The sequence below is a fragment of the Kluyvera sp. CHPC 1.2972 genome (genome assembly GCF_036759925.1).
Taxonomy (GTDB): domain Bacteria; phylum Pseudomonadota; class Gammaproteobacteria; order Enterobacterales; family Enterobacteriaceae; genus Kluyvera.
In genome coordinates this window covers 57,672-113,938 of record NZ_JAPKIB010000011.1, presented here as the reverse complement: position 1 = coordinate 113,938, position 56,267 = coordinate 57,672, and the positions used below count along the sequence as shown (strand labels likewise).

The window sequence follows — 56,267 nt, the reverse complement described above, 5'->3', positions numbered from 1 at the left end:
GAGCCTTTTACGACTGGCGTTCTTCGCCCTCGGGGTGGGGGCGAAGAACGAAGCACGGGATTAGCGATAGAGCGCAGCGCTCGCGTGGATCAAACCGTTGCTTCCGGGTTCATGTATCAGGATGGGCTGGAAGTATTTCGCCCCCTGAACATCGCTCTCCTGACTGAGCGCCTGGTCGGCCTCTTGCTCAGTGGCGATATTATGGTTGATATAGATAACCCCCAGGCTCTGAACATCGTCCATGTTACGTGCCTGATGGCCATCGATCTTAATGGCAGCCTGTGCGCTGGCGCTTGCCAGTAACACAGCCATTGCGGCAATGACGATAGATTTCATACTCGACTCCTTACTGACAGTCCTGGCGCTAACGCGGGGGCTCTCCTCTTGCTGTGGTTGACTACTGACTTAATTGTAATCGGTCTTTGGCAAGTGTATGGCGACCTTTTCTGATGCTGTTGTTCAAAAAATTGCCGCATTCGGGGCTGTTTAATTTTAAATCACTGACTTAGTTCGACTTTGCGTTTTGTGTGAATTTTTTGCGCAATCAGCTTGAGTTTCCCGGGGCTGGCAAGTATTATTACGCGTCATTTTTCAGCCGACCTTTAACACGTTCCTTGCCTCCATGGGCCTCGGCTGACCCAGACAGGAGGCTGAATAATCCGTAAGGAGCAATTCGATGCGTCATTACGAAATCGTTTTTATGGTCCATCCTGACCAGAGCGAACAGGTTCCGGGTATGATCGAGCGCTACACTGGTGCAATCACTGCAGCAGAAGGCACGATCCACCGTCTGGAAGACTGGGGCCGCCGTCAGCTGGCTTACCCGATCAACAAACTGCACAAAGCTCACTACGTTCTGCTGAACGTTGAAGCGCCGCAGGAAGTGATCGATGAGCTGGAAACTAACTTCCGCTTCAACGATGCCGTTATCCGCAGCATGGTTATGCGTACTAAGCACGCTGTTACCGAAGCGTCTCCGATGGTTAAAGCGAAAGACGAGCGTCGTGAACGTCGCGATGATTTCGCAAACGAAACCTCAGATGATGCTGAAGCTGGGGATTCTGAAGAGTAATTTCTGATGACCAATCGTCTGGTGTTATCCGGCACAGTGTGCAGAACACCGCTTCGCAAGGTCAGCCCATCAGGAATTCCTCATTGCCAGTTCGTGCTTGAGCATCGTTCTGTGCAGGAGGAAGCCGGTTTTCACCGGCAGGCGTGGTGCCAAATGCCCGTTATTATTAGCGGACACGAAAACCAGGCCATTACTCACAGTATAACGGTCGGTAGTGCAGTCACCGTTCAGGGTTTTATCTGTTGCCACAAAGCAAAGAATGGCCTGAGCAAAATGGTTCTGCATGCCGAGCAGATTGAATTGATAGATTCTGGAGACTAGCCATATGGCACGTTATTTCCGTCGTCGCAAGTTCTGCCGTTTCACCGCGGAAGGCGTTGTTGAGATCGATTACAAAGACATCGCAACGTTGAAAAACTACATTACCGAAAGCGGTAAAATTGTCCCGAGCCGTATCACCGGTACTCGTGCAAAATACCAGCGTCAGCTGGCTCGCTGCATCAAGCGCGCTCGCTACCTGTCCCTGCTGCCGTATACCGATCGTCATCAGTAATCGGCCGCTGTCTATTAACGACTTTAAGAGGATAAGGTAATGCAAGTTATTCTGCTTGATAAAGTAGCAAACCTGGGTAGCCTGGGTGATCAGGTTAACGTTAAAGCGGGCTACGCTCGTAACTTCCTGGTACCACAGGGTAAAGCTGTTCCTGCTACCAAGAAAAACGTTGAATTCTTCGAAGCACGCCGCGCTGAACTGGAAGCCAAACTGGCTGACGTTCTGTCTGCTGCTGAAGCTCGTGCTGCGCAGATCAATGCACTGGAATCCGTAACCATCGCGTCTAAAGCAGGCGACGAAGGTAAACTGTTCGGTTCCATCGGTACTCGCGACATCGCTGACGCTGTAACTGCAGCTGGCGTTAAAGTTGCTAAGAGCGAAGTTCGTCTGCCGAACGGCGTTCTGCGTACCACTGGTGAGCACGAAGTGGACTTCCAGGTTCACAGCGAAGTGTTCGCTAAAGTTATCATCAACGTTGTTGCTGAGTAATCTGCAACCCACGTTTTGATAACAACAAACCGCCGGCCTTGTGCCGGCGTTTTGCTTTTTAGTCCCACCACTTTTCGACTGGCTATCTTTCGTCCTTTTCGCGATAATCAAAAAATTAAAACAATATTTTAATTTTTGGTGAAAGAATGGAAACTCTGCGCCAGCATCCTCTGTTTTCCCGTAAAAACATCGTTTATCTCTGTGCCGCATTCTGCTGTCTGCTGTGGGGAAGCGCCTACCCGGCGATTAAGAGCGGGTATGAGCTGTTTCAGATCGCCGCCGATGATATTCCGACTAAAATCGTCTTTGCAGGCTACCGCTTCCTGTTTGCCGGGCTGATACTGCTTCTGCTGGCGATGGCACAGCGCAAGCCGGTGGCACGGCTGAGCGCACGACAGTTTGGTCAGTTGACCCTGCTGGGGCTGACGCAGACATCGCTGCAGTACATCTTCTTCTACATCGGTCTTGCCTTCACCACCGGGGTGAAAGGATCCATCATGAACGCCACCGGCACCTTCTTTAGCGTGCTGCTGGCGCACTTTATCTACCAGAACGACCGGCTGAGCTATAACAAGACGCTGGGCTGTATTCTCGGCTTTGCCGGGGTGATGGCGGTGAACTTCAATAGCGGGCTGCTGGACTTCAACTTTAGCCTGGGCGATGGTTCGGTGGTGCTGGCGGCGTTTATTCTGTCGGCGGCGTCGCTGTACGGGAAACGTATCTCCCAAACGGTCGACCCGACGGTGATGACGGGCTATCAGCTGGCGTTGGGCGGTCTGGCGCTGGTGGTCGGCGGCTACTTGAGCGGCGGCACACTGACTTTCCACGGTTTCTCATCGGTGGCGATTCTGGGCTATCTGACGCTGCTCTCGTCGGTGGCCTTCGCGCTGTGGAGCATTCTGCTCAAGTACAACCGCGTGGGGATGATTGCGCCGTTTAACTTCCTGATCCCGGTATCCGGTTCGGTGCTGTCGGCGATTTTCCTCGGTGAAAATATTCTCGAGTGGAAATATGCACTGGCGCTGGTGCTGGTCTGTTCGGGGATTTGGTGGGTGAATAAGGTGAAACGGTAATGCCTGATGGCGCTACGCTTATCAGGCCTACACTCGCGGTTGCAGTAGGCCGGATAAGGCGAAGCCGCTATCCGGCAATTTGCATGCTTAACGCGCGCGAATAAAGCTGCCATCCGGCTGGCGGGTAAACAGAACCTGACCGTTGTCGGATTCAATGGTTAACCCAGTCACCACACCGTTAGCATTCTTGCGAATCTGTACCTTCTGGCCGTTTTTCAACGAGCTGAGCGGTTTACCTGAACCTTCGACCTGCGCCATGGCGTACACGTCTGTTGCTGGCAGATTGTTGTCACGGAAAAGCTGCGCTAGCGTTTTCCCGGCCTCTACCTGATAGGTATGCCATTCATTGGTGTTGCGGCTCTCTTGATACGGCTGAGTTTGCGACGGCGCGGCCTGCTGTTCGCTCGGCTGCTCTTCCTGCACCGGTTCCGGCGCGACAGGAGCGACCTGATCGAGATCGTTAGAGGGCGTCACCAGCTGGGCGTGAAGCGGTTGAGCATCTGGCTGCGGCGTTTGCGACTGGAAGTCCAACTGCGCGGAGCGAGTGACCTGCGCGGGTGGGCTATCGTCAGCAGAAGGCAGCAGGAAGCCTACAATAATAGCCAGCGCAGCAACGATCACGCCGCGACGATGAGCAGGCGGCAGCGGGTCCAGGATACGAAGATCGTCCGGCGCGTGCCAGATCTTCGCCAGCAAAGGTTTTACTTCAAGTCTCCCGGGCATGGCTCTCCTCCTGCTCCGTGTCGATGCTATCCAGTATAGATGGCTAACTGCCTGATGAACGTGGTAAAGCGCACTTTCATCATATCCTATAGGCAAAGCGTATTGTTTCTTTTTCCCGGTAATTTGTCATCTTTCCTGACACAAAGTTTTACCCTGTGCGGCGCGGCTGCTATGCTGCCCGCTACTTTATACCCGAAGAAAGGAAAGACGATGGCCACCCCGACTTTTGACACTATTGAAGCACAGGCAAGCTACGGTATCGGCCTGCAGGTAGGGCAGCAGCTGAGCGAGTCCGGTTTGCAGGGTTTACTGCCGGAAGCACTGGTTGCCGGTATCGCCGATGCGCTGGAAGGCAAGCAGCCTGCTGTGCCGGTAGACGTTGTTCATCGTGCGCTGCGTGAAATCCACGAACGTGCTGATGCCGTGCGTCGTGAGCGTTTTGCGGCGATGGCCGAAGACGGCGTGAAATATCTGGAAGAAAACCGTGAGAAAGAAGGCGTAAACAGCACCGAAACCGGTCTGCAATTCCGCGTTCTGACCCAGGGCGAAGGCGCAATTCCAGCGCGTACCGACCACGTTCGCGTGCACTACACCGGTAAGCTGATTGACGGCACCGTATTCGACAGCTCCGTCGCGCGTGGCGAACCGGCTGAATTCCCGGTTAACGGCGTTATCGCGGGCTGGATTGAAGCACTGACCCTGATGCCGGTTGGCTCTAAGTGGGAACTGACTATTCCTCATAGCCTGGCCTACGGCGAACGTGGCGCAGGTGCTTCCATCCCTCCGTTCAGCACGCTGGTCTTCGAAGTCGAGTTACTGGAAATCCTGTAATCCTCGCACTTATCCTCTCTCCGTCCGGGGAGGGGATACAAACTCCTGAAGTTAGATATATGTTGGGATTTAATCTTGCAAATACAGCAATTGCGTGTATTTTTGTGAGCTGTTTCCCATAGGTGAGGTGATATAACACTCACTTTAAACATAAAATTAACATTATATTTAAATCATAGTATTCATCCCTCCGATTCTTACCTAATATCGAGACATCCTATAGATAGGATCGTCTTGCATGACGACATAAAGGGCCAGTAGAGCCCGCACAACACAGACAGAAACAACAGGAAGAAAATCACATGGTTGATCAGATCAAAGTCGCTGCTGCCGCTGAGCAGGAGCCGGCTGAACAATCGCTACGGCGAAACCTCACAAACCGACATATTCAGCTTATTGCCATCGGTGGTGCCATCGGTACCGGGCTGTTTATGGGATCGGGCAAAACTATCAGTCTCGCTGGGCCATCGATCATCTTCGTTTATATGATCATCGGTTTTATGCTTTTCTTCGTGATGCGCGCGATGGGTGAGCTGCTGCTCTCCAACCTCGAGTACAAATCGTTCAGCGACTTTGCCGCTGACCTGCTTGGCCCATGGGCCGGGTATTTTACCGGCTGGACCTACTGGTTCTGCTGGGTAGTGACCGGGATGGCGGACGTCGTTGCCATCACCGCCTACGCGCAGTTCTGGTTCCCCGGCCTCTCTGACTGGGTGGCCTCGCTGGCGGTAGTGGTCCTGCTGCTGAGCTTGAACCTCGCTACCGTTAAGATGTTCGGTGAGATGGAATTCTGGTTTGCGATGATCAAAATCGTCGCCATCGTGGCGCTGATTATCGTTGGCCTGGTGATGGTGCTGATGCACTTTAAATCGCCGACCGGCGTAGAAGCGTCGTTCGCTCACCTGTGGAACGACGGTGGTTGGTTCCCGAAAGGTATCAGCGGCTTCTTTGCGGGCTTCCAGATAGCGGTCTTCGCCTTCGTGGGGATTGAACTGGTCGGTACCACCGCAGCGGAAACCAAAGATCCGGAGAAATCTCTGCCACGCGCGATTAACTCCATTCCAATCCGTATCATCATGTTCTACGTGTTCGCGCTGATCGTGATTATGTCCGTGACCCCGTGGAGCTCGGTCGTTCCGAACAAGAGCCCGTTCGTTGAGCTGTTCATGCTGGTCGGCCTGCCGGCGGCGGCGAGCATCATCAACTTCGTGGTGCTGACCTCGGCAACGTCTTCCGCTAACAGCGGCGTGTTCTCAACCAGCCGTATGCTGTTCGGTCTGGCGCAGGACGGCGTAGCACCAAGCCTGTTCGCGAAGCTCTCTAAGCGTGCGGTACCGGCAAAAGGGCTGACCTTCTCCTGTATCTGCCTGCTGGGTGGCGTGGTGATGTTGATGGTGAACCCAAGCGTGATTGCGGCCTTCACCATGATCACCACCGTGTCGGCGATTCTGTTTATGTTCGTCTGGACGATAATCCTGTGCTCTTACCTGGTATACCGTAAGAAGCGTCCGCACCTGCATGAGAAATCCATCTACAAAATGCCTTTGGGCAAAGTGATGTGCTGGGTCTGCATGGCGTTCTTCGCCTTCGTTCTGGTACTGCTGACCCTGGAAGCGGACACCCGCGAAGCGCTGATGGTAACGCCAATCTGGTTCATCGTGCTGGGGCTGGGTTGGATGTTCCTGCGTAAGAACAAGCTGGCTAAGTAAGCGAATTTCCCCCCCCTCACCCTAATCCTCTCCCCAAGGGGAAGAGGGCCGGGGTGAGGGGGAAACGACACAAAGCGCCCATCGTGGCGCTTTCTTTGTTTTTGAGCCCCACCTCGTAGCCCCCCCTTTCTTAACGTGCTACTTTTCCCGCCACAAACGAAAAGCGTATGGAGATGAAATGCGTCAGAGAACGATTGTCTGCCCGGTGATTCAAAACGAGGGCGAATACCTGCTGTGCAAAATGGCCGATGACCGCGGCGTTTTTCCCGGACAGTGGGCGATTTCCGGCGGCGGAATGGAGCCTGGTGAAACCATGGAAGAAGCGCTGAGACGCGAAATTGGTGAAGAGCTGGGAGACGCACTAGAGATTACCGAGGTGAAGCCGTGGACCTTCCGTGATGACGTGCGGGTAAAAACCTACGCCGATGGAACGACCGAGCAGATCTACATGATTTATCTCATCTTCGACTGCGTGAGCGCCAACCGGGATATTACTTTCAACGAGGAGTTTCAGGCGGTCGCCTGGGTGAAACCCGAAGCGCTGGCCAGTATGGATCTTAACGTGGCGACGCGGGAAACCTTCCGCCAGAAAGGGCTGCTGTAATAGAAAACGCCTCCCGCAAGGGGAGGCGCTTAGCCATCTTATTCGCCTTTGAGCGCGCGCGGGAACAGCACGTTATTCTCGAGGCTGATGTGCTCCATCAGATCGTCGATCATCTCGTTGATGCCGTTATACATCGCCTTCCAGGTGGTGCAGGCTTCCGGCGGAATGGTGACGTTCTGAGTGGTGTGCTTGATCACTTCCAGCAGTTCACCTGCCTCGTCATGCTCGCTTTCCATCACGCTGATGGGCCCCATCGCCTGGCTGCCCATGCCTTGTTTGATCATCGGGAACAGAATCTGCTCCTCTTTCATCATGTGGCTGGAGAGCTCCTGGTGCAGCATGGTCAGGTATTTCGCCAGACCTTTCGGCACGTTCGGTTTGTCGGCGTGTACGCGTTCGACTTTGGTGGCCTGCAGAATCAGCTCTGGCAGCTGTTCGCGGTGACGGTCGTGGTAACGCACGATGATGTGGTCGATGATTTCGGCAAGCGGCGCAACGCGCCAGTCTTTTTCAACCGGCTGCTCGGCCAGTTTCGCCAGCTCAGCTTCAATCACGGCAACGTCGACTTCTTTACGGTCCGCCGCACGGGCCAGCGTCTGTTTACCGCCGCAGCAGTAATCCATATCGTATTTACGGAACAGCGCGGATGCGCGTGGGATGGAGAGCGCTAGCTCGCCTAATGGTTGGTCGCGAAAGGCCATAGCAGTTACCTCGTCATCAATAATATAAGATGTATTTTAAATGCATCTTTAAGTCGAAGATATACCCCTTTGTAGGGAGTGGAAATAAGTGATAGTTGTCACAAAAAATTATTACGCTTTAACGTGCTGAATCTTATTAAGAATGGTTCTGGTAAGACCTGAATCGATTAAACAAGCGCGTGGCGCTGCCGATAGTGAGACTTCAGACCACCTGCACTTAAAGGCAAAAGATGTTTAAAAGAATAAAAGTGATTACCGTCCTGATTGTCGTACTGGTCGCGCTGGGCGCGATGCAGCTGATTTCGGCGGGCGTGTTTGTACGCGCGCTGAATAACGACAAGCAGAATTTTACCGTTTCACAGCTCTCCAGCCAGAACGTGGCGGAGTTTACCGATGCGTGGATTAGCCTCAACCAGGCGCGCGTCACTCTAAACCGCGGCATGCTGCGTCTGCAGGGCACGATGGCGAGCAGCGTTAACGGCGGCGAACTGAAAACGCTGGTGGAGACCGCCAACAATCTGCTGGCTGAGGCGAAACGTCATTACGACACCTATTACGCGCTGCCGGAAACCCCTGGGTTAGACGGCCATCTGTCAGACAGCCTCGAGAAACAGTACGGCATCTACTCCGCGACGCTCGCGCGTATGAATGAGCTGCTGGCGGAAGGCAAGCTGGATGAGATGTTCAAGCAAAACGCTGAGCAAAAACAGCAGGCGATGCAGGCCGTTTACCAGGACTGGCGTGCAGCGCAGGCAGCATTGACCAGCGCCGGGGTGAAACAAAATGAGAGCGACTACGTGCAGATTTTGTGGAGCCTTGGGGTCATGCTGGCAGTAGCACTGGCGGTGATTGTGGTGAGCTGGGTGGCGATGCAGCGCGTGCTGCTTAAGCCGCTGCATAAAGTGATGGACCACATTCGTCACATTGCCGAAGGCGACCTGACCAACGATATCAATACCGAAGGCAGCAACGAAATGGCGCTGTTGGCGCGCAACGTCAATGACATGCAGCAGTCGCTGGCGAAGACCGTCGGCGTGGTTCGCGAAGGGGCTGACACTATCTACACCGGCGCAGGTGAAATTTCTGCTGGCAGTAACGATCTCTCTTCCCGTACCGAGCAGCAGGCGGCCTCGCTGGAACAGACCGCGGCCAGCATGGAACAGCTGACCGCGACGGTGAAGCAGAACGCCGACAACGCGCGTCAGGCTACCCAACTGGCGCAGAACGCGTCTGAAACCGCGCAGAAGGGCGGTAACGTCGTCGACGGCGTGGTGCGTACGATGGACGAGATTGCCGCCAGCTCCAGCAAAATCGCCCAGATCACCAACGTCATTGATGGCATTGCCTTCCAGACCAACATTCTGGCGCTGAACGCGGCGGTAGAAGCGGCGCGAGCCGGAGAGCAGGGGCGCGGCTTTGCCGTGGTTGCTGGCGAAGTGCGTACGCTGGCACAGCGCAGCGCGCAGGCCGCGAAAGAGATTAAAGGGCTGATTGATGACTCGGGGAACCGCGTCAGCGCCGGTTCTGCGCTGGTGCATGAAGCGGGTGAAACGATGGCGGAGATTGTCAACGCCGTCACCCGCGTTAGCGACATCATGGGCGAAATCGCTTCCGCCTCAGATGAGCAAAGCCGCGGTATTGATCAGGTGGGTCAGGCCGTCGCTGAGATGGACCGCGTCACCCAGCAGAACGCCTCGCTGGTGGAAGAGTCCGCCAGCGCGGCATCTGCGCTGGAAGAGCAGGCGGCGCGCCTGAATGAGACGGTGGCGGTGTTTAAAATCTCCCGCCAGCAGTCCATGCAGAAAGCGCCGATGAAAAAAGCGTTCGTGCCAACGGCGAAAGCCGCGCCGCTCAACGAAGCGAACTGGGAAACCTTCTAAGCCTCAGACCTCAGAGACCGGCACCACCGCCGGTTTCTGCGGTTTTGACCGCACCGCAATCACCACGCCTATCACCAGCAGTGCAATCCCGCTCAGCGTTAGCATCGGCGGCATTTCCTGGCGCAGCAGGAAGGTGTACAGCAGCCCTGCCAGTGTTTCAAAGACAATCAATGGCCCAAGGATCACCGTCGGCAGTCGTTGACTCGCCACATTCCAGCACAATGCACCCACCCATGAACAGAGCACGGCGATGGCGATCATCAACCCAATAAACACCGTTGGTCGTGGGCCGAAAGGCAGCGAAAACTCTGGCGTCTGGGCGTTCAGCCACAGACAGGCCGCGACGTATCCGATAACGGAAACCGGCAGTGTGACCAGCGCCTGCGCGGTGGCCCACATCAGCGGCGGCTGGTGCGGATTCTCCCGTAGCCAGCGGGCGTTACGCAGGGCATACCATGCCCAGCACACCACCGACACGCTCGCCAGCGCAATCCCGGAGCCGTAGCGCCAGCCGCTAAAGTCCGGCAGCCCCTGACGCAGCTCGGCGATATTCACGCACAGCAGCCCAATGCCAATCAGCACCAGCGCGGGCATCAGCCGCATCCACGACAGCTTACCGTCGCGCTGGCTATAGAGCAGGTTGGCGAAAATTGGGATAACCACCGGCAGCGTGGCGATGATCATTGTTGAAACCGGCGCGCCGGTGCGCTGAATCGCGCTGGCAAGGCAGACGTAATAGATAAGGTTGCCGACCATGGTCAGCCCCAGCGCCGTCCACCAGTCCTGACGCGTAAGCTGGCGCAGACGCGCCCGACCCAGCCACGCCAGCGGCAGGGCAATCAGCCCCAGCGCCAGATAGCGCCCCATCGACTGCAACACCGCCGGGTAATCCGGCACGATTAACGGCCCGACAAAAATCAGCCCCCACATCAAACCCGCTAACAGGGCATACAGCACACCGCTAATCATCATGATTTCCACTTCTGTTGAACATGCTGAAAAGTGTAGGAGGGGAAAGGGACGCCGTATTGTATGAGATTGCTGATTAGCGACGGACAACCTGCTTTTGGTAGCGCACCGGGGTGATACCGTAGCGCTGGGTAAAGGCGCGGGTGAGGTGCGACTGGTCGGTCAGCCCGGTCGCGGCGGCGACTTCAGCGGCGGGCATGCCGTGGGTGAGAAACTCTTTGGCACGCCATAAGCGTACGGCCATCAGCATCTGGTGCGGCGTGACGTGGAAATGGGCTTTGAACTGACGCTGGAAGTGCCACGGGCTCAGCGCCGCGACGTTCGCCAGTTCGTCGAGGGTGATGGGGTGCATGTAGTTGTCGTAGAGATAGTCGCGCACGTGGGCAAAGCGATGCGCCCCTTCCGCCAGCACCGGCGCATGACAGGCCAGCGGCTGGAAGGTGTCGATCATATCCAGCAGCAGCCCTTTTTGCGCGAGCGGGTCGTCGGTATGCCAGAGGGCGTGGATCTGGCGACCAATCAACAGCGAGCGCTGTGGGTCGTGGCGGGTGACATCATCAAACCACCAGTGGCGAACGCCGGTGACCTCTTCGAGCAGGTCGGGCTGGAGGTAAATCATCCGGTAGCGCCAGCCGTCGGCGGTTTCCGCCTCGCCGGTGTGCAGTTCGTCCGGGTTCATGGTGACCACCGAGTGAATTGGCGCAACGTGTTGGGTACCGCGATAGCGAAAGCGCTCGGCACCGGCTTCAATCACGCCAATGCCAAAGGCTTCGTGGGTGTGGGGTTCAAAGGCGTAGCGGGAGATATGGGCATGATAAAGCTCAACGCCCGGCACCTGCGCCAGATGGCGAAAGCGGGCGCTGTCTTTCTCATCGCTGAACTGTTCTGGTACGCCTTGCACGTGATGTTTCCCCCTGGACCATTCTTTTATTATCAGAGATGGCCCGCGGGGGCGCTACCACATTTAACCGATTTTTAACGATTACAGGATGCCTTTGACGCTCTCCGCAAGCGGCGTGGTTGGGCGACCAATCAGTTTGCTCAGGGTATGGCTGTCGTCGAACAGGCCACCTTTGGAGGCGCCAACGTCAGAGTCCGCCAGCATATCGGCCAGCCCGGCAGGCAGGCCCACGCTTTTGAGCGCGGCGGCGAAATCGGCCTGGCTCAGGTTCTGATACACCACTTTTTTACCGCTCTGTTTTGCCAGCTCGGCGGCCAGTTCACTCAGCGTCCAGCCGTGGTCCCCTGCCAGTTCGTATACCTTCCCGGCGTGACCTTCTTCAGCGATAACACGCGCGGCAGCAGCAGCGTAGTCTTCACGGGTTGCTGAGGCAATTTTGCCTTCACCGGCAGCACCGATAAACACGCCGTGCTCCAGCGCAGGCGGTGCGCTCGCCAGATAGTTTTCGGTATACCAGCCGTTACGCAGCAGCGCGTAAGGAATGCCGGAATCGGCCAGCATTTTCTCGGTTTCGACGTGTTCAACGTGTAGGCCCAGCGGCGATGCATCGGCGTGCAGCAGGCTGGTGTAGGCGATGAACTTCACGCCCGCCGCTTTGGCGGCATTGATAATATTACGGTGCTGCGGCGCGCGCTGGCCGACTTCGCTGGAGGAGATAATCAGCAGCTTATCCACGCCCTGAAGGGCTTTGATCAGCGCTGCTTCGTCGCCGTAGTCGGCCTGACGAACGACGATACCTTTCTGGCTCAGCGCTTCGGCTTTCGCCGGGTTGCGGACAACGGCAACCAGCTGGCTGGCGGCAGTGGTGTTGAGCAGGTTAGCAATGACGTGCTGGCCAAGCTGGCCGGTGGCTCCGGTAATGGCGATCATGGGTCTTCTCCTTCGTGTTCGTATGGTGTTGTGGTAAGCTATCACCATAACTAACTTTTAGTAAGTACGTACAAAAAGGTAAGTATGAAAGAAATAAATCCAACGCTGACGCAAAAGTTGCGTAACGGCAATCTGTTTGCCGAAAGCTGCCCATCACGGGACGTGCTCAAACACGTGACAAGCCGTTGGGGCGTGCTGATTCTGGTGGCGCTGCGTGAAGGCACGCATCGCTTTAGCGACCTGCGCCGCAAGATGGGTGGGGTCAGCGAAAAAATGCTCGCCCAGTCGCTGCAGGCGCTGGAGCAGGACGGTTTTATCAACCGTATCTCCTATCCGGTGGTGCCACCGCACGTTGAGTATAGCCTGACGCCGCTGGGTGAAGAGGTGAGTGAGAAGGTGGCCGCGCTAGCGGACTGGATTGAGGTGAATTTGCCGGTGGTGATGGCGCGGCAGATCCCGGCGTCGGCGTAAACGTAAACGCCTCGGCCGGGCTACATGCCATCGTAGCCCGGCCGAGCGCAGCGACGCCGGGAAGTGCGCAGGACTTACTTACTCAAATCCAACTGATAAATCGCAAACCCAATATCATCCGTCGCCACCTGCTTCATCGGATACTGTGCTTTCTCTTTGATAAACGCCGCCGCTTTTTCTGACGGAGAGGTTTCAAAGCGGATATCCAGTTTGGTGTCGCTGTGAATCGGGGCCAGTCGCCAGTTGTTGTCTGCCGCCGGGTGAATTTCCCCGTTGTTCTTCGACTGTTCGCTAATCCACGCCGCCAGCACCGAACGGTTTTCATCCGGTGAAGCGAAAGCGATATGGCTGTCGCCGGTGCCCGCAAACTTGCCGCCGTAGGCGCGGTAGTTGTTGGTGGCGACGAGGAAGGTGGCGTTCGGATCAATCGGCTTGCCGTTAAAGGTCAGGTTCTTGATGCGCTCGGATGTTGGGTTGATGCTCTGGCATTCGCCGTCATAGCGCGCCGGTTGGGTCACATCGACCTGGTAATCGACACCATCGATAACGTCGAAGTTATAGGTGCGGAAACCATCCCAGTTAATCAGCGACTGCGGCTTGCTGCTGTGCGGGTCAATCTGGTTGAACTGCCCGGCGGAGCACTCCAGCCACTCTTTCACCTCTTTGCCGCTGGCTTTCACCACCACCAGCGTGTTCGGGTAGAGGTAGAGGTCGGCGGCATTACGGAAGGTGAGCTGGCCTTTTTCTACTTCGACGTAGCTTGCCGGGTCGTTCTTACGTCCACCGACTTTGAACGGCGCGGCAGCAGAAAGCACCGGCAGTTTTGCCAGATCCGGGTCGCCCTGAATAAAGTGCTCAACGTAGGCTTTCTGCGCCATGTTCACTACCTGCACGGTCGGGTCGTCCTGCACCAGCGACAGGTAGCTGTACATATTGTCGGAAGACTTGCCGATAGGCTTGCTGACAAACTCGCGGGTGGCATCGTGATCGGCCTTCAGCGCATCAACCAGCTTATGGTCTTCTGCCGCCAGCGATTTCTTCGCTGCCGTATCGTAAATCGGGCGCGCTTGGGCCTGTGCGGAAGTCACCTGCCATTTGCCGCTGTCGTTGTTCAGCACCAGGTCAACCACGCCCAGATGGTCGCCCCACATTCCCGGCATTACCGCGGGAATGCCGTTAAGCGTGCCTTTGGCAATATCCGCCCCTTTGATGCTGGCGAAATCTTTGCTCGGGAACACCGCGTGCGCGTGGCCAAACATAATGGCATCGACGCCCGGCACCTGGCTTAAGTAATAGACGGAGTTCTCCGCCATCGCCTGATACGGGTCAGCGGAGAGGCCGGAGTGGGCAATCACCACCACCACATCTGCGCCGTTGGCGCGCATCTCGGGGACGTATTGACGCGCGGTTTCGGTGATGTCGTTCACCGTCACTTTGCCGCTCAGGTTGGCCTTATCCCAGGTCATGATCTGCGGTGGCACAAAGCCAATATAGCCAATCTTCAGCGTCTGCTTGTGACCGTCTTTATCGACCACCTCAGTTTCTTTAATCCGATAGGGTGTAAACAGCGGTTTTTTGGTCTTAACGTCGATGATATTGGCGTTAACGTACGGGAATTTAGCCCCTGCCAGCGCTTTATGCAGGTAATCCAGACCGTAGTTGAATTCGTGGTTGCCGAGGTTACCGACGCTGTAATCGAGCAGGTTCATGGCCTTATAAACCGGGTGCACATCGCCCTGTTTCAGCCCTTTGGCCGCCATGTAATCGCCCATCGGGCTGCCCTGGATAACGTCACCGTTATCGACCAGTACGCTGTTTTTTACTTCATCGCGAGCAGCGTTAATCAGGCTCGCGGTGCGCACCAGGCCGAACTTCTCGGTGGCGGTATCTTTGTAGTAATCAAAATCCATCATATTGCTGTGCAAATCAGTGGTTTCCATAATGCGGAGATCCACCGTTGCGGCATTTACGCTGGCAGCAATCAACGTCGCCAGAAGCGTTGCGCTAAACTTGATCATCAGAGGCATCCTTTTTTTAGATCTGAGACACAGATTTAAATGTATTTGTATTCTGTTACTTACGAGGATGTGAATCATGCCAGAAATGCGTGACAGGAAATCGGCAGCGGTTCACAGATATCCGGGACGATGATGGGAATAGCAGAATTAACGGCGATGCGATATAAATAAAACAATAAGTTAACGCCACTGTAATCTCAACGAGGTGGAGAATGTTAGAACAAGTCTGTCAGCTTGCGCGTGACGCAGGCGATGCCATTATGCAGGTATACGACGGAAAGCTGCCGCTGGACGTCACCAGCAAGCAGGATGATTCGCCGGTTACGGCCGCCGATATCGCCGCGCACCATGTGATTATCAAAGGGCTGAAGGCGCTGACGCCGGATGTGCCCATTCTCTCGGAAGAGGACCCGCCGGGCTGGGACGTACGCCAGCACTGGCAACGTTACTGGCTGGTGGATCCGCTTGATGGCACCAAAGAGTTTATCAAGCGCAACGGCGAGTTCACGGTCAATATCGCGCTGATTGAAAACGGCAAAGCGGTGCTGGGCGTGGTGTTCGCACCGGTGCTGAAGGTGATGTACAGCGCGGAAAACGGCAAGGCGTGGAAAGAAGAGTGCGGCGTGCGTAAACCGATTCAGGTGCGCGACGCGAACCCGCCGAAGGTGGTAGTGAGCCGTTCTCACTATGCCAACGATGACGAGCTGAAAGAGTATCTGCAGCAGTTGGGTGAGCACGATACTGCGTCCATTGGCTCATCGCTGAAGTTCTGCCTGGTGGCGGAAGGCGAAGCGCAGCTTTACCCGCGCTTCGGGCCAACCAATATCTGGGATACCGCCGCAGGGCACGCGGTGGCTGCCGCTGCCGGCGCGCACGTCAACGACTGGCAGGGGAAAACGCTGGATTACACTCCGCGCGAATCGTTCCTGAACCCCGGATTCCGGGTCTCTATTTTTTAATTGAGTAGCTTATGCAGCAGGGCAACCACCTGCTGCACTTCTGCCTGCGTCAGCGCCCCATCTTTGGCCCACTGCACCCGTCCCTCTTTGTCCAGAACCACAATGGCAGAGCTGCCTTCATCCAGTTGCCAGGCTTTGCGCACCAGCCCATCGCTGTCGACGATAAACTGTGACCACGGATAGAGCTTTTTATTGCTCTCAATGCTGCTGCGCACGAACATCGACGAGCCAGGGATCGCGTCGTCCGTATTCACAATCGTGGTGGTCTGGTAACGGTCGTGTGGCAGATTCGCTGCTTTAATCGCCTCGACGAGTGTCGCATTTTTCTCTTTTGCCGATGAACGCCCGGCAATATGTTGTACCACTCTCACTTTTCCAGGTAGCTGCGCGCTATTCCAGTTTTTATAGCTAAACTTATCGTTATCGAGAATCAGTTCGCCGCGATCCGCCACGCCAACCGGCGAAACACGTTGTCCATTTGTAAAGTTATGCGCGGCAGCCATTAACGGCATTAACAGGCATGAAACCGCCAGCAGGGTACGTAGGGTCATGGTTTTTCCTTTTTATATGCAGGTGATCCGACCACTTGGCCGATAGCTTTAATCATATGTGCGATCTATGGTTTTTTCCCGCAAAGGCGGTGCCAGTTTGTGGAGGAACGCACACAATCTCACGAAATCGAAGGCTTATACTGTGTTCGTCGTATAGCTGAAAAGAAAGTTCTGAATTATTGTAATAAAAAGGTAAATAAGGTCCTCTAAGATAGAGGACCTCTGTTGTTATGGACTATAGTTAACAAGTACTTCACTTTGCGCCCCGGAGCGTTGAGCCAAATGTGGACAACAAGGGCGTAGTACTTGCAGGAGATTAGAATGAAAATTTTCCAACGCTACAACCCGTTTCAGGTAGCCAAATACGTTAAGACCCTGTTCCGTGGACGGTTGTACATCAAGGACGTTGGCGCTTTTGAATTTGATAAGGGCAAAATTCTTATCCCAAAAGTCAGAGACATTCAGCACCTTTCTGTGATGTCTGAAGTTAACCGCCACGTGTTACGCCTACAGACTGACATGGCGTAATCAGAACACGATGCGGCAGAATTAAAAACGGCTCCCAATGGGAGCCGTTGATGTTTCTGGCACTCGCGTTTTACGCGGTGCGCTGTTCGCTTTCGATGATATCGGCCTGTTTTGGCACCAGCACCGTCGGCTTGTTATCTATGCGCGTCACCAGCAGCTGGTCGATGCGGTAGTTATCAATATCCACCACCTCGAACTTGTAGCCAGAGAACTTCACCGCATCGGTGCGTTTCGGGATTTTACGCAGCATAAACATCATAAAGCCGCCGATGGTTTCGTAGTTGTCCGACTGCGGGAAATCGTCGATATCCAGCACGCGCATCACGTCATCAATTGGCGTACCGCCGTCAATCAGCCAGGAGTTCTCGTCACGGGCGACGATCTGCTCTTCCAGCCCCTGGCCGACCAGGTCACCCATCAGCGTGGTCATCACGTCGTTAAGGGTGATGATCCCCACGACCAGCGCGTATTCGTTCATGATAACCGCGAAGTCTTCCCCGGCGGTTTTGAAGCTTTCCAGCGCTTCAGAGAGGGTGAGGGTGTCCGGCACGATCAGCGTGTTGCGGATCTGCACGCCGCTGTTCAGCGCCATGCTCTGGTTAGCCAGCACGCGGTTCAGCAGGTCTTTAGAGTCGACGTAGCCAATGATGTGGTCAATGTCTTCGTTACACACCAGGAACTTGGAGTGTGGATGTTCGGCGACTTTATTTTTCAGGCTCTGCTCATCTTCGTGCAGATCGAACCAGATAACGTTTTCGCGCGGGGTCATCGACGACGGCACGGTGCGGGATTCCAGCTCGAACACGTTTTCAATCAGCTCGTGCTCCTGCTTACGCAGCACGCCAGCCAGCGCACCGGCTTCCACCACCGCGTAGATATCGTCGGAGGTAATATCGTCTTTACGCACCATCGGCAGCTTGAAGATACGGAAGATGATGTTGGCCATGCCGTTGAAGAACCACACCAGCGGCCGGAAGACCGCCAGGCAGAAGCGCATCGGGTTGATGATACGCAGAGCCACGGCTTCAGGCGCAATCATACCGATGCGTTTCGGGGTTAAATCCGCGAACAGGATAAACATCCCGGTTACCAGCGAGAAGGAGAGAATAAAGCTCAGCTGCTCGGAGAGTTCCGCTGACATATATTGGGAGAACAAGGAGTTGAATGCGGGGGAGAAAGCGGCGTCGCCGACGATACCGCCGAGAATGGCAACGGCGTTAAGGCCGATTTGCACCACGGTAAAGAACATACCGGGGTTTTCCTGCATTTTTATAACACGTAGGGCGTTGGTATTGCCTTCATCAGAAAGCAGTTTCAGTTTGATCTTGCGTGATGCCGCAAGTGAGATCTCAGAGATAGAGAAGAACGCACTTACAGCGATCAGACAGAGTATGATTAATATACTGTTTAACATATCTTATCCAGCCCGTCGGGCCAGATCCTCGGAAGGGGAAGTTTATAAATCCGTGTGGAATACACATTGAAAACCGCCCCGTAGGTGATGAAGCGACAATTTCAGCGGTTAGTATAGCGTAAAGCACTGTAAAGCCGCCAGAGGTCACATTTTATGTGATTGAGGTTGGGAGGAAGCTTGTTTCATGGCTTTCGCCTATCGCCACGGTCTTATAGCGAACTGGCGTTAAGGCATCGCTGATGTACTTTGCCCCGAAAGACAAACGTCCATTTTGTGAACGGCGCTATAGGCTTGCTAGATCGTATCTGCGGCAGATTGTCGAGAAGTTGGGCAGTTGTAAGGTCACCCACGCAGGATATGGCAGTTATGCCGTTGTGGAAGTCAACCTGCCCGAAGAAGAGGCAAAATTCTATTTTGTGGCATTCAGGGCGTTCAAAGATCTGAACGTTGGACTACTTTAGCTGCGGCCTGAGCGTTTATCCGCTGGTGGCGAGCGATTTACCTTTCTCGTGCCCTTGCAGCTTTGCGTCCCACACCTCGTTATACGCATACCCCGTCAGCGCCATAATCACCTCGCGCGTCTCCGGGTCGCAGTCCTCGGCATTTCCCCCCAGCTTCCGCCGCGCCACCTCTTTAATCAGCAGGCTGTGCGTTTTCTGCGTCAGCTTAAAGCGATAGGTCATGTAGAAGCTCACGGCCAGCATCCCGGCGGTGGCGAACACCATCAGGCCGATGATGGCGTGCAGGGCGCTGGCAGGCTGTGCGCCGCCGCCTTTCACGAAGCCGCTCTCTTCCAGCACGATGCCAATCAGCATAATCGCCAGCGCCACGGTGCTTTTACGCGTCAGTACCATCACGCCTGCGAAGATCCCTTCACGGCGCTGGCGGGTGACGATTTCATCGACGTCAGGGATAAAGCTATAGATGTTCCAGGGAATGTAATACAGCCCGGCTTTCGCCAGCCCCAGCAGCACAAACACGGCGGAAAACAGCAGCGTCGGTACCTGCAAATTACCGATATAAACGATAAACAGAAATGCCAGCACCACCATTATGCTGCCGTACGAGAGCCTCAGCGCTCCGGACGGTGTGAGATTAAATTTATTCATCAGCATCATAAAGCCGAAGGTGCCCGGAATCGAAACAAAAGCGGCAATACTTAATAGGCCGGAGACCATTTCGGTATCGTGATGCAAGGCGTAAACCACGTAATAGGTAAATACCGAACCAAAAATATCCATCGCGGTAAATGAGCAGATGTAAATGATAATATGCTGGCGAAATATTCTGATTTTGAATGAGGAAATAAGATCGATAACCAGATACTTTAAATGGTTTAAAAGACCACTGCTGCGGTGATTATCCGGCTGGAATTCATACTCTTCGCGAACATCTTTCGCTTCCCAGGTACAAGCCCAGGTGGTAAATACGGCGACGCAATAAATGGTCGCAAAAACAATCCCGGTTAACGTGTAGGTGAATGAATTATCTTTCCCGGTGTACTGCATAATAATGCCCGGGACGGAAACCGCCAGAAAACCGCCGAGCGCAGAGCACATCATGCGCACGCCGGAGAGACGCGTACGCTCGCTGAAGCGGTTGGTCATTTCGGCGGAAAGGGTTTCCCACGGCACCAGTACCATCGCGGAGAGTAACTCGATAGAGAGGTAGGTCCCCAGGTAGTACCAGTAGTTCATGTCGGTAATCCACACCAGCGCATAGAGGAACATCAGCGGGGAGCTTATCAACAAGAAGAAGCGGCGACGGCCAAACCTGCGGCCAAGCCAGGTATGACCAAAGTTATCTGTGATATAGCCCATTACCGGACTTAAAATCGCATCAATAATGCGAGCAATAGCAAATATTGACCCGGCTTCTAAAACGCTCAGGCCACAATAGGTGGTGTAAAAGAATAAAAGCCAGGTTCCTATAACGGCAAATGCGCCGCCGCCAAATAAATCTGTTACGCCGTAGCCAATAGCGGTGCCATAGCCAACGCGGCGTTCGGTTGGTTTAACCATAATATTATTATTCCTGTACTGGTAGGGTGTCAGTGCAGAGTTACCCCTGCACCTTATATTATTGACAGCAGGAAAAATCGGATGACGATCGCTAGTTTATATTCACCCATTTCCTCAATAGTGACGAGTGGTAAATAGCATTAACCATCTGTAATGATTTGGCCGCCTCAGCAATATCGCAGTAATCTGCAGAAGCGGGATCGTTTAATGCCTGGTAAAAGTGGAGAATGGCCAAACGGTGGCCGATTCCCCAGTAGCTTTTGCCGATGCCGTCGGGTGCGGCATCGCTGGCAAGCTGCGTACGCGTATCATCGCTGAACAGCCACAACACGTTGTCCGTCAGGCGCAACATTCCCCGTTCAAACTCCAGCTCCAGCAGCAGTGGTGAGTCGCTGATATGACTGTTGCTGGCGTAAAATAGCCCGCGTGCGCCGTTGTGAAAACGCAGGATGACCATCGCGCTGTCTTCCGTTTCAATCTCGTCGGCAAGCCAGGCGCTGTCGACGACCCCCTTCAGGCTCTTGACCCCCTCGCCAAACCATTGCATCAAATCCAGCGTGTGAATCGCCTGATTAATCAACAAGCTGCCGCCTTCGGTGGCAAAGCTACCGCGCCACGGGCTGGCGGCATAGTAATCCCCGGAGCGCGACCAGGTGAGCACCGCTTTGATGGCACGCAGGCTGCCCAACGTACCGTCGGTGATACAGCGCTGAATGGCTAAGCTGGTGGGGTTCAGGCGGTTCTGGTAGCAGACACCCACGCGACGCTGGTGGCGCGTTGCTGCTGCCTGAATTTCGTTGGCCTCCAGCGGATTCATTACCACCGGCTTCTCGCAGAAAACCTGTTTCCCTGCCGCCAGCGCGGCAAGGATCATCGGTTTATGCAGGTAGTGCGGCGTGCAGATATGCACCACGTCAATGGCGTCATCCAGCAGCATCTCGCGATAGTCCTGATAAAAATGACAGCCATAGTCGGCCGCCAGCCGGCTTCCTTTAGCGCTATCAATATCAACAATCGCGCGCAGGACAACGCCCGGCACATGGCGCAGCGCGTCTACGTGGCAGGTATGGATGGCACCGCAGCCGATAATGGCCGCATGACGTGTTTTCATTTCTGCCTCCCGTTATTCCACCGCGTTCGCCAGCATCTGTGCCTTCACGCACAGCTCGGCCGCTTTAAAGGTGTGCGCCTGGGTCATGGCGTTTTCGGTGCGGTTCAGGCAGTCCCGAATCAGCTCGCCAAAATAAGGGAAGCCCACTTTGCCCGCCACCGGATAGCGGAACTCGCCCTCTTTGTTGACCAGATAAACCACGTCCTGCTCGCCGTGAGTGATATCGACGTACTTACGGATTTCGATATAGCCGTCGGTGCCGAGCAGCGTTAAGCGGCCATCGCCCCAGCTAGAGAGACCATCCGGTGTGAACCAGTCGCAGCGGAAGTAGCCGGTGGCGCCGTTGTCACCTGCCAGCATGGCATCGCCGAAATCTTCAAACTGCGGGTACTGTGGATGGTTCACGTTGCGAACCTGGCTTGCCACGATGCGTGCATCGCTGTTGCCGGTATAAAACAGGAACTGCTCAATCTGGTGGCTGCCGATGTCACACAGGATGCCGCCGAAGAACTCTTTTTCGTAGAACCAGTCCGGGCGACCGGTGCCTTCACGGTGTGGGCCGACACCCAGCGTCTGCATCACGCGGCCAATTGCGCCCTCGGCAACTAACTGCCCGGCAAAGACCGCGCTTTCCACGTGCAGGCGCTCGCTGTAGTACACCGCGTATTTACGCCCAGTTTCCGCCACTTTACGCTTCGCGGCTTCAAGCTGCGCCAGCGTGGTCAGCGGGGCTTTATCGGTGAAGTAGTCTTTCCCGGCATCCATCACTTTCAGCCCCAGCGCGCAGCGCTCGGACGGAATCGCCGCTCCGGCAACGAGCTGGACGCTGCCGTCGTTTAAAATCGTTTCCAGCGTCGGCGCAACCTGCGCCTGCGGATATTGCTGTACAAACTTATCAACCTTTGCCGGGTCCGGATCATAAACCCATTTCAGCGTCGCACCGGCTTCTATCAGGCCGTTACACATCCCGTAGATATGGCCGTGGTCTAATGCCGCTGCCGCAATAATAAACTGACCCTCGCCAACAACCGGCTGTGGTTTGCCCACCGGGGCGTAGTTCATACCGTCTTTGATGCTCATGTTTATGCTCCTTTGTCCAAATCTTTACCCAACGGGATTGCACCCACTTCGCTGAAGTTCTCGACCGATGCCGCCTTCTCGTAGAAGTGTGGGGCGAGGGAAACCAGGCCACCGGTTTTATACCAGGGCTCATCCGGGCTGACGGGCAGCGTCACGACGCGCCCGGTAATGGAAGATTGATAGATGGCGGTAATCAGCTCGAGCGAGCGTTTACCCTGCACGCCGTCAATCAGCGGCTCACCATGCTGCTCCACCGCGGTCAGCAGATCGTTAATCTGCCCGGTGTGCAGCGTGTATTTGAGCTTTGGCGTAGTGCGGAAGAGTGAGTCCAGTCGTGCTTCCAGCTCGTCGTTATGCTGCTCCTGCGGGAAACCGTTATCGGCGGAGACGCTGGCCCACACGTCCCACGGGGCGGAGATACGTGCTTTATCGCCCTGAATCACGATTTTCTGGTCTTCGCCGTGATGCACCACCGAGGCGGTTAACTGGGTCAGCGCGCCGCTGCTGTAGCGGAAGATGGCGGCGGAAAGGTCTTCCACTTCGGCGTTATCGTGGGCAACGTTGGTCATCATCGCCACCACTTCCGTTGGGAAGCCGAGCATCCACTGGATGGCGTCAATGTGGTGCACCGCATGGTTCAGGGTGCAGCCGCCGCCCTCTTTTTCCCAGGTGCCGCGCCACCACAGGTCGTAGTAGCAGTGGCCGCGCCACCAGAACGAGTCCACCTGCGCGTGGCAAATTTTTCCTAGTTCGCCGGAGTCCACCACCTGTTTTAAGCGCCAGAAGGCGTCGGTGAAGCGGTTCTGGGCGATGATGGAGAGGATTTTGCCGCTGGCGCGCTGGGCGGCGATCATCGCGTCGCACTCTTCCAGCGACGCCGCCATCGGTTTTTCGCACAGCACGTGTTTACCGGCATTTAAGGCATCGATGCTGATTTCCGCATGCACGTACGGCGGAGTACAAACATCGACAATATCCACCTCAAGGCCAGACTCCAGCAGCGCCTGATGGCTGCTGAATACCGTCGCGTCCGTCAGCCCGTAGCGGGCTTTCTTCTCCTGCGCTTTTTCCGGATAGATATCGACCAGCGCGACTATCTGGCAGCGGTCGGCAAACTCCTGATATCCCTGAATATGGTTGTGGGAGATGTTCCCGGTTCCCACTATCGCAATACGTAACATGTGTCTCTCCTGAGGCGGATTACCAGGTGCCGGATGCATCCAGCGTTTTACTTTCGACCTGTTTTTCAACGGAGGTGGCAATGCGCTCGTCCAACAGCTTTTTAAACAGCGCCTCGTCAAACGGTAGGTTGACCCAGTCGTCGGTCCAGGTGGAGAGATGCATCGCGTTGGAAAGCGTCAGGCCGCGGATGCCGTCGGTGCCGGGGGCAATCAGCGGTTTACCGTGCAGTACGGCATCGCAGAAGTTGGCGGTGACCACGTGGTGCTCGCTGCTTTCAGGCGGGGTAGGGATGAGCACCTCCCAGCACTCCGGCTCGCCAAAGCCGTTCTGCCAGCGGGCGTTGAATTCCGGTTCGGACTCGCGCAGACGCCAGAAGCGCAAGCGGCCTTCCTCGACCACCACTTTGCCGCGATCGCCGGTGATTTCCAGACGGTTGGTGCCCGGCGCTTCTGCGGTGGTGGTAATAAAGACCCCGGTTGCGCCATTGGCGTACTCGGCGTAGGCGGTGACGTCGTTTTCCACTTCAATATCGCGGTGCTTGCCGAACTGGCAGAACGCGCGCATGCGCACCGGCATACCGACCAGCCACTGCCAGAGGTCGAGCTGATGCGGGTCCTGATTGAGCAGCACGCCGCCGCCTTCACCTTTCCAGGTGGCACGCCAGCCGCCGGAGTTGTAGTAGCTCTGCGAGCGATACCAGTTGGTGATAATCCAGTTGGAGCGGCGCAGTTCGCCCAGCTCGCCGCTGTCGATCAGGTCTTTGACTTTCTGATACAGCGGGTTAGGGCGCTGGTTGAACATCATGCCGAACACCACATTGCAGCCGCGGGCGTAGTCGTTCATTTCGCGCACCTGGGCGGTGTAGACCCCGGCCGGTTTTTCGCAAAGGGTGTGGATGCCGTGGCGCATCGCCATCATCGACAGGCTAGGATGGTCGTAGTGCGGGGTGGAGACGATAACCGCGTCGATCAGCCCGCTTTTCAGCATCGTTTCGGCATCGTCGAATAGCGTAATGCTGTCGCCAACAAGCTGACGAATGGCCGGATGCTTGCTGAGATCGTTATCGCACACTGCCGTCAGGCAGGCCTCTTTCACCGTACCTGCCATCAGGTAACGGGCGTGAAGGGTACCAATGTTACCCACGCCGATAATGCCAAAACGCACCTTATCCATGTTGCACCTTAACCGTGATAGGAATGACTGAGGTTTGAAAATAGGGAAGGCGGGGAAAGCGGACAAACGGAATTTGTGAGAATGCTCGCAGGCCGGACAGGAATCTGCGCAGGAAACTGAAAATGGGTTTTAAAATCAGCAAACTGCATCTGCAAAAATTTGCAAAACATGATTGCGACAGAGGTCACACTATGTCCGGCAAGCTAAAAATGGATGAAATTGCCGCCCAAACGGGCTACTCGGTCAGCACCGTTTCCCGGGTGTTGAGCGGCAAATCCTACACCAGTGAAAAGGCGCGGGAAGCTATCGTCAGCTGCGCGCGCAGGCTGGGCGTGCTCGATGATTTAGCCAGCGGTCGTTTACTGATTAACGGCATTGCGGTGTTCGCGCCGCAGCGCACCTTTACCGCTCAGGGGGATACCTACTATCTGGAGGTGACGCGCGGCATCGCCGAGGCGGTCTCGCCGCACGATGTCTACGTGAGCTACTGCGGGCTGGACGAGCAGCGCGCCGACATCAAGGTGTTCCTCGAGAAGGTCAGCCATAAAAATATCAATGCGATCATTATCATCGGCATTGATGACCCCACTATCCACAAGCTGGCGCAGTCGCTCGGTAAACCGTGCGTGCTGATTAACTCGCGGGATAAAGAGGGGCTGCTGGACTCTGTGTCACCGGACCACCGGGCGATTGGCTATCGGGCGGCGAGCTATCTGTTTGAACAGGGGCATCGGCGCATTCTGAGCGTCACCAGCCTGCGGCGTGAAACCATGTACTGGCGGCTTGAAGGGATTAAAGAGGTGTACCGACAGTACCAGCTTCCCTTTGATGCACAGCGCGACCTGCTGGTCACCGAAGGTTTTTCCGAGGGGGAGACCGAACGGGCGATTGCCGACTGGTTTGCCTCAACGCCGTCATCAATGTGGCCGGAGGTGATTTTCTGCGCCGGGCTGCCGATGTCGGTGGGCGTTCAGCACGTGCTGGAAAAACAGGGTGTCCGCGTGCCGCAGGATATCTCGCTGATGACCACCTACGTCTGGGAGCTGGATGCGCGAATGCGCGATGAAACCACCGGCATTGCCATTCCCTGCCGTTCGCTCGGCGTGGAGGCGGTGCACCTTCTGCAAACGCGGCTTAACCGTCCGCATGCCCCCGTGTTTAACCTGCTACTGCAGGGGCAAATCTATGAGCTTGGTACGGTGACGCACGCCACGCGTCATGCTGCACGCGTGGTCGTCTCCCGCTAACCTCAGGCCTGAGGCAGCAGGCACACGCCAATGCCACCGATGCCGCAGTAGCCGTGCGGATTTTTGTACAGGTACTGCTGGTGCTCATCCTCGGCATAGTAGAACGGCTTCGCGTTGGCGATTTCAGTGGTGATGGTGCGCGTATCGCCCGAGTGACGCATCGCCTCCTGGAACTGCTTCAGGCTGGCATGCGCCTCCTGCTCTTGCTCCGGCGTGACGGGATAAATTGCCGAGCGGTATTGCGTGCCCTGATCGTTACCCTGTCTCATCCCCTGCGCCGGGTCGTGGTTCTCCCAGAACACTTTCAACAGTTCGCCATAGCTGACGACCGCCGGGTCGTACACCACGCGCACAGCTTCGGCGTGCCCGGTCTGGCCGCTGCACACTTCGCGATAGGTCGGATTAGGCGTATAGCCGCCGGTGTAACCCGCTGCGGTGCTGTAAACCCCAGGGATCTGCCAGTACAGACGTTCGACGCCCCAGAAGCAGCCCATGGCGAATAAGGCGACCTCCATCCCCTCCGGAACGTGTGTCATTGAGTGTTCCGTCACAACATTGAGCGTGGCGACCGGCATTGGCGTATTTCTTCCGGGCAATGCATCCGATTGAGATACAAGGTGTTTTTTATCAGCTAGACTCATGGGATAGGCCTCCGGTGTACGGTAATTTCCGTTAAGGTTGTAACCGAGCGCGTCTTTTAACACAATAAACACGCCGAATACGTCTAGATTTAAACATAAGAATAATTTGGGGCTCTGTCTTTTTTTCAACCCGACAAAGAGTGGGTTTTTTGAGCTGACGTTGAATGCCGTGCGCCCTCAGAGCGCAGTAATGGCGAAAACGCAGTCGTGGCCGCGGAGCGGGCTTTCGTTTCCCGTTGGGGTGGGAACAAGGATATTCAGGAGAAAATGTGCGACAAATCCGCCAGTTATGTTTGGTGAGCTTGCTGCTGACCAGCGGTATTGCCAGTGCAGCAAACGTCCGTCTGCAGGTTGAAGGGCTCTCAGGCGAGCTACAAAAAAACGTGCGTGCGCAGCTTTCGAACATCGGCAGCGATGAAGTGACCGCCGATCGTCGTTTTCGCGCGCGCGTCGATGATGCTATTCGTGAAGGGCTGAAGGCCCTTGGCTACTATGAGCCGACCATCGATTTCGAACTTAAACCGCCTCCGGCCAAAGGCCGTCAGGTGCTGCTGGTGAAAGTGACGCCCGGCGAACCGGTGCTGATTGGTGGCACCGACGTGATTCTGCGCGGCGGCGCGCGGACCGACAGCGACTATCTGGCGCTGCTGAAAACCCGGCCTAAAATTGGCTCCGTCCTGAATCACAGCGATTACGACCACTTTAAAAGCTCGTTAACCAGCGTGGCGCTGCGCAAAGGCTACTTCGATAGCGAGTTTAACAAGAGCCAGCTTGGCGTGTCGCTCGCCCGTCATCAGGCGTTCTGGGATATCGACTACGATAGCGGCGAACGCTACCGCTTTGGCGACGTCACCTTTGAAGGCTCGCAGATCCGCGAGGAGTATTTGCAGCATCTGGTGCCGTTTAAAAAGGGCGATTATTACCAGTCCAGCGATCTCGCTGAACTGAACCGTCGTCTCTCTGCCACCGGTTGGTTTAACTCGGTAGTGGTGGCCCCTGAATTTGATAACTCCCGGAAAACGAAGGTGCTACCGCTGCATGGCGTCGTCTCGCCGCGCAGCGAAAACACCGTTGAACTGGGGGGCGGCTACTCCACCGACGTGGGGCCACGGGTGAAAGCCTCGTGGAAAAAACCGTGGGTTAACTCCTACGGCCATAGCCTGACGACCAGCGTCAGCGTGTCCGCTCCGGAACAGCAATTGGACTTCAGCTACAAAATGCCGCTGCTGAAGAACCCGCTGGAGCAGTATTACCTGGTGCAGGGCGGTTTCAAAAGCACCGACCTTAACGACACCAAAGCGGACTCCACTACGCTTGCCGTCTCGCGTTACTGGGACCTGTCGAGCGGCTGGCAGCGCGCCATTAACCTGCGCTGGAGCCTCGACCACTTTACCCAGGCCGATGTCACCAATACCACCATGCTGTTCTACCCTGGCGTCTCTATCAGTCGAACCCGCTCGCGCGGTGGCCTGATGCCAACCTGGGGTGACTCGCAGCGTTACTCTATCGACTACTCCAACACAGCTTGGGGTTCGGACGTCGACTTCTCCGTTATTCAGGCGCAAAACGTCTGGATCCGTACGCTCTATGACCGCCATCGTTTTGTGATGCGCGGCAACCTTGGCTGGATTGAAACCGGCGACTTCGACCGCGTACCGCCGGACCTGCGTTTCTTCGCCGGTGGCGACCGCAGTATTCGCGGCTATAAATACAAATCGATCGCCCCGCGCGACGACAACGGCAAGCTGATTGGTGCCTCTAAACTGGCTACCGGCTCGCTGGAGTATCAGTACAACGTGACCGGGAAATGGTGGGGCGCGGTGTTCGTTGACGGCGGTGAAGCAGTCAGCGATATCCGCCAGAGTGACTGGAAAAAAGGCGCGGGCGTTGGCGTACGCTGGCAGTCGCCGGTCGGGCCTATCAAGCTCGATTTCGCCGTCCCAGTGGGCGACAAAGATGAACATGGATTGCAGTTTTATATCGGACTGGGGCCTGAACTATGACGTTATGGAAGAAAATAAGCCTCGGCGTACTGATTTTTCTCGTGCTGCTGGTGGGGATCGTCGGATTCCTCGTCGGCACGACGACAGGGTTACATCTGCTGTTTAACGCGGCAAACCGCTGGGTGCCGGGGCTGGAAATCGGCAAGGTCACCGGCGGCTGGCGCGATCTGACGCTGAAAAATGTCCGCTACACCCAGCCGGGCGTGGCGGTCGATGCCGGGGAATTCCACCTGGCGGTGGATCTCAACTGCCTGTGGCACAGCAGCGTGTGCGTGAACGACATTGCGCTTAGCAACATCAACGTGGCTATCGACAGCAGCAAAATGCCGCCTGCCGCGCCGGTGAAAGAAGAGGACAGCGGCCCGCTGAACCTCTCCACGCCGTACCCGATTACCCTCAAGCGGTTCGCGCTTAACAGCGTCAATATCAAGATTGATGCCACCACGGTGTCGGTGATGGACTTCACCAGCGGCCTTCAATGGCAGGATAAAAACCTGACCCTGACGCCAACCACGCTGCAAGGGCTGCTGATTGCCCTGCCGAAGGTCGCCGACGTGGCGCAAAAAGAGGTGGTTGAGCCGAAAATTGACAACCCGCAGCCGCAGGAAAAACCGCTCGGCGAGACCATGACCGAGCTGTTCTCCAAACCGGTGCTGCCGGAGATGGCCGATATTCATCTGCCGCTGAACCTGAACATTGAGTCCTTTAGCGGCGAACAGCTGCGCATTACCGGCGACACTGACCTTACGGTCTACAAAATGCTGCTGAAGGTGAGCAGCATCGACGGCAATATGAAGCTCGATACGCTGGACGTTGACTCCAGTCAGGGCACGGTAAACGCCAGCGGGACCGCGCAGTTGATCAACGACTGGCCGGTAGACATCACGCTCAACAGTACGCTGAACATCGATCCGCTGAAGGGCGAGAAAGTGAAGCTGAAAGTGGGCGGCGAGGTGCGTAAGCAGCTGGAGCTGGGGGTGAATCTTTCAGGCCCGGTGGATATGGATCTTCGCGCCCAGACACAGCTGGCGGAAGCCGGGCTGCCGTTCAATCTGGAGATCAACAGCAAGCAGCTTTACTGGCCGTTTACCGGTGAGAAACAGTTCCAGGCTGATGACCTGAAGCTGAAGCTCGGCGGCAAGATGACCGACTATACGCTCTCATTCCGCACTGGGGTGAAAGGGCAGGGCGTACCGCCAGCCGATATTACCATCGACGCGAAAGGCAACGAGCGGCAGGTGAGCCTCGACAAGCTGACCGTGGCCGCGCTGGAGGGGAAAACCGAACTGACCGCACTGCTCGACTGGCAGCAGGCGATCAGCTGGCGCGGTGAGCTGGCGCTTCGTGGCATCAACACCGCGAAGGTAGCACCGGACTGGCCGTCGAAGCTGGATGGCCTGATTAAAACCAACGGTAGCCTCTATGGCGGCACCTGGCAGATGAACGTACCGGAGGTGAAAATCACCGGCAACGTGAAGCAGAACAAGGTGAACGTCGATGGTTCACTGCGCGGCAACAGCTACATGCAGTGGACTATTCCCGGCCTGAAGGTGGCGCTGGGTAACAACAACGCCGACGTGAAGGGCGAGCTGGGGGTGAAAGACCTCAACCTGGATGCCAACATTGATGCGCCGAAGCTCGACAACATGCTGCCGGGCCTTGGCGGCACGGCGAAGGGGTTAGTGAAAGTTCGCGGTACGGTGGACGCCCCGCAGCTGCTGGCGGATATCACCGCGCGTGGCCTGCGCTGGCAGGCGCTGTCGATTGCTCAGGTGCGCGTGGATGGCGACGTCAATTCCACCGACCAGATTGCCGGTAACCTCGATGTACGCGTAGAACGCATCGTCCAGCCGGGGGTAAATATCGGCCTGGTCCATCTGGCAGCCAAAGGCAACGAGAAGCAGCACGCGCTGCAGCTGCAGATTCAGGGCGAACCGGTCTCCGGCCAATTAGCCCTGTCGGGCAGCTTCGACCGTAAAGAAGAACGCTGGAAGGGGGCGCTCAGCAATACGCGCTTCCAGACCCCCGTTGGCCCGTGGTCCATCAACCGCGATATCGCACTGGACTACCGCAACCTCGAACAGAAAATCAGCATCGGGCCGCACTGCTGGGTGAACCCGAACGCTGAACTGTGCGTGCCGCAGACGATTGATGCCGGGGCGGCGGGCCATGCGATAGTTAACCTTAACCGCTTCGACTTAGCGATGCTCAAACCGTTTATGCCGGAAGCGACGCAGGCCAGCGGGGTGTTCAGCGGTAACGCCGACGTGACCTGGGACACCACCAAAGAGGGGCTGCCGCAGGGTAAAGTGACGCTCTCCGGGCGCAACGTGAAGGTTACGCAAATCGTCAACGATGCGCCGTTGCCGGTGGCGTTTGACACGCTGAATCTGAACGCCGATCTGCACAACAACCGCGCCGAGCTGGGCTGGCTTATCCGCCTGACCAACAACGGCCAGCTGGACGGGCAGGTACAGGTCACCGACCCGCAGGGGCGGCGTAACCTGGGCGGTAACGTCAACATCCGTAACTTCTCACTGGCGATGATTAATCCCATCTTCTCCCGCGGTGAAAAGGCGGACGGCAAGCTCAACGCGAACCTGCGTCTGGGCGGCGATGTGCAGAGCCCGCTGCTCTATGGGCAGATGCAGTTGAACGGCATCGACGTGGACGGCAACTTTATGCCGTTCGACATGCAGCCAAGCCAGATAACCATGAACTTCAACGGCGCCAGCTCGACGCTGCTGGGGGATATTCGTACCCAGCAGGGGCAAATTAGCCTGAACGGCGACGCGGACTGGCGGCAGATAGACAACTGGCGCGCGCGCATTGCCGCGAAAGGCAGTCGGGTTCGTATCACCGCGCCGCCGATGGTGCGCCTGGATGTATCGCCGGACATTGAGTTTAAAGCCACGCCAAGCCTGTTCACGCTGGATGGCAACGTCGATATCCCGTGGGCGCGTATTATTGTGAAAGAGGTGCCGGAAAGCGCTGTCGGCGTCTCCAGCGATGAGGTGATGCTCAACAGTGACCTCAAGCCGGAGAAAACGCAGTCCGCGTCGATTCCTATCAACAGCAACCTGAATATCCATGTCGGCAACAACGTCCGTCTGGACGCGTTCGGCCTGAAGGCGCGCCTGACCGGCGACCTGAAGGTGGCGCAGGATAAACAGGGGCTGGGGCTGAACGGGCAGATCAACATTCCGGAAGGGCGCTTCCACGCCTACGGCCAGGATTTGATCGTGCGTAAAGGCGAACTGCTGTTCTCCGGCCCGCCGGATCAGCCGCTGCTGAATATCGAAGCCATTCGTAACCCAGACGCTACCGAAAATGATGTGATCGCCGGCGTTCGCGTCACCGGCTCAGCCGATCAGCCTAAGGCGGAGGTCTTCTCCGACCCGGCGATGTCGCAGCAGGAAGCGCTCTCCTACCTCGTGCGTGGGCAGGGTCTGGACAGCGGCCAGAGTGACAGTGCGGCCATGACATCTATGCTTATTGGTATGGGGGTTGCACAAAGTGGTCAGGTTGTGGGTAAAATCGGCGAGACGTTTGGCGTAAGTAATCTGGCTCTGGATACGCAAGGGGTGGGTGATTCCTCCCAGGTGGTGGTCAGTGGTTACGTATTGCCGGGTCTGCAGGTGAAATATGGCGTGGGGATCTTTGACTCGTTAGCGACGCTCACGTTACGCTATCGCCTGATGCCTAAGCTGTATCTGGAAGCGGTGTCTGGCGTAGACCAGGCGCTCGATTTGCTCTATCAGTTTGAGTTTTAGCAATGCGAATATTTGTGTACGGCAGTTTACGGCGCAAACAAGGTAACAGCCACTGGATGACCAACGCCCAGTGGCTGGGCGATCACAGCGTTTTCGATTATCAACTGTACAGCCTGGGCCACTATCCAGGCGCGGTGCCCGGCGAAGGCACGGTACACGGTGAGGTTTATCGGATCGACGCATCGACGCTGGCCGAACTGGATGCGCTGCGCACCAAAGCAGGTGAATATGCACGTCATCTCATCCAGACGCCCTATGGCAGTGCCTGGATGTACGTCTATCAGCGCCCGGTCGATGGGCTGAAGCTGATAGAAAGTGGAAACTGGTTGGACAAAGACCAGTATTGAATACGACAACGCCACCCCAGGGTGGCGTTGTTTTTTGTATTGCTGATACCGGGATCCGCACAAACAAAAACACCGCCCGAAGGCGGTGTTTTTGTCACGCTCGAAAAATATTATTTCTTCGCGCGTTCGAAGGAAGCAACGATTTCAGCTTTAGCCGCTTCAGCGTTGTCCCAACCGTCAACCTTAACCCATTTGCCCGCTTCGAGGTCTTTGTAGTGCTCGAAGAAGTGGGTGATCTGCGCTTTCAGCAGGTCTGGCAGGTCGTTCACATCTTTGATGTGATCGTATTCTTTGCTCAGTTTGGTGTGCGGTACCGCAACCAGCTTCGCATCTTCACCGGATTCGTCGGTCATTTTCAGCACGCCAACTGGACGGCAGCGAATGACGGAACCTGGCTCCAGTGGGTATGGCGTTGGGACCAGAACGTCTACCGGGTCACCGTCCAGAGACAGGGTGTGGTTGATGTAACCGTAGTTGCACGGATAGAACATCGCGGTGGACATGAAACGGTCAACGAACAGCGCGCCGCTCTCTTTGTCGACTTCGTATTTGATAGGATCTGCGTTAGCCGGGATTTCGATGACTACGTAGATATCTTCCGGCAGATCTTTACCCGCAGGGACGTTGAGTAAGCTCATGTCTGTTTCCTTTAGAATGTATGGCAAACTAGTGCCCGGTATTATAGCCAACTCGCCGGGAAAGTCTTGACCTGTTTTACGCCTCTCCCCCTGGAACCCGGCCTTTTCAGTGCCTTCTTACGGCAGAAAAATCCATAAACGTAGCCGCATCATGAATAAAATCATGAAACCGTTTACAACACGGTAAAAAATGGCAGCGTCGTGGTCAAAAAAAACACAAAAACGATAGCCATCAATGGGTGCGCGACACCTACTCCTTCCTGAACTCTGATGTTCGCTGCTAATTAACAAATAATTTACTTTTTTGAATTGTGATGTAACGCATTCCGTTACATATCCTATTGTCTATAGTTTTCCCGCAGATGAATATTTGACCAACAATAACCCTACGAGGATAACTCTATGTGGAAGCGCTTACTTCTTGTCACAGCAGTTTCCGCAGCCATGTCGTCTATGGTCATGGCTGCTCCTTTAACTGTGGGATTTTCGCAGGTCGGATCTGAATCCGGCTGGCGCGCGGCGGAAACCAACGTCGCGAAGCAGGAAGCGGAGAAACGCGGTATCACCCTGAAGATCGCCGACGGGCAGCAAAAGCAGGAAAACCAGATTAAAGCAGTTCGCTCGTTTATCGCCCAGGGCGTCGACGCCATCTTTATCGCCCCGGTGGTCGCCACCGGCTGGGAACCGGTGCTGAAGGAAGCCAAAGAGGCCAAAATCCCGGTCTTCCTGCTCGACCGTTCCATTGATGTTAAAGACAAATCGCTCTACATGACCACGGTGACCGCCAACAACGTGCTGGAAGGCCAACTGATTGGCGAGTGGCTGATTAAAACCGTCGACGGTAAACCGTGTAACGTCGTCGAGCTGCAGGGCACCGTCGGCGCGAGCGTGGCGATTGACCGTAAGAAAGGCTTCGCCGATGCGATTTCGAAAGCCTCCAACATCAAGATTATCCGCTCGCAGTCCGGCGACTTTACCCGCAGTAAGGGTAAAGAGGTGATGGAGAGCTTTATCAAGGCAGAAAACAACGGCAAGAACATCTGCATGGTTTACGCCCATAACGACGACATGGTGATCGGCGCTATTCAGGCCATCAAAGAGGCCGGGCTGAAGCCGGGCAAAGATATTCTGACCGGCTCTATTGACGGCGTGCCGGATATCTACAAAGCGATGATTGCCGGTGAAGCCAACGCCAGCGTCGAGTTGACCCCGAATATGGCTGGCCCGGCGTTTGATGCGCTGGAGAAATTCAAGAAAGACGGCACCATGCCGGAAAAAGTGACGCTGACCAAGTCCACGCTGTATCTGCCGGATACGGCGAAAGAGGAGTTAGAGAAGAAGAAAAATATGGGCTATTAAGCGGGCTGTACCCTCACCCCAACCCTCTCCCTGAAAGGGAGAGGGAGCAGGGCGGTGCGGGCTGCAAGTTGGGCACAATGTATTGGGTGAGGGGGAGAGCGCACCATGACCACAGAAACCAACCCAGAAATCCTCCGCACCGAGGGGCTCTGCCAGTACTTCCCCGGCGTTAAGGCGCTGGATAACGTCAATTTTAGCCTGCGGCGCGGTGAAATTATGGCGCTGCTCGGTGAAAACGGTGCGGGGAAATCGACGCTTATCAAGGCGCTGACCGGTGTCTACCACGCCAACAGCGGCAGCATCTGGCTGGAAGGCCAGCAAATTAACCCGAAAAATACCGCCCATGCCCAACAGCTGGGGATTGGCACCGTCTACCAGGAAGTGAACCTGCTGCCGAACATGTCGGTAGCGGACAACCTGTTTATTGGCCGTGAACCCAAACTCTTTGGCTTTATCCAGCGCAAAGAGATGGAAAAGCGCGCCACCGCGCTGATGGCCTCCTACGGCTTTTCCCTCGACGTGCGTGAGCCGCTAAACCGCTTTTCCGTGGCGATGCAGCAGATTGTCGCCATCTGCCGGGCCATCGATCTCTCGGCAAAAGTGTTGATCCTCGATGAACCGACCGCCAGTCTCGATACCAAAGAAGTGGAGATGCTCTTCACCCTGATGCGCCAGCTGCGCGATCGTGGCGTAAGCCTGATCTTCGTCACCCACTTCCTCGATCAGGTCTATACGGTCAGCGATCGGATCACCGTGCTGCGCAACGGATCGTTCGTTGGCTGCCGGGAAACCAGCGATCTGCCACAGATTGAACTGGTCAAAATGATGCTTGGCCGCGAGCTGGAGCATCAGGCGCTACAGCGCGCCGGGCGCACGCTGCTCAGCGACAAGCCGATCGCCTCGTTTGAGGGCTACGGCAAAAAAGGCACCATCGCGCCGTTCGATCTACACGTTCGCCCCGGCGAGATCGTCGGCCTGGCGGGGCTGCTGGGATCGGGGCGTACCGAAACCGCCGAGGTGATCTTCGGCATCCATCCTGCCGACAGCGGCCAGGCAACGATCAGAGGCAAACCGCAAACCCTGCGATCGCCGCATCAGGCCTCCTGTCTGGGAATTGGCTTCTGTCCGGAGGATCGTAAAACCGACGGCATTATTGCCGCTGCCTCGGTGCGGGAAAATATTATCCTCGCCCTGCAGGCCCAGCGCGGCTGGCTGCGGCCGATTCCGCGCAAAGAGCAGAACGACATTGCCGAACGCTTTATCCGCCAGCTGGCAATCCGTACGCCTAGCGCCGAGCAGCCGGTAGAGTTTCTCTCCGGCGGCAACCAGCAGAAGGTGCTGCTCTCCCGCTGGCTGCTGACGCGCCCTCAGTTCCTGATCCTCGACGAACCGACCCGCGGGATCGACGTGGGTGCGCACGCAGAGATTATTCGCCTGATCGAAACCCTCTGCGCCGATGGCCTGGCGCTGCTGGTGATTTCGTCCGAGCTGGAAGAGCTGGTGGGCTACGCCGACCGGGTGATCATCATGCGCGATCGCCAACAGGTAGCGGAGATCCCGCTCGATAAGCTTTCCGTTCCCGCCATCATGAACGCTATTGCGGCCTAAGGAGTACACCGTGATGCCTCGATCCATTCCTCAACCCGGTCAGCCCGCGCGACGTTTTCGCTGGCCGCCGGGCATGCCGCAGATAGCGGCGCTGATTCTGGTGCTGCTGGTGGATAGCCTCGTCGCACCGCACTTTTTCCAGATAACGCTACAGGATGGCCGCCTGTTCGGCAGCCCGATTGATATCCTCAACCGCGCCGCCCCCGTGGCGCTGCTGGCGATTGGCATGACGCTGGTGATTGCCACCGGCGGTATCGATCTTTCCGTGGGCGCGGTGATGGCGATTGCTGGGGCCACCGCCGCCTCAATGACCGTAGCCGGGCACAGCCTGCCGGTGGTGCTGCTGGCGGCGCTAGGCTCCGGCGTGCTGGCGGGGCTATGGAACGGCATCCTGGTCGCTATCCTCAAAATTCAGCCCTTTGTGGCAACGCTCATCCTGATGGTGGCCGGGCGCGGCGTGGCGCAGCTGATCACCTCCGGGCAGATCGTCACCTTCGACTCGCCGTCGCTGGCGTGGATCGGCAGCGGCAAGTTTCTGCTGTTCCCGACGCCGGTGATTATCGCGCTGGTGACGCTGGTCCTCTTCTGGCTGCTGGCGCGTAAAACCGCCCTCGGCATGTTTATTGAAGCGGTGGGGATCAACATCCGCGCGGCGAAAAACGCCGGGGTAAACACCCGCATCGTGGTGATGCTGGCCTACGTGCTGAGCGGTGTTTGCGCGGCCATTGCCGGCACCATTGTCGCGGCGGACATTCGCGGAGCCGATGCTAACAACGCCGGGCTGTGGCTGGAGCTGGATGCCATTCTGGCGGTGGTGATTGGCGGCGGCTCGCTGATGGGCGGGCGCTTTAACCTGCTGCTGTCGGTGGTTGGCGCGCTGATTATTCAGGGCATGAACACCGGCATTCTGCTCTCCGGTTTCCCACCCGAGCTTAACCAGGTGGTGAAGGCGGTGGTGGTGATGTGCGTGCTGATCGTCCAGTCGCCGCGCTTTATTCAGATGCTGAAGAGGGTTCGCCGCGATGATAAAACGTAATTTACCGCTGATGATCACCCTGGGCGTGTTCATCCTCGGCTATCTCTACTGCCTGACCCAGTTTCCCGGCTTTGCCTCCACGCGGGTGATTTGCAACATCCTGACCGACAACGCCTTTCTGGGCATCGTGGCGGTAGGGATGACCTTTGTGATCCTCTCCGGCGGTATCGATCTCTCCGTCGGCTCGGTGATCGCCTTTACCGGCGTTTTCTTAGCCAAGGCCATTGGCGTATGGGGGCTGTCGCCGCTGGTGGCCTTCCCGCTGGTGCTGGTGATGGGCTGCGCCTTCGGGGCGTTTATGGGCTGGCTGATTGATGCCCTGAAGATCCCGGCGTTTATCATCACCCTTGCCGGGATGTTCTTTCTGCGCGGCGTCAGCTATCTGGTCTCCGAAGAGTCGATTCCTATCGATCATCCGCTCTATGACACCCTATCCGGGCTGGCGTGGACCATTCCCGGCGGCGGTCGCCTGAGCGCGATGGGGCTGCTGATGCTGCTGGTGGTGATTCTGGGGATCTTCCTGGCTCACCGTACCCGCTTTGGTAATCAGGTGTATGCCATCGGCGGCAGCGCCACCTCGGCGAACCTGATGGGGATTCCGACCCGCAGTACTATCGTGCGTATCTATATGTTGTCGACCGGGCTGGCGACGCTTGCCGGTATTGTCTTCTCTATCTATACCCAGGCAGGTTACGCGCTGGCGGGCGTTGGGGTAGAACTGGATGCCATTGCCTCGGTGGTGATTGGCGGTACGCTGCTGAGCGGTGGCGTGGGGACGGTGCTCGGTACGCTGTTCGGCGTGGGCATTCAGGGGCTGATTCAGACCTATATCAACTTCGACGGCACGCTCAGCTCATGGTGGACGAAGATAGCGATCGGCATTTTGCTGTTTATTTTCATCGCGCTCCAGCGTGCGCTGACGGTGCTGTGGGAGAAACGCCAGAACGCGGCGGTGACCCGCGTGAACGTGGCAGTAACAAAGGACTAACACACTGAAACACTAATGTTTTTCCGGTAGCGGCCGATACTGACTTTTTACGCCAAACAGTACCCCTGCTACCGGACAACACTATGATGCTAAAAACGCTCTCTATCCGTACCGGCTTGCTGTCCCTGCTCGCCGTGATGACCCTGCTGCTGGTTTTAGTCAGCGGCATCGGCATTTATGCCCTCACCAAAAGCTCCACCTCTCTACAACGCATTGACCATCTGCAAAGCGATCAAATAACCCAGTTGAATGAAGGTTATACATTGTTATTGCGCGCGCGTAACGAAGCCAGCCAGGCGGTCCGCTTGATGGAAATAGGCATGCTTGATGATGCCACCACGGCGGTAAAAGTGCTCAACGGTGAAGTTGCCCAGGGGCAAAAGATCATTGCCGACGTGGGCCAGTCCGCCATGGATGACGCCGACGGTGCGCAGCTGCTGGCGAACGTGACCAAAAGCTTCGAAGCCTACAACACGCAAGGGATCGTGCCGATGCTGGCGGCGCTGAACCAGCAAAACGTTGACGGCTATTACGATCTGCTGGAAAAGACCATGATCCCGGTCTCTCGCCAGTTTGACGATGCGATCCACGCGTTCCAGGACTGGGGCGAGTCTCGCGGCCAGATTGAAGTCGCGGCGGTGCACAGCACCAAAAACCGCGTGCTGGTACTGATGGTTATCGCCATTCTCCTGACCGCAGGCGTGATGGCGCTGGGCTGGCTGCAGCTGCGTCATCTGCTGCTTAAACCGCTAGCGGCGGCGATTGGCCAACTGGAGCAGGTGGCGGCGGGGGATTTAACCTATTCACCGCTGAAGGCGAGCAGCGCGGAGATTAAGCGCCTGAACGTGGCGATTGCCGGTATGCGCGAGTCGATGATGAACTCAGTGATGCGCGTGCGGGATGCCAGTTCGCAGATTGACGTTGGCAGCCGCGAGCTGACGGCGGGTAACAACCATCTGGCGCAGCGCACCGAGTCGACGGCGACGTCGCTTGAGCAGACCGCGGCCAGCATGGAGGAGATCACCGCCACCGTGAAGCAGAACGCCGATAACGCCGACCAGGCGCACAAGCTGGCGCAGGAGGTTTCCGATACCGCCGACCGCGGTAGCGAAATGGTCTGCTACGTGATTGAAAAAATGCAGGATATTTCCGGCAGCGCCAACCGCATCGCCGATATCCTCAGCGTGATTGATGGGATTGCCTTCCAGACCAATATTCTGGCGCTAAACGCCTCAGTAGAAGCGGCGCGCGCGGGTGAGCAGGGTCGCGGATTCGCGGTGGTGGCGGGTGAAGTGCGTAACCTGGCAAGCCGCAGCGCGGATGCCGCCAAAGAGATTCGTCAGCTGATTTCCGCCTCACAAACTCACGTCAGCGAAGGCAGCGACCTGGCGCAGCAGGCGGGGGAAACCATGGATGAGATTGCCAGTGAAGTGATGCGCATGACCAAGCTGATGCGCGAAATTGCCAGCGCGTCGCAGGAGCAGAGCCGCGGCATTGAGCAGGTGAATATTGCGGTAAGCCAGATGGATGAAACCGCGCAGCAGAACGCGGCGCTGGTACAGCAGTCGTCGGCGGCAACCCGTTCGCTGGAAGAGCAGTCGCAGGCGCTGGTGGCCGCGATGTCTTCATTCCGGTTGCAGGTGTCGTAGCGAGGTTACCCCCTCACCCTAACCCTCTCCCCACGGGGGAGAGGGCCGGGGTGAGGGGGCATCCTCAATAAGATTACGCGTCCGGGAACTCGCGAATCAAACGCTCAACGTCTTCCACCATATGGTCGTTACCGACGAAGAACGAACGACGCTGGTGCAGCGTTTCCGGCACGATATCCAGAATACGCTCTTTCCCATCGCTGGCCTTACCGCCGGCCTGTTCCGCGAGGAACGCCATCGGGTTGCACTCATACAGCAGACGCAGCTTCCCATCCGGGTGGCTGGCGGTGCTTGGGTACAGGTAGATCCCGCCTTTCAGCAGGTTGCGGTGGAAATCGGCCACCAGAGAACCGATGTAGCGTGAGGTGTACGGGCGCTGCGTGGACTTATCTTCTTCCTGGCAGAACTTGATGTACTTCTTCACCCCGTTCGGGAACTTGATGTAGTTACCTTCGTTGATAGAGTAGGTGCTACCGCGCTGAGGGAAGCGCATACGCTCCTGGCACAGGCAGAACACGCCCAGCGACGGGTCGTAGGTAAAGGCGTGCACGCCGCAGCCGGTGGTGTACACCAACATAGTGGAGGAGCCGTAAACCACATAGCCCGCGGCGACCTGGCGGTTACCCGGCTGCAGGAAATCTTCTTCGGTGACCGGCGTGCCCACTGGGGTTACGCGACGGTAGATAGAGAAGATAGTACCGACAGAGACGTTAACGTCGATATTAGATGAGCCATCCAGCGGGTCCATCAGGACCACATACTTCGCGTGTTCACAGCCGTCGAATACGACAATTTCGTCTTCTTCTTCGGAGGCGATACCGGCGACGATGTCACGGGCGCGGAGTGCGGCTTTCAGCTTCTCGTTTGCGAACAAATCGAGCTTTTGTTGTACTTCTCCCTGTACGTTTTCTGCGCCGCTGGCACCCAGGATATCGACCAGACCGGCCTTATTGATATCGCGGTGGATGATCTTGGCACCTAACTTTATTGCCGACAACAAAGCAGTGAGCTCACCGGTAGCATGAGAGAACTCGTGCTGCTTTTCGACAATAAATTCACCTAACGTTTTCATAACACTTTCCCTGACAGTGGATGTTGAGTAAAACGACTGCAACAATCTTAACAAAGAATAAAAAAAAATCGCACTGGTGAATCGCGCCAGCAAACTACGGAATATCCTGAAATGCGTTTATCTGCCGGCAAACATATGGGTAAAATGCGGGGCAGATAAAAAAAGGATAGTGACGTATGCGCATTCATATTTTGGGTATTTGTGGCACCTTCATGGGCGGTCTGGCGATGCTGGCTCGCTCGCTGGGTCATGAAGTCACGGGTTCGGATGCCAATGTGTATCCCCCGATGAGCACGCTGCTTGAAAAGCAAGGTATTGATTTAATTCAGGGTTATGACGCAAGCCAGCTTGACCCGCAGCCGGATCTGGTGATCATCGGCAACGCCATGACGCGCGGTAACCCGTGTGTAGAAGCGGTGCTGGAGAAGAACATTCCGTATATGTCCGGCCCGCAGTGGCTGCACGACTTCGTGCTGCGCGATCGCTGGGTTGTGGCGGTTGCCGGTACCCACGGCAAAACCACCACCGCCGGTATGGCGACCTGGATCCTCGAAGAGTGCGGCTACAAGCCGGGCTTTGTGATCGGCGGCGTACCGGGGAACTTCGAGGTTTCCGCGCGTCTGGGCGACAGCCCGTTCTTCGTGATTGAAGCCGATGAATACGACTGCGCCTTCTTCGATAAGCGTTCCAAATTCGTGCATTACTGCCCGCGTACGCTGATCCTCAACAACCTTGAGTTCGATCACGCGGACATCTTCGACGATCTGAAAGCTATCCAGAAACAGTTCCACCACCTGGTGCGCATCGTTCCGGGCCAGGGCCGTATCATCCTGCCGGAAAACGACGCCAACCTGAAACAGGTGATGGCGATGGGCTGCTGGAGCGAGCAGGAGCTAGTGGGCGAGCAGGGCCACTGGCAGGCGAAAAAACTCAATACCGACGCCTCCGAGTGGGAAGTGCTGCTCGACGGTGAAAAAGTCGGTGAAGTGAAATGGGGCCTGGTCGGCGAACACAACATGCATAACGGTCTGATGGCGATTGCCGCCGCGCGTCATGTGGGTGTGACACCAGCCGATGCCGCCAACGCGCTGGGCAGCTTTATCAACGCCCGTCGTCGTCTGGAGCTTCGTGGTGAAGCCAACGGCGTTTGCGTTTATGACGACTTCGCGCACCACCCAACGGCTATCCTCGCGACGCTGCAAGCGCTGCGCGGCAAAGTGGGCGGTACCGCGAAAATCATCGCCGTGCTGGAACCGCGCTCGAACACCATGAAAATGGGCGTCTGCAAAGACGACCTGGCGCCGTCTCTGGGCCGCGCTGATGAAGTGTTCCTGCTGCAGCCGCAGCACATTCCGTGGCAGGTCGCGGAAGTGGCAGAAGCCTGTGTGCAGCCTGCACACTGGAGCGCTGACGTGGATACGCTGGCCGATATGATTGTGAAGAGCGCCGAGCCTGGCGACCATATTCTGGTGATGAGTAACGGCGGCTTCGGCGGCATTCATCAGAAACTGCTCGATGGGCTGGCGAAGAAAGCGCAGCAGGAGTAATTCGCCTGGCTTTGCGCTGAGCGGGTTACCCCCTCACCCTAACCCTCTCCCCACGGGGGAGAGGGGATCGCCCGGTTTTCTCCCTCGCCCCTTTGGGGAGAGGGTCGGGGTGAGGGGGGCTCGCTCAATCCAGCCCATTCCCCGGAACCTAAAAATGCTCACCGCAAAAAAAATCACCACCACCGACTCCGTCCTTTTCCCCCCACTGGACGCCCTTTACACCCACGCCTTCCCCTGGCACGAACAGCGCGAACTCCCCGCCAAGCAGCGCGCGCTTAACTCCCCGCACTACGCGCTGGAAGCGTGGTTCGATGGTGAACAGTTTATTGGCATGAGCGGATGCTGGGCGTTCGACGGCTACGTCTATATTGAACATCTGGCGGTCGACAGCAGCCTGCGTTCCCAGGGCTACGGCAAACGTCTGCTGGGGCAAATCCTCGAGCGCGCACCGAAAACCATTCTGGAAATCGACCCGCTGACCACCGAGATAGCCCACAAGCGCCTGCGTTTCTATGAAAGCATGGGATTCTTCGCCAACCCGTGGCCGCACGCGCACCCGACCTATCATGCCGACATTGCCGATCACGAACTCATTGTGCTGAGCTACCCGCAGCCGATTGACGAAGCGCAGTACCAGCGCTTCAACCATGATTTGTGCCAGATTGTGATGGCATGAAAGTCGCCCGGCCGAGCAGCGCGACGCCGGGATGTTGCACAAGACGGGCAAAAAAATACCCTCACGAAGAGGGCATTTTCTTGACACTTAGTCCTGGTGTTCGGACAGCTCGCGCAGATACTGGAAGATCTGGCGGGAAGATTTTGGCGGCTTATTGCCGGCTTTTTCTTTCCTGGCGTTACGCACCAGTGAACGCAGCTGCTGACGGTCGGCGTCAGGCCACAGGTTCATCACTTCTTCGATGGCTTCATCGCTACCGTCAACCATACGGTCACGCAGCTGTTCCAGTTTATGGAACACAACAACCTGCTGGTTGTGGCGGTTTTTCAGCTTATCCAGCGCCTGACGGAAAGGTTCTACGTCACGCTGACGCAGCATTTTGCCAATCAGCTGCAGCTGGCGGCGGCGGCCTTCCATCTTAATACGCTGCGCCAGTTCAATGGCGGCGCGCAGGTCGGCGTCCAGCGGGATTTTATCCAGCGCGTTCTTACCGAGCTCAACCAGTTCTACCCCAAGCTTCTTCAGCTCTTCGGCATCACGTTTAATTTCACTCTTGCTGACCCAGATAATTTCATCATCTTCGTCTTCGATATCATCACCGGGGACGTCGTCGAGCCAGTCTTCGGGCTGCTTTGTCATTTCAGGCTCCTTAAAAAAGAGGCTAATACTAACAGCTTGAGCGCATACTGAGAAAGGGTTCTCTGTTAGACTTCATTTAACTTTACCTCAGATTATGGCTTAGACGATGAAAGTGATCACACAAGTTGCACAACAACGTATTGCGCTGGAAAAAGCGGTCTCTATGGCGCTGGAACTGGCAGCCACTCAATCAGACGGCGCGGAAGTGGCGGTCAGTAAAACCACCGGCATCGGCGTAAGCACCCGTTATGGTGAAGTCGAAAACGTCGAATTTAACAGCGATGGGGCGCTGGGGATTACCGTCTATCACCAGAACCGTAAAGGCAGTGCGTCGTCCACCGACCTGAGCCCGGATGCTATCGCCCGTACCGTACAGGCGGCGCTGGATATCGCGCGCTACACCTCGCCGGACCCCTGTGCAGGCGTGGCAGATAAAGAGTTACTGGCCTTTGAAGCCCCGGATCTTGACCTGTTCCACCCGGCGGAAGTCTCCCCGGATGAAGCCATCGAAATGGCGGCCCGCGCTGAGCAGGCTTCACTGAAAGCCGACAAACGCATTACCAACACCGAAGGCGGCAGCTTCAACAGCCACTACGGTATTAAAGTCTTTGGCAACAGCCATGGCATGCTGCAAAGCTACTGTTCTACCCGTCATTCCCTGTCCAGCTGCGTGATTGCCGAAGTGAACGGCGACATGGAGCGTGACTACGCTTATACCATCGGCCGCGCGCTGGGTGACCTGCAGTCCCCGGAATGGGTTGGTGAAGAGTGCGCGCGTCGCACCCTGTCCCGCCTGGAGCCGCGTAAGCTCTCCACCATGAAAGCGCCGGTGATTTTTGCCAACGAAGTCGCAACCGGGCTGTTTGGCCACCTGGTGGGCGCCATTGCTGGCGGTTCGGTGTACCGTAAATCGACCTTCCTGCTGGACTCTCTCGGCAAGCAAATTCTGCCTGAATGGCTGACCATTGAAGAGCACCCGCATCTGCTGAAAGGGCTGGCGTCTACGCCGTTTGATGGTGAAGGCGTGCGCACCGAACGTCGCGACATCATCAAAGACGGCGTGCTGACCCAGTGGCTGCTGACCAACTACTCCGCGCGTAAGCTGGGTCTGAAGAGCACCGGCCACGCGGGCGGCATCCACAACTGGCGTATTGCCGGTCGCGGCCTGAGTTTTGAAAAGTTGCTTAAAGAGATGGGCACGGGTCTTGTCGTGACTGAACTGATGGGGCAGGGTGTTAGCGGCATCACCGGCGACTACTCTCGCGGTGCATCCGGCTTCTGGGTTGAGAACGGCGAAATTCAGTATCCGGTGAGTGAAATCACCATCGCTGGCAACCTGAAAGACATGTGGCGCAATATGGTCACTATCGCCGACGATATTGAGACACGCAGTAACATTCAATGTGGTTCCGTACTGCTTCCGGAGATGAAAATCGCCGGACAGTAATCACGTATTGGGCGCATCCTGCTGCGCCCGTTCGCTTAAATAATAAAAAGGAAGTGAGCAATGCGTAAAAAACTGGTAGCGATGCTGGCGGTCTCCGCGCTGGCGCTGGGTTCGGCTTCTGCCTTTGCCGACCTGGGCGAAGATATGGACACCCTGGCGGAAAATCTGCAGGTCGTGCAGAAGACCACCGATGCGGGTGAGCTGAAAGCGGCGCTGACGAAGATGCGTACCGCCGCGGAAGACGCCAAAAAAGAGACCCCGCCGAAGCTGGAAGGCAAAGCGGCTGACAGCGCAGAAATGAAAGACTATCACCATGGGATGGATACGCTGATTGGTCAGATTGACGGTGCGCTGAAGCTGGCGAACGAGGGCAAAGTGAAAGAAGCCCAGGCCGCCGCGGAAGATTTCAAAACCACCCGCAACGAGAACCACAAGAAGTTCCGCTAATCTTATCTCCGGAAGGCGTCGCCCTGACGCCTTCCGTCTTTCCTCTCCGAAAATTTCCCGAAAAACTTCACCGATATCACACTTTTCACCTTCGTTTTGCCATTCGCCTTTCCAATGACCTTGTCCCTCAGACGTGACATTCATCACGCGAATATATCGAAATCGTTACTTTCGTGGCGAATGTGTGAATTCGATCACTCAAGCCGTCTACCTTTCCACTTCGAAGTGGAAAACAACTCGCTACAAACTCCCATCCCCCGGCGTTAGGTTTATCCCCAGAGACATTAGCGGGGTAACACGAGTGAATAACGGAGCGGTAATACACGACGCAGGGGAGCAGGCGCTACAGACCGAACGGCTGGCCGACAAGATGTTGCAGCAGGTGTTCGCACTGTTACGCTGCCGCGATATCACCCCTAACGACGTGCAGGAGCAAATGCTGACCTCCCACGTGCGGGCCATGGCCCACCGGTCCATCAGCGGCGAGCCGCTGCCGGAAGTGGATGAAAGCCTGTTTGAAGAGATTTCTGACGATTCAATGATGCTTGCCCGCGAAGTGGTCGCGGAGTTTGGCAACCTGCCTGATGAAGAGGCCTGGCTGCTCTCCGTTCACTTCGAAGTAGCAAAAGACAACCTGTAAGGAGCAACAAATGGAACAGATCACCGTAGTAATTGGCGACCGCCTGGGTAAAGGACAAAAAGTTGCCGCTGGCGCGGAAAAAGCCGGTGCTCGTGCAGTTGTGGTACCGGGCGTCGCCGCCGACATGAAGCTGGGCGACATGATGAAGGCCGAGAACGCGACCTTCGGTATCTCCTTCTGCGGTAGCGGTGGTGCGGGTGCTATCACCGCGCAGACCAAATATGGCTACAAAGCGAAATACGGCATGCGTTCGGTGGAAGAGGGCGTGACCGCCATCAACGAAGGCTGCAACGTGCTGGGCTTCGGCTTTATGGACAAAGAAGAGCTGGGTGAACGCCTGGTAGAGGCCTGGAAGAAGAAGTACGGCGCTTGAGTATGAAAGAGCAATTCACCACCACGGTGAGGGTCACGGGCAAAGGCGAGAGCAAAACACGGGCGTTCGCCGATGCCCTGAACCACGTGCAGGCAGCGGTGATGAAAACATCATCGCGCATCTTACTGCGTATTGAGCCACAGGATGTGCAGGTTGTTCATGCGCGCGAAGCGGTACGAAAAGAGGCGTTCTTATTCTTCTTTTTACGCCGTGAACGACGAGCGTACAGCGTGGAGCTGGACGTGACCGTCAACGTGACCGCCATCGATATCGATAAAGTGGATTTCGTCACGCAAACCTGATTTTCACCAAAGGGTCAGACTATGTTCCTGATAATTTTAATAAAATCGCTCATTATCGGCGGCCTGGTTGGCGTCGGCGTGGGCGCCGGAGCGGCACGCATGTTTCACGCGCCCACCACGCAGGGGATGGGGGCGTTTCGTACGTTGGGCGAGCTGAACTCCTGCGAAGGCGATCCGGCTTCTCACTTCTCCTTTGGCCTCGGCTTCTTCTTTAATGCCTGGGCTTCTTCCGTCGCAGCCGGTTCCTTCACCCAGGACGTTGACCACCGCATTATCCCGAACTGGGGCGCGGCGGCACTGATGGTGAAAAATCGCAACGTCGGCGAGACGCTGCATGACCCACGCAAAATGGCGATTGCCTGCGGCATCATCGGCATGATTGTGGTGGCCTTCCTTAACCTGACGGCCTCGTCCGTACCGCAGGCGCTGCAGGTCACCGCCGTTAAGGTACTGGTTCCGGCAGCCAACCTGCTGGTGAACACCGTCATGCCGGTTATTTTCTGGCTGGCAGCGATTGATGCCGGTAAGAAATCAGGCTTCTGGGCCACCATCTTCGGCGGCGCAGCGCAGCTGATTATGGGTAACGCCGTACCGGGCCTGGTGCTGGGTATTCTGATTGGTAAGGGTGTTGAAGAGAGCGGCTGGCATCGCGTCACCAAAGTGATGATGGGTGCGATTATTGCGCTGTTCGTCCTGAGCGCCTTCTTCCGCGGCTTCGACATGAAGATGATCGAATCCTTCCACCTGACCGTACCGAACTGGCTGGAACTGATCCACAGCTCAATCAGCGGCAAATAACGGGAGCCTGACATGGAACAAAATAAAGGTTTTTGGTATGCCGACTGGTCGTTCCCGATCTTCGTTGGCCTGCTCTCCTCCGGCGTGTTCGCCGGGACGCATATGTACTACCTCTACGGCATCGGCGCTTTCAACGAAGTGGCCTTCGTGGCGATGCTGAAAGCCGGGATTGATACCGGGGCTTACGGTGCCGTTGCTGCGTTCGGCGCGAGCTTCCTGTTCGCCCGTATCATCGAAGGTTCGCTGGTGGGCATTCTGGACATCGGCGGGGCTATCCAGACCGGCGTGGGGCTTGGGGTGCCAGCGCTGCTGCTGGGCGCGGGCATCATGTTCCCGGTGACCAACTTTATCGCCTCCCTGATTACCGGGCTGGTGATTGGCCTGGCGATTGGCTACATCATCATCCTGGCGCGTAAGTTCACCATTAACCAGAGCGACTCCACCTACGGGGCCGACGTAATGATGGGCGCAGGTAATGCCTCCGGCCGCTTCCTTGGCCCGTTGATTATCCTCAGCGCCATGACCGCTTCGATTCCTATCGGTGTGGGCTCACTGATTGGCGCGCTGATTTTCTATGTCTGGCAGAAGCCGATTACCGGTGGCGCCATTCTGGGCGCGATGCTGCTGGGCTCTATCTTCCCGGTAGCGATTAGTTAAACCCTGCGGGCGCTCTGGCGCCCGTCTTAACAGGAGAGAGATATGTTTGATTTACTCCTGCGCCGTGCGCGCCTCGTCGACGATACCCTGACTGATATCGCCATCAAGGACGGTTCAATCGCGGCGCTGGGCGAGATTAGCGCGCCTGCCCTGAAAACCATCGACCTTGACGGCAAATACTACGCCAGCGCTGGCTGGATTGACTCCCACGTCCACTGCTACCCGAACTCACCGATTTATCACGACGAACCGGACAGCGTGGGTATCGTCACCGGCGTGACCACCGTGATTGATGCTGGCAGCACCGGGGCCGATGACGTGGACGATTTCTACCAGTTGACCCGCAAAGCGGCGACCGACGTCTATGCGCTGCTCAACATCTCCCGCGTCGGGCTGATTGCCCAGAATGAACTGGCCAATATGGCCAATATCGATGCGGAAGCGGTGAAGCAGGCGGTGGCGCGCCACCCGGACTTTATCGTCGGCCTGAAAGCGCGCATGAGCAGCAGCGTGGTCGGCGAAAACGGTATTACGCCGCTGGAGCGTGGCAAAGCCATCCAGAAAGAAAACGGCGACCTGCCGCTGATGGTGCACATTGGCAACAACCCGCCAAACCTCGATGAAATTGCCGAACTGCTGAGCTCCGGCGACATCATCACCCACTGCTATAACGGCAAACCGAACCGTATTCTGACGCCGGAAGGTGAACTGCGCGGCTCCATCGTACGTGCCTTAAAGCGCGGCGTGCGCCTCGACGTCGGTCACGGCACCGCCAGCTTCAGCTTTGAAGTGGCCCGCCGGGCGATTGCAATGGGCATTCTGCCGCACACCATCAGCTCCGATATCTACTGCCGTAACCGCATCGACGGCCCGGTACGCTCGCTGGCGCTGGTGATGTCGAAGTTCCTCGCCATCGGTATGTCGCTGCCGCAGGTTATTGACTGCGTCACCGCCCATGCCGCCGACGGCCTGCGCCTGACCCGTAAAGGGCAACTGGCGGTGGGATATGACGCGGACCTGACGCTGTTTACCGTTGCCCAGACGCCAACGGTGCTGGTGGATGCGGAAAAAGAGAGCCTTCAGGCTGACAAGATTTTGCTGCCGCTTGCCGCGATTCGCGCAGGCAAGGGCTATCTGACCGAACAAGGGAGTGCGGAAAATGCCTTCGATTTTTGAGAAATACGATTTAAAACAGGTGATTAATACCTCCGGCCGTATGACGATCCTCGGCGTCTCTACGCCGCGTCCGGAAGTGGTAGAAGCCGCGATGGCGGGCATGAACCAGTACTTCGAGATGAAAGACCTGGTGAATAAAACCGGCGCCTACATTGCGAAGCTGCTGGACGTAGAAGGGGCGACCGTCGTCTCCTGCGCCTCCGCCGGGATTGCGCAGTCGGTGGCGGCGGTGCTGGTAAAAGACAGCGACTGGCTGCTGGAAAACCTGCACGTTACCCCGATTGAAAACAACGAAATCGTGCTGCCGAAAGGCCACAACGTCAACTTCGGCGCACCGGTCGGCACCATGGTAGCGCTGGGCGGCGGCAAGTTAGTGGAAGCGGGCTACGCCAACGAATGTTCTGCCGACCAGCTGGCGGCGGCTATCACCCCGCGTACCGCAGCCATTTTGTACATTAAATCTCACCACTGCGTGCAGAAAAGCATGCTCAACGTGGCGCAGGCCGCGGCGGTCGCGCGCAGCCACAATCTGCCGCTGATTGTTGATGCGGCGGCGGAAGAAGATTTACAGGCCTACTACCGTGCGGGCGCGGACCTGGTTATCTACAGCGGCGCGAAGGCCATTGAAGGGCCAACCAGCGGACTGGTTATCGGTAAAACCCAGTACGTGGAGTGGGTCAAACGTCAGTCGAACGGCATTGGTCGTGCGATGAAAGTGGGCAAAGAGGGCATTCTTGGCCTGACCTGCGCCATCGAACATTACCTGACGGCGACCAAAGAGAGCGGCGAAGAGATGGTGGCGAAAATGACCCCATTCATCAATCAGCTTAATACGCTCAACGGCGTGACCGCCCGCGTGGTGTGGGATAGCGCGGGCCGCGACATTGCGCGCGCCGAGATTAAATTTGATGAAGCCGTGACCGGCGTTCACACCGGTGACCTGGTGGCGGCGCTGAAGCAGGGCGAATACGCCATTTACTTCCGCGGCTACAAGGCCAACGAAGGCATTATCGAAGCCGATGTTCGCAGCGTGGATGCGCAGCAGCTGGAGATTGTCTCCCGCCGTATTGCTGAAGTCTTAAACCAGGAGAAAAAAGCATGAAACTGACCCCAAACTTTTACCGTGACCGCGTCTGCCTGAACGTTCTGGCAGGCAGTAAGCAGAACGCCAGCGAGATTTACGAAGCGGCGGAAGGTCATGTGCTGGTGGGCGTGCTCTCCAAAAACTATCCGGACATCGCCAGCGCGGTGGCCGATATGCGTGAATACGCAAAGCTGATTGATAACGCACTGTCTGTCGGCCTGGGCGCAGGCGATCCGAACCAGTCGGCGATGGTCAGCGAAATTTCCCGCCAGGTGCAGCCGCAGCACGTTAACCAGGTCTTCACCGGCGTCGGCACCAGCCGCGCGCTGTTGGGGCAGAACGAGACCGTGGTCAACGGCCTGGTATCGCCAACCGGCACCGTCGGCAGGGTGAAAATCTCCACCGGCCCGCTCTCCAGCAACGCGCCGGACGGTATTGTGCCGCTGGAGACTGCCATTGCCCTGCTGAAAGATATGGGCGGCAGCTCGATTAAATACTTCCCGATGGGCGGCCTGAAGCATCGCGATGAGTTTGTTGCGGTAGCTGAAGCCTGCGCGCGCCATGATTTCTGGCTGGAGCCAACCGGCGGGATTGACCTCGATAACTACGGTGAAATCCTGAAAATTGCGCTGGATGCTGGCGTTAGCAAAATTATCCCCCATATCTATAGCTCGATTATTGATAAGGCGAGCGGGAATACGCGTCCGGCGGATGTGCGTCAGCTGCTGGAAATCACGAAACAGCTTGTTAAGTAGTGCGATTGTCCCCCTCACCCTAACCCTCTCCCCACGGGGAGAGGGGACCGCCTGGTTTTCTCCCTCGCCCCTTTGGGGAGAGGGCCGGGGTGAGGGGGAAAACCCCCACCGAACCATCAAGGAGTCACCATGCCAACCGCTCGTCACCTGCTTGTTGCTTCACTCTCTCTGCTTGCCGCCAGCGCCGTCGCGCAAACCCAGTACGCCTGGGTGGGAACCTACAACCCTAACGGCGAAGGTCTGTACCGTTTTACCGTCGATGGAAAAACCGGCGAGCTGCGCGATAAAGCGCTCGTCAGTTCGCTGCCGAACGTCGCGCAGCTGACCGTCAGCCAGGATGGCAAAACTCTGTACGCCGCCAGCGAAGTAGAAAAAGGTGTGGTGCAAGCGTGGCGCATTGCCGCGAGCGGCGAGCTTAGCGAGCTGAATCAGGTGGCTTCCGGCGGCGCGGGCCCGGTCTATCTCTCGCTGACGCCAGATGGTCGCCATCTGCTGGTGGCGAACTACGTGAGTGGCTCGATTGCCGTCCTGCCGGTGAAAGAAGACGGCAGCCTGGGTGAGGCGGTGGATGTGCATCAGGATCAAGGCCCTGCGGGCGCAGCGCGACCGGCTGCGGCGGTTGAAGGCAGCTTTGCCGTCAGCGATCATAACGGCCCGCATGCCCATATGATCTCGGCCGATCCGAGCGGGAAGTTTGTCTTTTCGACCGATCTGGGGCTGGACAGGATCTATCAGTACCGTATGGACAGCGCCAGCGGCAAGCTGACGCCGAACGACCCGCCGTTTATCGCCGCATCGTCCGCCGGGGCGGGGCCGCGACATTTTGTCTTCACGCCTGCCGGGAATGGACTATGGTTGATTAACGAAGAAGCTTCCACGCTGACGTTTTATCACCTCGATAAACAGAGCGGACTGCTGCGCGAAGGGAAAACGGTCTCTGCCTTACCGAAAGAGTACAAAGGCACCAGCTTTGCCGCCGGTCTGGTATTAAGCCAGGACGGCAAACAGCTGTACGTCGCTAACCGCTTACACAACAGTATCGCCCACTTTACCGTGATGGCCGATGGCACCCTGAAACATCAGGATGACATCTGGACGCGTGGCGACTATCCGCGAACGTTAACGCTGGATAAGCAAGGGCACTGGCTCTATGTGATGAATCAGCGTAGCGACAATATCACCCGCTTTAGCGTAGCGCCGAAGGACGGAAAACTGACGTTCTCCCTGGACTACACCCCGGTTGGCAGCCCATCCCAGATGGTGATTTCTGCCACCCCTTAAGCCGTAACAGGAAGGAACCGACATGAGATTTCCCAATCAACGTTTAGCGCAACTCTTTACTCTGCTGCAAAACGAAACGCTGCCGCAGGACGAACTGGCGCAGCGCTTGTCGGTTTCGACCCGCACCGTACGCGCCGATATCACCGCGTTAAATGAGCTGTTGATGAATTACGGCGCGCAGTTTGTGTTAACTCGCGGCAGCGGTTATCAGCTGAAGATTGACGATCCTTCGCGCTATCAGACGCTGGAAGAGACCGCACCTAAGCCGCAGCATATTCCCCGCACCGCCCAGGATCGTATTCACTTCCTGCTGGTGCGTTTTCTGACGTCGGCGTTCTCCATCAAGCTTGAGGATCTCGCCGACGAGTGGTTTGTCAGCCGTGCGACGCTGCAAGGCGATATGGTAGAGGTGCGCGAGCGCTTTCAGCGCTATCAGCTGACGCTGGAGACCCGCCCGCGCCACGGCATGAAGCTGTTTGGCAGCGAGGTATCGATTCGCGCCTGTCTGACCGACCTGCTGTGGGAGCTCAGCCAGCAGGGGCCGCTGAACCCGATGATCCGCCAGGAAGCGTTTGATGATAGCGTGCCAGCCATGCTGGAGGCCGTGCTGGAAGAGACGCTTATCCGTCATCATGTGCGCCTGACCGATGTCGGGGAGCGCTTTATCTGCCTGTACGGTGCGGTCGTCGCGCGCCGCGTAAGCGACGGCTATCCGCTGGCAGATTTCAGCGCCGAAGAGGTCGCGCAGAACGTGCGCGATGTCGCTCATGATGTGGCCAGCGCGTTGCAAAAGCTCACCGGAAAGCCGTTCTCCCAGGCTGAAGAAGCCTGGCTGTGTGTGCATATCGCCGCCCGGCAGGTGCAGGACGTCGACCCGGAAACCATCAGCGCCGACGACGATGAAGCGCTGGTGAACTACATCCTGCGCTATATCAATCAGCAGTATAACTACAACCTGCTGGAGGACGCGCAGCTGCATGCGGACTTGCTGACCCACATTAAGACCATGATCACCCGCGTGCGCTACCAGATTATGATCCCTAACCCGCTGCTCGATAACATCAAGCAGCACTACCCGATGGCGTGGGATATGACGCTGGCGGCGGTTTCAAGCTGGGGGAAATATACCCCTTACACCATCAGCGAAAACGAAATCGGTTTTCTGGTGCTGCACATCGGCGTGGGGTTAGAGCGTCACTACAATATCGGCTACCAGCGCCAGCCGAAGGTGCTGCTGGTGTGCGATGCCGGTAACGCCATGGTGCGGGTGATTGAAGCCATTCTGCAGCGTAAATATCCGCAGGTAGAGATTGCCGCTACGCTGTCCCAGCGCGAGTACGAACAGCTGGAGAGCGTGAGCGAAGATTTTGTCATTTCCACGGTGCGTATCAGCGAAAAAGAGAAGCCGGTTGTTACCATTTCACCGTTCCCTACGGATTACCAGCTGGACCAGATTGGCAAGCTGGTGCTGGTCGACCGCACGCGCCCGTGGATGTTGAACAAGTTCTTCGACGCCGCCCATTTTCGGGTTATCGACGGCCCGATGGACCAGCAGACGCTGTTTGCCGAACTCTGCCAGCAGCTTGAGCAGGAAGGGTTTGTCGACGAAGCGTTCCACGCTTCGGTGGTAGAACGTGAAGCGATTGTTAGCACCATGCTCGGCGATGGCATTGCGCTGCCGCACGCCCTGGGGCTGCTGGCGCAAAAAACCGTGGTCTACACCGTCATTGCCCCGCAGGGCATCGCCTGGGGCGATGAAACCGCCCACATCATCTTCCTGCTGGCGATCAGCAAAAGCGAGTATGAAGAGGCGATGGCTATCTACGATATTTTCGTCACTTTCCTGCGCGAACGCGCCATGACGCGCCTGTCAGCGACCCGCAGCTTTGATGAGTTTAAGGCGGTGGCGATGGAGTGCGTCAGCCGGTTTTGAGCGGCTGACGTAGGGGATTAACGCAGGTGGTGCACGACTTGATTGCTGCTGCCGCGCCAGATAAGCGCCGGGTCTTTTAAGTCCTGCACAAACTTACCGTCGACCAGCACGTTGATCAGATTCACGACTTCCCTCTGCGCGGCGTTCAGTTCGTCAATTTTGTAGCCGGTCCAGACCCAGATATCTTTGCCGGGGCATTCGGCGTGAATGCGCTGAACCAGTTTGAGAATTTCCGGTACGTTTTGCGGGTGCAGCGGGTCGCCGCCGGAGAGGGAAATCCCCTGGCGTTTTACGCGGGTGTCGTTCAGGTCGGCGATGATGCGGTCGGCCATCTCGGCGGTAAACGGCTGACCGGAGTTCACGCGCCAGGTGCTCTTGTTGTAGCAGCCGGGGCATTCGTGAACGCAGCCGGAAACAAACAGCGTGCAGCGTGTACCCGGCCCGTTAACGATGTCGACGGGGTAGTATTGATGGTAATTCATGTTCGCGTTCCAGATTAGCAACCATCGTAGCCCGGACGAGGCGGTACGCCGACTCCGGGACGGCCCCGGCGTCGCTACGCTCGGCCGGGCTACGGTGGTACGATGGTGCAGTGAACGGTTCCCTCAGCCTTAGGGGGGAGGGGAAAAACCGCTCGAACTTAACCGAGCTGCCCGTTACCCAGGTGCTTAACGCGGCGCTTCACTTCTTCCTGCTTACCGGCGTTGAACGGACGGGCGTCCGGGCTGCCGAGGTAGCCGCAGACGCGGCGAGTCACGGAGACGCGCGCAGCGTCGTGGTTACCGCATTTCGGGCAGGTGAAGCCTTTGCTGGTGCACTCGAACTCACCGGTAAAGCCGCACTCGTAGCACTCGTCGATTGGCGTGTTGGTACCGTAATACGGCACGTGCTGATAGCTGTAATCCCACACGTCTTCCAGCGCCTTCAGGTTGTGCTGAATGTTCGGGTACTCGCCGTAGCAGATGAAGCCGCCGTTAGCGATTGGCGGATAGGCCGCTTCAAAATCAATCTTGTCGTACGGGTTCACCTTCTTCTCCACATCGAGGTGGAAGCTGTTGGTGTAGTAGCCTTTGTCGGTCACACCCTCAACGAGGCCAAACTCGGCGGTGTCCAGACGGCAGAAGCGGTCGCACAGGTTTTCACTTGGCGTGCTGTACAGGCTGAAGCCGTAGCCGGTTTCATCTTTCCACTGGTCAACGGCGTCGCGC

The 56,267-nt window shown here is 56.8% G+C and carries 55 protein-coding genes (1 of these 55 only partly in view); 35 read left to right on the top strand and 20 right to left on the bottom strand.

From position 1 onward, the window contains the following. Positions 1-60 precede the first annotated feature (60 nt). On the bottom strand, positions 61-336 hold the full coding sequence (locus tag V6944_RS16790) for a DUF1471 domain-containing protein (RefSeq protein WP_333499761.1): 276 nt from the start codon (positions 334-336) through the stop codon (positions 61-63). Positions 337-676: 340 nt separating this feature from the next. On the opposite strand from V6944_RS16790, the gene rpsF reads away from it, so the two are divergent. The 5 genes from rpsF to V6944_RS16765 all read left to right on the top strand — a co-directional run bounded on the left by rpsF (position 677) and on the right by V6944_RS16765 (position 3,187). After that, positions 677-1,072 (top strand): 30S ribosomal protein S6, encoded by a 396-nt coding sequence (gene rpsF, locus V6944_RS16785; RefSeq protein WP_035893279.1) that lies wholly within the window; start codon positions 677-679, stop codon positions 1,070-1,072. Positions 1,073-1,078: 6 nt separating this feature from the next. Then, a complete protein-coding gene (gene priB, locus V6944_RS16780) occupies positions 1,079-1,393 on the top strand; it encodes a primosomal replication protein N (RefSeq protein WP_062776065.1) in 315 nt (104 codons plus the stop codon). A 4-nt stretch (positions 1,394-1,397) separates the two neighbouring features. Then, a complete protein-coding gene (rpsR, locus tag V6944_RS16775) occupies positions 1,398-1,625 on the top strand; it encodes a 30S ribosomal protein S18 (RefSeq protein WP_002210155.1) in 228 nt (75 codons plus the stop codon). Between the two features lie 39 nt (positions 1,626-1,664). Further along, a complete protein-coding gene (rplI, locus tag V6944_RS16770; RefSeq protein ID WP_064546889.1) occupies positions 1,665-2,114 on the top strand; it encodes a 50S ribosomal protein L9 in 450 nt (149 codons plus the stop codon). Between the two features lie 146 nt (positions 2,115-2,260). Then, positions 2,261-3,187, top strand: coding sequence for a DMT family transporter (locus V6944_RS16765; protein ID WP_333499760.1), 927 nt, complete (start codon positions 2,261-2,263; stop codon positions 3,185-3,187). Between the two features lie 87 nt (positions 3,188-3,274). Here the strand turns inward: V6944_RS16765 and V6944_RS16760 are convergent, their stop codons facing one another. Further along, positions 3,275-3,910, bottom strand: coding sequence for an OapA family protein (locus V6944_RS16760; protein WP_333499759.1), 636 nt, complete (start codon positions 3,908-3,910; stop codon positions 3,275-3,277). A gap of 210 nt (positions 3,911-4,120) precedes the next feature. Between V6944_RS16760 and fklB the strand changes: the two genes are divergently transcribed. The 3 genes from fklB (at position 4,121) to nudI (ending at position 7,054) form a co-directional block, all read left to right on the top strand. Further along, positions 4,121-4,741, top strand: a complete 621-nt coding sequence (gene fklB, locus V6944_RS16755) for an FKBP-type peptidyl-prolyl cis-trans isomerase (RefSeq protein ID WP_333499758.1) — start codon at positions 4,121-4,123, stop codon at positions 4,739-4,741. Between the two features lie 302 nt (positions 4,742-5,043). Continuing rightward, the gene (cycA, locus tag V6944_RS16750) at positions 5,044-6,450 is read left to right on the top strand and encodes a D-serine/D-alanine/glycine transporter (RefSeq protein ID WP_333499757.1); all 1,407 of its coding nucleotides are present in this window, start codon (positions 5,044-5,046) and stop codon (positions 6,448-6,450) included. Between the two features lie 178 nt (positions 6,451-6,628). After that, the gene (nudI, locus tag V6944_RS16745; protein ID WP_333499756.1) at positions 6,629-7,054 is read left to right on the top strand and encodes a nucleoside triphosphatase NudI; all 426 of its coding nucleotides are present in this window, start codon (positions 6,629-6,631) and stop codon (positions 7,052-7,054) included. Between the two features lie 38 nt (positions 7,055-7,092). On the opposite strand, the gene ytfE is transcribed toward nudI, so the two are convergent. Continuing rightward, a complete protein-coding gene (ytfE, locus tag V6944_RS16740) occupies positions 7,093-7,755 on the bottom strand; it encodes an iron-sulfur cluster repair protein YtfE (protein ID WP_333499755.1) in 663 nt (220 codons plus the stop codon). Positions 7,756-7,985: 230 nt separating this feature from the next. On the opposite strand from ytfE, the gene V6944_RS16735 reads away from it, so the two are divergent. Next, complete coding sequence (locus tag V6944_RS16735) at positions 7,986-9,635, top strand: methyl-accepting chemotaxis protein (RefSeq protein WP_333499754.1); 1,650 nt, start codon at positions 7,986-7,988, stop codon at positions 9,633-9,635. A gap of 3 nt (positions 9,636-9,638) precedes the next feature. On the opposite strand, the gene V6944_RS16730 is transcribed toward V6944_RS16735, so the two are convergent. The 3 genes from V6944_RS16730 to V6944_RS16720 all read right to left on the bottom strand — a co-directional run bounded on the left by V6944_RS16730 (position 9,639) and on the right by V6944_RS16720 (position 12,435). Then, positions 9,639-10,604: a DMT family transporter gene (locus tag V6944_RS16730; protein ID WP_333499786.1), complete on the bottom strand. Its 966-nt coding sequence runs from the start codon at positions 10,602-10,604 to the stop codon at positions 9,639-9,641. A gap of 76 nt (positions 10,605-10,680) precedes the next feature. Beyond that, a complete protein-coding gene (locus V6944_RS16725; RefSeq protein WP_220439634.1) occupies positions 10,681-11,505 on the bottom strand; it encodes an AraC family transcriptional regulator in 825 nt (274 codons plus the stop codon). A gap of 81 nt (positions 11,506-11,586) precedes the next feature. Continuing rightward, the gene (locus tag V6944_RS16720; RefSeq protein ID WP_333499753.1) at positions 11,587-12,435 is read right to left on the bottom strand and encodes an SDR family oxidoreductase; all 849 of its coding nucleotides are present in this window, start codon (positions 12,433-12,435) and stop codon (positions 11,587-11,589) included. An 84-nt stretch (positions 12,436-12,519) separates the two neighbouring features. On the opposite strand from V6944_RS16720, the gene V6944_RS16715 reads away from it, so the two are divergent. After that, a complete protein-coding gene (locus V6944_RS16715) occupies positions 12,520-12,906 on the top strand; it encodes a winged helix-turn-helix transcriptional regulator (RefSeq protein ID WP_333499752.1) in 387 nt (128 codons plus the stop codon). Positions 12,907-12,980: 74 nt separating this feature from the next. On the opposite strand, the gene V6944_RS16710 is transcribed toward V6944_RS16715, so the two are convergent. After that, positions 12,981-14,924, bottom strand: a complete 1,944-nt coding sequence (locus V6944_RS16710; RefSeq protein WP_333499751.1) for a bifunctional 2',3'-cyclic-nucleotide 2'-phosphodiesterase/3'-nucleotidase — start codon at positions 14,922-14,924, stop codon at positions 12,981-12,983. Between the two features lie 212 nt (positions 14,925-15,136). Here V6944_RS16710 and cysQ point away from each other — a divergent pair, with 212 nt between their 5' ends. After that, positions 15,137-15,883: a 3'(2'),5'-bisphosphate nucleotidase CysQ gene (gene cysQ / locus V6944_RS16705; RefSeq protein WP_185669123.1), complete on the top strand. Its 747-nt coding sequence runs from the start codon at positions 15,137-15,139 to the stop codon at positions 15,881-15,883. Here cysQ and V6944_RS16700 read toward each other — a convergent pair. Next, a complete protein-coding gene (locus tag V6944_RS16700; protein WP_333499750.1) occupies positions 15,880-16,434 on the bottom strand; it encodes a YtfJ family protein in 555 nt (184 codons plus the stop codon). The two genes, cysQ and V6944_RS16700, sit on opposite strands and share 4 nt — an antisense overlap. Positions 16,435-16,755: 321 nt before the next feature. Between V6944_RS16700 and V6944_RS16695 the strand changes: the two genes are divergently transcribed. Beyond that, positions 16,756-16,962: a DUF1107 domain-containing protein gene (locus tag V6944_RS16695; protein ID WP_035893246.1), complete on the top strand. Its 207-nt coding sequence runs from the start codon at positions 16,756-16,758 to the stop codon at positions 16,960-16,962. Between the two features lie 70 nt (positions 16,963-17,032). Here V6944_RS16695 and V6944_RS16690 read toward each other — a convergent pair whose 3' ends face one another. The 6 genes from V6944_RS16690 to V6944_RS16665 form a co-directional block, all read right to left on the bottom strand. Beyond that, on the bottom strand, positions 17,033-18,376 hold the full coding sequence (locus tag V6944_RS16690) for a hemolysin family protein (RefSeq protein WP_185669125.1): 1,344 nt from the start codon (positions 18,374-18,376) through the stop codon (positions 17,033-17,035). 476 nt (positions 18,377-18,852) lie between these two features. After that, positions 18,853-20,397 carry an MFS transporter gene (locus tag V6944_RS16685; RefSeq protein WP_333499749.1) on the bottom strand — a complete coding sequence of 515 codons (1,545 nt, stop codon included), beginning with the start codon at positions 20,395-20,397 and terminating at the stop codon, positions 18,853-18,855. 91 nt (positions 20,398-20,488) lie between these two features. Continuing rightward, positions 20,489-21,508: a Gfo/Idh/MocA family protein gene (locus V6944_RS16680; protein WP_333499748.1), complete on the bottom strand. Its 1,020-nt coding sequence runs from the start codon at positions 21,506-21,508 to the stop codon at positions 20,489-20,491. Between the two features lie 12 nt (positions 21,509-21,520). Beyond that, on the bottom strand, positions 21,521-22,588 hold the full coding sequence (locus V6944_RS16675) for a Gfo/Idh/MocA family protein (protein ID WP_333499747.1): 1,068 nt from the start codon (positions 22,586-22,588) through the stop codon (positions 21,521-21,523). A gap of 2 nt (positions 22,589-22,590) precedes the next feature. After that, positions 22,591-23,769, bottom strand: a complete 1,179-nt coding sequence (locus V6944_RS16670; protein WP_333499746.1) for a Gfo/Idh/MocA family protein — start codon at positions 23,767-23,769, stop codon at positions 22,591-22,593. A 19-nt stretch (positions 23,770-23,788) separates the two neighbouring features. Continuing rightward, a complete protein-coding gene (locus V6944_RS16665) occupies positions 23,789-24,943 on the bottom strand; it encodes a Gfo/Idh/MocA family protein (RefSeq protein WP_333499745.1) in 1,155 nt (384 codons plus the stop codon). Between the two features lie 191 nt (positions 24,944-25,134). Between V6944_RS16665 and V6944_RS16660 the strand changes: the two genes are divergently transcribed. Further along, positions 25,135-26,190, top strand: coding sequence for a LacI family DNA-binding transcriptional regulator (locus tag V6944_RS16660; protein ID WP_333499785.1), 1,056 nt, complete (start codon positions 25,135-25,137; stop codon positions 26,188-26,190). A 2-nt stretch (positions 26,191-26,192) separates the two neighbouring features. Here the strand turns inward: V6944_RS16660 and msrA are convergent, their stop codons facing one another. After that, entirely contained in the window at positions 26,193-26,831 is a 639-nt protein-coding gene (gene msrA, locus V6944_RS16655; protein ID WP_333499744.1) for a peptide-methionine (S)-S-oxide reductase MsrA, read from the bottom strand. Positions 26,832-27,100: 269 nt separating this feature from the next. Between msrA and tamA the strand changes: the two genes are divergently transcribed. Genes tamA through V6944_RS16640 form a run of 3 tightly spaced genes read left to right on the top strand, consistent with a single transcriptional unit; the run spans position 27,101 to position 32,954 of the window. Next, positions 27,101-28,834: an autotransporter assembly complex protein TamA gene (tamA, locus tag V6944_RS16650; RefSeq protein WP_333499743.1), complete on the top strand. Its 1,734-nt coding sequence runs from the start codon at positions 27,101-27,103 to the stop codon at positions 28,832-28,834. Next, entirely contained in the window at positions 28,831-32,607 is a 3,777-nt protein-coding gene (gene tamB / locus V6944_RS16645) for an autotransporter assembly complex protein TamB (protein WP_333499742.1), read from the top strand. Before tamA ends, tamB begins: the two co-directional genes overlap by 4 nt. Positions 32,608-32,609: 2 nt before the next feature. Beyond that, a complete protein-coding gene (locus V6944_RS16640; RefSeq protein WP_035896263.1) occupies positions 32,610-32,954 on the top strand; it encodes a gamma-glutamylcyclotransferase family protein in 345 nt (114 codons plus the stop codon). Positions 32,955-33,064: 110 nt separating this feature from the next. Here V6944_RS16640 and ppa read toward each other — a convergent pair whose 3' ends face one another. Next, entirely contained in the window at positions 33,065-33,592 is a 528-nt protein-coding gene (gene ppa, locus V6944_RS16635) for an inorganic diphosphatase (RefSeq protein WP_005134479.1), read from the bottom strand. 402 nt (positions 33,593-33,994) lie between these two features. Between ppa and ytfQ the strand changes: the two genes are divergently transcribed. The 5 genes from ytfQ (at position 33,995) to V6944_RS16610 (ending at position 40,232) form a co-directional block, all read left to right on the top strand. After that, positions 33,995-34,951 carry a galactofuranose ABC transporter, galactofuranose-binding protein YtfQ gene (ytfQ, locus tag V6944_RS16630; RefSeq protein WP_123651118.1) on the top strand — a complete coding sequence of 319 codons (957 nt, stop codon included), beginning with the start codon at positions 33,995-33,997 and terminating at the stop codon, positions 34,949-34,951. A 105-nt stretch (positions 34,952-35,056) separates the two neighbouring features. Next, complete coding sequence (gene ytfR, locus V6944_RS16625) at positions 35,057-36,559, top strand: galactofuranose ABC transporter, ATP-binding protein YtfR (protein WP_333499741.1); 1,503 nt, start codon at positions 35,057-35,059, stop codon at positions 36,557-36,559. Between the two features lie 10 nt (positions 36,560-36,569). Continuing rightward, positions 36,570-37,595: a galactofuranose ABC transporter, ATP-binding protein YtfT gene (ytfT, locus tag V6944_RS16620; RefSeq protein WP_333499740.1), complete on the top strand. Its 1,026-nt coding sequence runs from the start codon at positions 36,570-36,572 to the stop codon at positions 37,593-37,595. Further along, a complete protein-coding gene (gene yjfF / locus V6944_RS16615; RefSeq protein ID WP_333499739.1) occupies positions 37,582-38,583 on the top strand; it encodes a galactofuranose ABC transporter, permease protein YjfF in 1,002 nt (333 codons plus the stop codon). Before ytfT ends, yjfF begins: the two co-directional genes overlap by 14 nt. 86 nt (positions 38,584-38,669) lie before the next feature. Then, positions 38,670-40,232 (top strand): methyl-accepting chemotaxis protein, encoded by a 1,563-nt coding sequence (locus V6944_RS16610; RefSeq protein WP_333499784.1) that lies wholly within the window; start codon positions 38,670-38,672, stop codon positions 40,230-40,232. Between the two features lie 73 nt (positions 40,233-40,305). Here V6944_RS16610 and fbp read toward each other — a convergent pair whose 3' ends face one another. Next, positions 40,306-41,304 (bottom strand): class 1 fructose-bisphosphatase, encoded by a 999-nt coding sequence (fbp, locus tag V6944_RS16605; protein ID WP_185669138.1) that lies wholly within the window; start codon positions 41,302-41,304, stop codon positions 40,306-40,308. 176 nt (positions 41,305-41,480) lie between these two features. On the opposite strand from fbp, the gene mpl reads away from it, so the two are divergent. Together mpl and V6944_RS16595 are read left to right on the top strand one after the other, a co-directional pair. After that, entirely contained in the window at positions 41,481-42,851 is a 1,371-nt protein-coding gene (gene mpl, locus V6944_RS16600) for a UDP-N-acetylmuramate:L-alanyl-gamma-D-glutamyl-meso-diaminopimelate ligase (RefSeq protein ID WP_106927557.1), read from the top strand. Between the two features lie 154 nt (positions 42,852-43,005). Beyond that, the gene (locus V6944_RS16595; RefSeq protein ID WP_333499738.1) at positions 43,006-43,527 is read left to right on the top strand and encodes a GNAT family N-acetyltransferase; all 522 of its coding nucleotides are present in this window, start codon (positions 43,006-43,008) and stop codon (positions 43,525-43,527) included. A gap of 87 nt (positions 43,528-43,614) precedes the next feature. Here V6944_RS16595 and yjgA read toward each other — a convergent pair whose 3' ends face one another. Beyond that, complete coding sequence (gene yjgA / locus V6944_RS16590; protein ID WP_185669140.1) at positions 43,615-44,166, bottom strand: ribosome biogenesis factor YjgA; 552 nt, start codon at positions 44,164-44,166, stop codon at positions 43,615-43,617. Positions 44,167-44,272: 106 nt separating this feature from the next. Between yjgA and pmbA the strand changes: the two genes are divergently transcribed. The 12 genes from pmbA to V6944_RS16530 all read left to right on the top strand — a co-directional run bounded on the left by pmbA (position 44,273) and on the right by V6944_RS16530 (position 55,059). Then, positions 44,273-45,613, top strand: a complete 1,341-nt coding sequence (gene pmbA / locus V6944_RS16585; protein WP_333499737.1) for a metalloprotease PmbA — start codon at positions 44,273-44,275, stop codon at positions 45,611-45,613. Positions 45,614-45,673: 60 nt separating this feature from the next. Continuing rightward, positions 45,674-46,060 (top strand): cytochrome b562, encoded by a 387-nt coding sequence (gene cybC / locus V6944_RS16580; protein ID WP_333499736.1) that lies wholly within the window; start codon positions 45,674-45,676, stop codon positions 46,058-46,060. A 301-nt stretch (positions 46,061-46,361) separates the two neighbouring features. Then, entirely contained in the window at positions 46,362-46,700 is a 339-nt protein-coding gene (locus V6944_RS16575; protein WP_333499735.1) for a glycine dehydrogenase, read from the top strand. Positions 46,701-46,710: 10 nt separating this feature from the next. Beyond that, on the top strand, positions 46,711-47,073 hold the full coding sequence (locus V6944_RS16570; RefSeq protein WP_004206501.1) for an SFCGS family glycine-rich protein: 363 nt from the start codon (positions 46,711-46,713) through the stop codon (positions 47,071-47,073). Positions 47,074-47,075: 2 nt separating this feature from the next. Further along, positions 47,076-47,375, top strand: coding sequence for a DUF4312 family protein (locus tag V6944_RS16565; RefSeq protein WP_035892752.1), 300 nt, complete (start codon positions 47,076-47,078; stop codon positions 47,373-47,375). 21 nt (positions 47,376-47,396) lie between these two features. Then, complete coding sequence (locus V6944_RS16560) at positions 47,397-48,173, top strand: DUF4311 domain-containing protein (protein WP_333499734.1); 777 nt, start codon at positions 47,397-47,399, stop codon at positions 48,171-48,173. A gap of 12 nt (positions 48,174-48,185) precedes the next feature. After that, positions 48,186-48,830 carry a DUF4310 family protein gene (locus V6944_RS16555; RefSeq protein ID WP_035892755.1) on the top strand — a complete coding sequence of 215 codons (645 nt, stop codon included), beginning with the start codon at positions 48,186-48,188 and terminating at the stop codon, positions 48,828-48,830. Positions 48,831-48,872: 42 nt separating this feature from the next. Next, positions 48,873-50,006 (top strand): amidohydrolase/deacetylase family metallohydrolase, encoded by a 1,134-nt coding sequence (locus V6944_RS16550; protein WP_333499733.1) that lies wholly within the window; start codon positions 48,873-48,875, stop codon positions 50,004-50,006. Further along, positions 49,990-51,108, top strand: a complete 1,119-nt coding sequence (locus tag V6944_RS16545; RefSeq protein ID WP_333499732.1) for a DgaE family pyridoxal phosphate-dependent ammonia lyase — start codon at positions 49,990-49,992, stop codon at positions 51,106-51,108. The genes V6944_RS16550 and V6944_RS16545 overlap by 17 nt, the downstream gene beginning before the upstream one ends. Continuing rightward, on the top strand, positions 51,105-51,845 hold the full coding sequence (gene dagF / locus V6944_RS16540; protein WP_333499731.1) for a 2-dehydro-3-deoxy-phosphogluconate aldolase: 741 nt from the start codon (positions 51,105-51,107) through the stop codon (positions 51,843-51,845). Before V6944_RS16545 ends, dagF begins: the two co-directional genes overlap by 4 nt. A gap of 129 nt (positions 51,846-51,974) precedes the next feature. Next, positions 51,975-53,126: a lactonase family protein gene (locus V6944_RS16535; protein ID WP_333499730.1), complete on the top strand. Its 1,152-nt coding sequence runs from the start codon at positions 51,975-51,977 to the stop codon at positions 53,124-53,126. Between the two features lie 22 nt (positions 53,127-53,148). Beyond that, entirely contained in the window at positions 53,149-55,059 is a 1,911-nt protein-coding gene (locus V6944_RS16530) for a BglG family transcription antiterminator (RefSeq protein ID WP_333499729.1), read from the top strand. A gap of 17 nt (positions 55,060-55,076) precedes the next feature. On the opposite strand, the gene nrdG is transcribed toward V6944_RS16530, so the two are convergent. Together nrdG and nrdD are read right to left on the bottom strand one after the other, a co-directional pair. Then, positions 55,077-55,541 carry an anaerobic ribonucleoside-triphosphate reductase-activating protein gene (gene nrdG, locus V6944_RS16525; protein WP_333499728.1) on the bottom strand — a complete coding sequence of 155 codons (465 nt, stop codon included), beginning with the start codon at positions 55,539-55,541 and terminating at the stop codon, positions 55,077-55,079. Positions 55,542-55,699: 158 nt separating this feature from the next. Further along, positions 55,700-56,267 carry the end of an anaerobic ribonucleoside-triphosphate reductase gene (gene nrdD, locus V6944_RS16520; protein ID WP_333499727.1) on the bottom strand. The gene runs 1,571 nt beyond the window's last position, so 568 of the gene's 2,139 nt are visible here — the last part of the coding sequence; the start codon falls outside the window, past its right edge — the gene reads right to left on this strand; it ends in the stop codon at positions 55,700-55,702.

Excerpts from the sequence above, each read along its gene's own strand:
- nrdG (WP_333499728.1), bottom strand. The coding sequence starts at position 55,541 with ATGAATTACCATCAATACTACCCCGTCGACATCGTTAACGGGCCGGGT.
- rpsR (WP_002210155.1), top strand. The coding sequence starts at position 1,398 with ATGGCACGTTATTTCCGTCGTCGCAAGTTCTGCCGTTTCACCGCGGAA.
- V6944_RS16730 (WP_333499786.1), bottom strand. The coding sequence starts at position 10,604 with ATGATTAGCGGTGTGCTGTATGCCCTGTTAGCGGGTTTGATGTGGGGG.
- V6944_RS16560 (WP_333499734.1), top strand. The coding sequence starts at position 47,397 with ATGTTCCTGATAATTTTAATAAAATCGCTCATTATCGGCGGCCTGGTT.
- V6944_RS16760 (WP_333499759.1), bottom strand. The coding sequence starts at position 3,910 with ATGCCCGGGAGACTTGAAGTAAAACCTTTGCTGGCGAAGATCTGGCAC.
- V6944_RS16535 (WP_333499730.1), top strand. The coding sequence starts at position 51,975 with ATGCCAACCGCTCGTCACCTGCTTGTTGCTTCACTCTCTCTGCTTGCC.
- yjgA (WP_185669140.1), bottom strand. The coding sequence starts at position 44,166 with ATGACAAAGCAGCCCGAAGACTGGCTCGACGACGTCCCCGGTGATGAT.
- nudI (WP_333499756.1), top strand. The coding sequence starts at position 6,629 with ATGCGTCAGAGAACGATTGTCTGCCCGGTGATTCAAAACGAGGGCGAA.
- tamB (WP_333499742.1), top strand. The coding sequence starts at position 28,831 with ATGACGTTATGGAAGAAAATAAGCCTCGGCGTACTGATTTTTCTCGTG.
- V6944_RS16765 (WP_333499760.1), top strand. The coding sequence starts at position 2,261 with ATGGAAACTCTGCGCCAGCATCCTCTGTTTTCCCGTAAAAACATCGTT.
- V6944_RS16695 (WP_035893246.1), top strand. The coding sequence starts at position 16,756 with ATGAAAATTTTCCAACGCTACAACCCGTTTCAGGTAGCCAAATACGTT.
- priB (WP_062776065.1), top strand. The coding sequence starts at position 1,079 with ATGACCAATCGTCTGGTGTTATCCGGCACAGTGTGCAGAACACCGCTT.
- cysQ (WP_185669123.1), top strand. The coding sequence starts at position 15,137 with ATGTTAGAACAAGTCTGTCAGCTTGCGCGTGACGCAGGCGATGCCATT.
- V6944_RS16545 (WP_333499732.1), top strand. The coding sequence starts at position 49,990 with ATGCCTTCGATTTTTGAGAAATACGATTTAAAACAGGTGATTAATACC.
- V6944_RS16660 (WP_333499785.1), top strand. The coding sequence starts at position 25,135 with ATGTCCGGCAAGCTAAAAATGGATGAAATTGCCGCCCAAACGGGCTAC.
- cybC (WP_333499736.1), top strand. The coding sequence starts at position 45,674 with ATGCGTAAAAAACTGGTAGCGATGCTGGCGGTCTCCGCGCTGGCGCTG.
- V6944_RS16565 (WP_035892752.1), top strand. The coding sequence starts at position 47,076 with ATGAAAGAGCAATTCACCACCACGGTGAGGGTCACGGGCAAAGGCGAG.
- yjfF (WP_333499739.1), top strand. The coding sequence starts at position 37,582 with ATGATAAAACGTAATTTACCGCTGATGATCACCCTGGGCGTGTTCATC.
- ppa (WP_005134479.1), bottom strand. The coding sequence starts at position 33,592 with ATGAGCTTACTCAACGTCCCTGCGGGTAAAGATCTGCCGGAAGATATC.
- V6944_RS16550 (WP_333499733.1), top strand. The coding sequence starts at position 48,873 with ATGTTTGATTTACTCCTGCGCCGTGCGCGCCTCGTCGACGATACCCTG.
- msrA (WP_333499744.1), bottom strand. The coding sequence starts at position 26,831 with ATGAGTCTAGCTGATAAAAAACACCTTGTATCTCAATCGGATGCATTG.
- V6944_RS16530 (WP_333499729.1), top strand. The coding sequence starts at position 53,149 with ATGAGATTTCCCAATCAACGTTTAGCGCAACTCTTTACTCTGCTGCAA.
- V6944_RS16680 (WP_333499748.1), bottom strand. The coding sequence starts at position 21,508 with ATGAAAACACGTCATGCGGCCATTATCGGCTGCGGTGCCATCCATACC.
- pmbA (WP_333499737.1), top strand. The coding sequence starts at position 44,273 with ATGAAAGTGATCACACAAGTTGCACAACAACGTATTGCGCTGGAAAAA.
- ytfE (WP_333499755.1), bottom strand. The coding sequence starts at position 7,755 with ATGGCCTTTCGCGACCAACCATTAGGCGAGCTAGCGCTCTCCATCCCA.
- V6944_RS16710 (WP_333499751.1), bottom strand. The coding sequence starts at position 14,924 with ATGATCAAGTTTAGCGCAACGCTTCTGGCGACGTTGATTGCTGCCAGC.
- V6944_RS16640 (WP_035896263.1), top strand. The coding sequence starts at position 32,610 with ATGCGAATATTTGTGTACGGCAGTTTACGGCGCAAACAAGGTAACAGC.
- V6944_RS16595 (WP_333499738.1), top strand. The coding sequence starts at position 43,006 with ATGCTCACCGCAAAAAAAATCACCACCACCGACTCCGTCCTTTTCCCC.
- mpl (WP_106927557.1), top strand. The coding sequence starts at position 41,481 with ATGCGCATTCATATTTTGGGTATTTGTGGCACCTTCATGGGCGGTCTG.
- V6944_RS16715 (WP_333499752.1), top strand. The coding sequence starts at position 12,520 with ATGAAAGAAATAAATCCAACGCTGACGCAAAAGTTGCGTAACGGCAAT.
- ytfR (WP_333499741.1), top strand. The coding sequence starts at position 35,057 with ATGACCACAGAAACCAACCCAGAAATCCTCCGCACCGAGGGGCTCTGC.
- ytfQ (WP_123651118.1), top strand. The coding sequence starts at position 33,995 with ATGTGGAAGCGCTTACTTCTTGTCACAGCAGTTTCCGCAGCCATGTCG.
- dagF (WP_333499731.1), top strand. The coding sequence starts at position 51,105 with ATGAAACTGACCCCAAACTTTTACCGTGACCGCGTCTGCCTGAACGTT.
- V6944_RS16665 (WP_333499745.1), bottom strand. The coding sequence starts at position 24,943 with ATGGATAAGGTGCGTTTTGGCATTATCGGCGTGGGTAACATTGGTACC.
- rplI (WP_064546889.1), top strand. The coding sequence starts at position 1,665 with ATGCAAGTTATTCTGCTTGATAAAGTAGCAAACCTGGGTAGCCTGGGT.
- cycA (WP_333499757.1), top strand. The coding sequence starts at position 5,044 with ATGGTTGATCAGATCAAAGTCGCTGCTGCCGCTGAGCAGGAGCCGGCT.
- V6944_RS16735 (WP_333499754.1), top strand. The coding sequence starts at position 7,986 with ATGTTTAAAAGAATAAAAGTGATTACCGTCCTGATTGTCGTACTGGTC.
- fbp (WP_185669138.1), bottom strand. The coding sequence starts at position 41,304 with ATGAAAACGTTAGGTGAATTTATTGTCGAAAAGCAGCACGAGTTCTCT.
- V6944_RS16720 (WP_333499753.1), bottom strand. The coding sequence starts at position 12,435 with ATGATCGCCATTACCGGAGCCACCGGCCAGCTTGGCCAGCACGTCATT.
- V6944_RS16685 (WP_333499749.1), bottom strand. The coding sequence starts at position 20,397 with ATGGTTAAACCAACCGAACGCCGCGTTGGCTATGGCACCGCTATTGGC.
- V6944_RS16690 (WP_185669125.1), bottom strand. The coding sequence starts at position 18,376 with ATGTTAAACAGTATATTAATCATACTCTGTCTGATCGCTGTAAGTGCG.
- rpsF (WP_035893279.1), top strand. The coding sequence starts at position 677 with ATGCGTCATTACGAAATCGTTTTTATGGTCCATCCTGACCAGAGCGAA.
- V6944_RS16700 (WP_333499750.1), bottom strand. The coding sequence starts at position 16,434 with ATGACCCTACGTACCCTGCTGGCGGTTTCATGCCTGTTAATGCCGTTA.
- V6944_RS16670 (WP_333499746.1), bottom strand. The coding sequence starts at position 23,769 with ATGTTACGTATTGCGATAGTGGGAACCGGGAACATCTCCCACAACCAT.
- V6944_RS16610 (WP_333499784.1), top strand. The coding sequence starts at position 38,670 with ATGCTAAAAACGCTCTCTATCCGTACCGGCTTGCTGTCCCTGCTCGCC.
- fklB (WP_333499758.1), top strand. The coding sequence starts at position 4,121 with ATGGCCACCCCGACTTTTGACACTATTGAAGCACAGGCAAGCTACGGT.
- V6944_RS16570 (WP_004206501.1), top strand. The coding sequence starts at position 46,711 with ATGGAACAGATCACCGTAGTAATTGGCGACCGCCTGGGTAAAGGACAA.
- V6944_RS16555 (WP_035892755.1), top strand. The coding sequence starts at position 48,186 with ATGGAACAAAATAAAGGTTTTTGGTATGCCGACTGGTCGTTCCCGATC.
- V6944_RS16790 (WP_333499761.1), bottom strand. The coding sequence starts at position 336 with ATGAAATCTATCGTCATTGCCGCAATGGCTGTGTTACTGGCAAGCGCC.
- V6944_RS16675 (WP_333499747.1), bottom strand. The coding sequence starts at position 22,588 with ATGAGCATCAAAGACGGTATGAACTACGCCCCGGTGGGCAAACCACAG.